This is a genomic window from Bacillus sp. JJ1773 (genome assembly GCF_036962035.1).
Classification (GTDB): Bacteria; Bacillota; Bacilli; order Bacillales; family Cytobacillaceae; genus Cytobacillus.
The window spans coordinates 1-42,046 of record NZ_JBALNX010000003.1; the positions used below are offsets into that span (position 1 = coordinate 1).

Sequence of the window (42,046 nt, forward strand, 5' to 3'; positions counted from 1 at the left end):
AATGGAATGATCAAAAAACATACTTTTATCCTGTTTTCAAATGATTGAGCAGGAGAATAGATATACATATCTAAAATGCTATTGAATTTAAGGAATAAATGATCTGGAAATCATTGCTAACAATTGGTAAGGTAGGGAATATTACAACATTAGTCATTAATATGTTTTGAAAAGTGATTCTTTTTTGTACCTTATTCGTCTAATAGTTTGTATGAGGGAGCGGATAAAATGAAAAGAAATTCTGCAGAACATTTTGAACAAGTATACACAGAATATAGTGATAAAATTTACGGCTATATTTTTCTCCTAGTAAATAATAAAGAGATTGCTGAAGACTTGACTCAAGAAGCTTTTATCAAAGCATTTAGAAGTCTAGACCAATTCAATGGAGAGTCTCATATGTTTACTTGGTTATTTCGTATTGCCAGAAATGTGACGATCGATTTTTTACGAAAAAAGCGGTTGTACCAATTTTTTTCAATAGATAAATATCAATTCGAGTCTGAAAAGCAATCACCATTAGAAATTGTACTTAAAGGGGAGAATATTACAATTCTTTACGAGGCCATTAGAAAATTAAAGATTAGCTATCGGGAAGTGATTATTTTAAGAAAGATCAAAGAGTTTTCCATAAAGGAGACCGCTGAAATTTTAAATTGGAATGAAAATAAAGTTAAAATTACAACTTCTAGAGCAATGGCAGCGTTAAAAAAAGAATTACTAAAACGGAGGGTTAGCCATGAGGAAGTTATCTGAATATGATCATTCTTTTCAGGAATTGAAGCATATACCTCGCTCAAATCAGCAAAAACAATTAAGTTTACTGAAAATCTTGGATGAGATGAATAAACAAACAAAAGGTACGAAAAACCTTTTTCCACAAATATTAACTATTTCAGTTTCGTTTGCTGCATGTGTTTTATTTGCCTTTATTTTTTTACATCAATCAGATCTAATCCAAACCTCAAGTATGATCAATACAATAGAAAATAATTCAATTATTCAAATGACATTATCCCCTGCAAAGTCAAAACATACATTTACTCAGAAAGAGGGGGGGAATCAAAAGGATATTTACTTTATTGAAGATGATGACTGGAATCATACTTTTAACAAATTAATAAAAAATGCTCAAAATGTTTCTTATGAGCCTCGAACTGTGCCGTTATATGATCTGCTTATTACTTTAGAAAATCATGAAACGGTAAAAATAAAGGTATGGGCAGAGGAAGGATTAGTCTATTTAAAAGAATTAGAACAAGAAAAATTTTATCTTTTATCTAGGGAAAATAGTACAGTTTTTATTAATAAAGTAAATTCCATTCATGAATATGTCGAAACGCCTTTGGAATAGAAACCATTACAAAAAACGAAGTCCATTTTTAGGAGGACTTCGTTTTTTACATCCGAGTTTAATGGAATTTCTATTGAGCACGGCATATATTACTCCAAAATCCTTCGATACAAACCTTATATCTCGGAACATTGCCATCTCCTCCGCCGTAAGCATATTTTGTGCAGTACCAGCAAAGGGGCTCCCCATTAGTTGATTCATCATCGTTAAGACTGTTTATTGTTGCGTCTGGCCCATCGAACTTTAAATTTGATTTCTCTTCAATTGTGGTGAATACTTGTCCAGCTTTGATGTTTTCTGAATCTACACCTTCTGCATTAAATGGCTTTATCACATCGTTTTGTGATGCAAAAGCTTGAGTAGTTACTACGAGCATTAAAATTAGCAGAATGACAATACTCCTTTTCATACTAAATTCCCCCTTATATATTCGATTAATAGTAGAATAACTTATTTTTCCAATTAAGAAATGGTTCGAAACTAGTAAATACCTTTAGTGCTTAATAACTAACTATTATGAAACATCTCATTAAAATGAATATATGCTATTGGTTTTTCCTGCTTATTCCTTTCATTCCATGGAAAATATTAAGGAGTGTTGACTAGGACTAAAGTATGTTACGGTTATATATGTTGGCACATAACTTGCATAGAATTTCAACCATACAAATAAGGCTTTTCTAATAGGAGGAGATATAATGAAGAAACTTGCAGTAGCTATGCTAGCAGGATTCATGATGCTCTCATTCCAATTTATCCAATCTAAGGATACACATGTTAATGCTGAAACATTAGATCATGTAGATATATATACTGTTCAAAAAGGCGATTCCCTTTTTAATATTGGAGTGAAATACGGAGTATCTGAGATAGAGTTACAGGAAATAAATTATTTAAAGTCGAACAAGATTCACCCTGGTCAAAAGCTAATTTTACCTAAAACAATTTCAAGGGCTGAAAAAGACCTCCTTGCGAGGCTTGTACATGCAGAGGCTAAAGGAGAGCCGTATGAGGGAAAGGTTGCAGTCGCATTAGTCGTATTGAATCGGGTAGAAGATGACCGATTCCCGGATAAGATTAAAGATGTTATATATCAAAAAAGACAATTCCAGCCTGTTGATAATGGAGCGATCAATGAGCCTTCTGATAAAGATTCTAAAAAGGCTGTGATGGAAGCTTTAGCTCTTCAAGGACAAGGTGATGATTCAATATTTTTCTTTAATCCTGATAAAACAGACAGTAAATGGTTAAGAACAAAAAAAGTAACAACCGTAATTGGCAATCATAGGTTCGCGAAATAATGGAATTAGTGGAAAAACAAAGATGAGGTTTTATAGCCCTCATCTTATTTCATTTTTCTCAATATATTCAAATAAAAATGATTGTCCATTACGATAAAACCGCGGGTCATATAAGCCGAGACGCTCCTTATCGTTTACGAGAACAACGAATGGGGACCATTCATAAAGAGTTTTTGCTTCTGGACGCTCATCAAACAATTTGTCTAAATCGGCTTCGGCTGCTGATTCAAGAACATATTGAACTTTTTTGTCTTGCAAAAGATTGTCTTGAAAAATAGTCACCTGATTATCCTTCATCGTAATGACAGAAAAGGTCCATGGAACAAAACCGGCAGAAAGAGCCACTTGCTCATATTGATCATCATATTGTTTGTAGATTATATACCCTTGAGCTGTTTGAACAATTAGATGTAAGGCAATGAATGCCCAGGCAAGCTTAAAATAATAAGGAGACTTTATTTTCTCTTTTCTTGAAAAAATAAAAGCTACTCCTAAAATTCCCCAAAATACTAAATCTACGATCGGGATCGTCCCAAATGTAATCCTTTTAGAGAAAAACGGCTCTAAATACCCAGTTCCCCATGCATTAAAAAGATCGCTCGTATCATGTATAAAAACTGCAAGCCATCCAAGCAGGAATAATTTCATATCTTTAATCTTAAAAAAGATCAAACAAATGAGTGAAAAAAACAGGGCCCAAAAAGGTGTTAAGAAAACAGAGTGAGTAATTCCTCGATGCCACATTTGATACAGGCCCTCTGTATCCCAAAACCTGGATATGACATCAATGTCAGGAATTAGACTTGCACCGACCGCAGTTACAAGATAAGCTCTTTTATGATTTTTATCCAATTCCTCTTTATTAACAGTCCCATACAAGGCAAGTCCGAATAAAGTATGAGTAATCGAATCCAGCAGGATCACCTCCAGAAAGAAATATTCTTAGTCTAAAATATAACTTAATTATAGACACAATTTGCCTTCAAAGCTATTTTTAAAACCATTTGCAAAATGTCTTGTGTAATATACAGTATTGCAATATGTTTTTTAAAAATGATAAAATTAAAGGTACGATTAAATTTGAAAGTCAGTGAGGAAATTACATGGGCAATAAATTAAAAGAGGAAGTATTATCACGCAGAACTTTTGCTATTATATCTCACCCGGACGCAGGAAAAACTACCTTAACTGAGAAGCTCCTTTTATTTGGAGGGGCCATTAGGGATGCTGGGACCGTAAAGGGAAAGAAGACGGGAAAATATGCAACAAGTGACTGGATGGAAATTGAGAAGCAGCGGGGAATATCCGTTACGTCCAGTGTGATGCAATTTGACTATAACGGGGCACGTGTTAATATCCTGGATACACCTGGACATCAGGATTTCAGTGAAGATACGTACCGGACATTAACTGCTGTTGACAGTGCAGTAATGATTATTGATTCAGCAAAAGGGATAGAAGAGCAGACATTAAAGCTTTTTAAAGTTTGCCGAATGAGGGGCATTCCTATCTTTACTTTTATTAATAAACTGGACCGGCAAGGAAGATCTCCATTAGAGCTTCTAGCAGAGCTTGAAGAAGTAATGGGTATTCAATCATATCCGATGAATTGGCCAATCGGAATGGGGAAAGAATTCCTTGGCATTTACGATCGTTTTAATAATCGAATTGAGCAATTCCGTGTTGAGGAGAAGGATCGCTTCCTTCCATTGAATGAAGATGGGGAAATTGATGGCGATCATACTATAAAGGAATCAGGTCTATATGAGCAAACACTCGAAGAGATTATGCTTTTAAATGAAGCTGGGAACGAGTTTTCTGTTGACAAAGTGAAAGAGGGGGAGCTTACTCCAGTTTTCTTTGGAAGTGCTTTAACGAACTTTGGGGTACAAACTTTTTTAGAGTCCTATCTGCAGTTTGCACCTCCTCCGCAAGCCCGAAAATCAACTGCTGGAGAAATTGATCCTTTATCGGAAAGCTTTTCAGGCTTTATTTTTAAAATCCAAGCTAATATGAATCCTGCACATCGTGATCGTATTGCTTTCCTTAGAATTTGTTCTGGCCGATTTGAGCGCGGGATGTCTGTAAATATTCCTAGACTAGGCAAGCAAATAAAACTAGCTCAGTCTACCCAATTCATGGCAGACGATAGGAGCACAGTAGATGTAGCTGTCAGTGGAGATATTATCGGGATATATGATACTGGAACATATCAAATTGGTGATACGTTAACATCAGGAAAAGATCAATTCCAATTTGAACGGCTTCCGCAATTTACACCAGAGCTTTTCGTTAAGGTTTATGCGAAAAACGTAATGAAACAAAAACATTTCCACAAAGGGATTCAGCAGCTAGTTCAAGAAGGAGCAATCCAGCTGTATAAAACCGTTAAAACCGAGGATTTACTTTTAGGAGCTGTTGGACAGCTTCAATTTGAAGTGTTTGAACACCGAATGAAAAATGAATATAACACAGAAGTCATTATGGAAAGAATTGGATCTAAAATTGTTCGCTGGGTAGATGGAGATAATGTGAATGAAAATCTTTCAAGCTCAAGAAGCCTTCTTGTCCATGATCGATTTGATCATAAAGTTTTCTTATTCGAGAATGATTTCGCGCTTCGCTGGTTCCAAGAAAAGAATCCAGAAGTTAAATTGTATAATCCTATGGATTCAGAGCATTAAAAATAAAAAGAAAAACGGCTTGCTAAAGGAGCCGTTTTTCTTTTTATGATCTAAACAATACTTTTCTAGTATGATGATAATTTTGTAGGAACCCAGGATAAAACAAATGATGAACTTGACATAAGGCTGAAAAAACACTATATTAATATTATGATTTATACTTTAGTGCTAAAAAGCGTTCAAGTGTAAATGTTCTTGGAAACAAAGGAGAGTCACATCATGGAACGTATACAACAAGCAATAACTCTAAGGCCTTTGGAAGCTTTTTTCATTACAGCCATAATATTAGGTGGAATCAGCAGTACGATCATTTTTTCTGGTGTAGTCCCTCATATACCGATTGTCTTGGCTATTATGTGTCTAATAGGTTTTGGACTTTTAAAGAAAATAAGTATGAGAGATTTAGAGGATGGCCTTACAAGTGGAGCAAAATCCGGTCTTGGGGCTATTTTTATTTTTTTCTTTATTGGCATGTTAATTAGCAGCTGGATGGCAAGCGGAACGATTCCAACTTTTATTTACTTAGCGTTAGAAGTTGTGAACGGGAAGTTTTTCTATGCAATTGCTTTTGCCGTGTCCTCTATTATTGGTCTAAGCATTGGCAGCTCATTGACGACAGCTGCAACGATTGGCGTTGCATTTATGAGCGTATCCTCCGCTCTAGGCTTGTCAGAAGCATTAACGGCTGGAGCGGTTATCTCAGGTGCCTTCTTTGGGGATAAGATGTCTCCGCTATCAGATACAACGAATCTGGCATCGATGATCGTTAAGGTGGATTTATTTGATCATATAAAAAATATGGCTTGGACTACTGTGCCTGCATTTCTCATTTCATTCGTCCTATTTGCCGTTTTATCTCCTGCAGAGGCTGTTTCGAATTTTGCTCAAATCGGCTTATTAAAGCAGACTTTAATCGATCAAGGATTTGTTCATTGGTATTCCCTTGCCCCCTTTTTAATATTAAGTTATTTAGCGATAAAGAAAGTTTCAGCCATTACAACTTTGTCTGCAAGTATTTTATCGGCACTATTCATTAGTTTCTTTGTACAAAAGGGCTTTGACTTAAATAAAATGATGAATCTTTTATATTTTGGATTTCAATCTAATAGTGGTGTAAAGGAAGTGGATTCCCTATTAACAGGGGGAGGAATGGAAAGCATGATGTTTTCCATTTCATTAGTCTTGCTGGCTCTCTCAATGGGCGGTTTGTTATTTAAATTAGGAATATTACCTGCATTATTAGAGGGAATAAAGGGCTGCTTAAATCGTGTTCCAGCATTAATTGCCTCAACTGCCGGAACTGCCATCGGCATTAATTTTCTTCTTGGGGAACAATATCTTTCTATCCTCTTAACAGGAAAAGCTTATCAAGAAGCTTATGAAAAAGCAGGATTACATCCAAAAAGTCTTTCAAGGGTGCTGGAGGATGCCGGAACCGTTATTAATCCACTCGTTCCATGGGGAGTTTGCGGTGTGTTTTTAACAGGTATTTTAGGTGTTGATACGATTAGCTACTTACCTTTCACCTTCTTTTGCCTCTTATCTCCAATTATAACTATTTTTTATGGTATTACGGGCTTTACTATTGTAAAAAAGTGAAAGAACTGCTTATTTTAGGCTGTTCTTTCACTTTTTTTTGAATTTTTGTCGAATGTTGTAGGAATTAAATTGGAAATTATTTGGGAAGTGGAAAATATTTAGCGCCTTCTCAGAGCAAAATAATACTATCGAAACTTGGCTGGTGATGAGATGAAAACATTTACAAAATTGGAAGCTATATTATGGAGTATTGCTCTGCCTGGATTTAGTCAGTTATTATCGGGACATTTATGGAAGGGCCTTTTTTTAGTTGTGCTCGAATTTATGATTAATGTATTCAGCAATTTCAATATGGCCATCATGTATAGCTTTATGGGGGAAATTGATAATGCGATTGAAGTGACTGATTTCCAATGGTTAATGTTTTATCCATGTTTATATATGTTTGCTATGTGGGATGCATATCGAAGTGCAATGACAAAAACCGAAGAGTTTTCCTATCTTCCATTTGTCTTTAGTGCCTATTTTATTACAGTAGGGCTAATGTATTCGACAAAACTAACCCTTTTTGGGGTGTTATTTGGGCCAGTGTTTTTACCTATGCTTTTTTTAATTCCAGGATTAGTTATTGGGTTTCTAATAAGGTGGTTAATTTTAACAATTAGGAAACAAAGTGCTATATAGTGTTTTTAAGCTTTAACAACTGTTTTTGTTAAGGCTTTTTTTGTGTTTATTAATTTTTTTATCTAATAACCCCCAAAAACTATCTAATCACCTCCGTACAGTTGTAGTGAAAATAGCGGCCGCTAAGAAAATAACTATGAGGTGAAAAAAGATGAAATTTTTATCAACTAAGGAATTAAACAAAATAGCAAAAGGAACTTTAGCATTAGTCTTAGCAGGAACATTCACATTTTCTGCCTCTCTAACATCAGCAGCCGAAAATACAGAAAACCAAGAACCTTATCAAACGGTAGTTTTGGACAATCAAACAAGTGAAAATAATGTCCAAACTGAAAATAAAGAATTAGATGCTGAAACGAATAATCAGGAAAGTACAGAAGATGTAGTCAGTGCTGAAAAGCCATCTCTAGTTCCTGGGAATTTTTTCTACTTTGCGAAAATTGCCTTAGAAAAAATCAAATTAGCCCTTACCTTTGATGATGAAAAGGAAGCAAAATTACTTGCCACCTTTGCAGCAGAGCGCCTAGCTGAAGCTGAAGCACTTTTTGCAAAGGAAAAAGAAGAAGAGGCAATGAAAGTAATTGAAGAAGCGCTAAAAAATATTACAAAAGCAGAAGATCAAGTGAATAAAGAACAAGAAGACACTACGAGTGAAGAGTCTGTTGAAAAGGATACTGAAAAAGTAGAACAGACAGAAAAAGAAAAGACTGATGCTGAAGAAGTGGCTGCAAATGATGAAGTGACGGTTGATGTAGATAAAGCAGATAAGCCAGCCGATGAAATGCAAGAATTAATGTCACAAAACATTATTGCTTTAAAAGCGGCACTGGAAAAGGTGAAAAATCCAGTTGCAAAGGCTGCACTGCAAAAAAATATTGATAAAAGCTATGCGAAACTAGCGAAAAAGATTGAGAAACTAAACAAAAAATATGGAATAGATGAAGAGTCAGAGGCTATCACCGAAAAAGCAGAGGCAAATGACGAAGTAAGCAAGGATGAGAATACAACTACAGATAAAACAGCTCAAGAAGTTGTAACCAGTGATAATGATGAAGCTGTTATTCAAGAGAAAACTACTCAAGCTGAAGGGGAAAATAAGAAGCTAGAGGAAAAAGCAAAGAAAGCTGAGGAACGTGCTGAGGCGAAAAAAGCACATGAATTAAAGAAGCAGCAAGAAAAACAAGCTCGTGAATTAGCAAAAGCAGAAGAAAAACAAGCTCGTGAGGTAGCTAAAGCAGAAGAAAAACAAAAGCGTGAAGCTGCTAAACAAGAAGCAAAGCAAGCTCGTAAGGAAGCAAAGGAACAACGTGAAGAATTAAAAAAAGCCGGAAAACAGGCTCAAGAAGCAAAGCATGATCACAAACACTCACATAAAAAGGATCATGAAAATAAAGGAAATGGGAAAAACGACTAATTTTTTGTAAAGATTTATTAATTTATAAGAAAAAGAGGACTTAATTTAAGTTCTCTTTTCCTTATCATGCAGCCAACCCTTAAAAAACGTTCCTCGCCATCGTATGATATAATGTGTTTTGGATAAAGAGGTGAGGCTATTGCTAGGTTTGTTGTTCATGGCAAAAAAACGAAAAAAAACAATGGAAGAAACAGTTTATTTAATTCAGCAAGGCGATACGAACCTTCAAAATGAACTAATAAATTCATATAAACCATTTATTGCTAAGACCGTGTCATCCGTTTGTAAGAGATTCATACATGACTCAGATGATGAATTCAGCATAGGTCTAATAGCTTTTAATGAAGCGATTCAAAAATATTCTCCTGAAAAAGGGAGTTCATTAATAAGTTTTTCTGAGGTCTTAATAAAACGAAGGGTTATTGATTATATTCGGACTCAGTCTAGGCACCAAATATTGAAGCTAGATTACACGGCAAATGAAAGTGAAGAAGATCAGACTGGAAATGCGATTGAAAATGAGCTATCAATAATTGATTACAAAAGGAAAACAGATGAAGAATCAAGAAGGGAAGAAATCCTTCAATTTAATGAAGTTCTTCATCAATTCGAGCTTTCGTTTAATGATTTACTTCAGCAATCTCCAAAGCATGCGGATGCAAGAAAAAATGCAATGATGGTCGCACAATTAATTGCTGATCATAGTGAGCTTAAGCATATTTTACTTGAAAAGAAAAGATTGCCCATTAAACAGCTTGAAAACTATGTTTCTATTAGTAGAAAGACAATTGAAAGAAATAGAAAATACATAATTGCTATGTCACTTATTTTAATTGGTGATTATGTGTATTTAAGGGATTATATTAAAGGGGTGTTGGAAACGTGAAAACTGGAATAATAATGGAGATAAATGAACGTTTTTTAACGCTATTAACCCCAGAAGGTGAATTTCTGCGTGCGGCAAAACTTAATAGACAATACGAAATTGGTCAGGAAATCGATTTTTATCCACTAAGTATCGATAATACCAATAATTGGACATTATTTACCTTATTTTCGACCTTAAAAGCTAAAGCCATAATTGCAGCAGCTATTGTGATCATACTAGTAGGTACTTCTGTTTTTACTTTTAATGGTAATAATGAGGTTTATGCCTATATGTCTATTGATAGTAATTCAAGTATTGAATTAGCGATTAATGATAAGTTCCAAGTAATTGACATTTTGCCTTACAATGAAAAAGGGGAACAAATAGTTAAACATATACATGATTGGAAGAAAAAAGATATTCAGGACATCACGGGTCAGATTATAAAGGAAATTATAAATCAAGGGTATGCCAAAAATAATTATGAGATCGTTATTGCCACTGTGAATACAAAGAAAGACAATAAAGCACTTGAAACGAAGTTGAATGAAGAAATTACTGAAATAAAAGAGAATATTCAAAAGGAAAAGCTTGATGTAAAGGTTATGGATGCATCCCCAAATGATAGAAAAGAAGCAAAGGAAAAAGGACTATCCATTGGATCATATAAAGAAACTCAATTGAAAAAGAAAACTGAAAACAATTCTGGGTCACATAAATATAACAAGCTAGAAAATAAGAAGCCGGATCAAACTCAAAAGACTAACAATACAGAAAACGAAAAAAGTCATAATAGTGAACATTCTACTATCCCCCCTGGTCAGCTAAAAAAAGAGCAAGATTCTAATCAAAGTAATAAATCTGACCAAGCAAACAAAAGTCAATTTGAAAAAGCAATCCCTCCTGGTCAACAAAAAAAGGAGGATCGTGTCAAAAATAACAACGGTAATAAACAGGAAAATGTAAATGAAAATAAAAATAAAAATGAGCATCAATTAGAAAAAAATAAGCACAATAACAAAGAGGGAAATCCCTCCAATCAAAGAGGGAATGGAAAAGAAGCCCAATTAAACTCGAAAGGTTACGTGCATAATAAAGGAACATCTAATTCAAACCAAAGAAACGGATCAGACAGAAGTAATAGGCATCATGACAATGACAATGACAATAGACATAACGATAAGAATAACAAGGATTATGATAAGGATAAGAAGGATAACGATAGGGATTAACATAAATTGTAATGAAAAGTCCGGTAAAGGGAACCGGACTTTTTTTGATCCATCATATATTCAGTTCATATACACTTAAAGCTAGAGGTTATTTCCAGACATACTCGCCTGTGCTTGCTTCACTAGTCTCTTTGTAATCTCCCCGCCTACTGAACCATTTGCTCGGGAGACGGTATCCGAACCAAGCTGAACCCCAAATTCTTCTGCAATTTCATATTTAACTTGATCTAAATATTGCTCTATTCCGGGAACTAATAATTTATTGCTGCTATTTGCCAATTTTTCTCAACTCCTATTATTGTTTAACAGAGGTTATTTATTTCTCTGTAATTGTAGTATGTTTATAAATGGTCAATTCATAAGTGGAAATATTTTTCGTAATAGCAAATAATATGTGAACTGCAAAGTATTATTTAATTTCTAGCTGTAAGATAAAAAATAATTAGAAATGACTTTCATAATAAAGATTAATTCTTTATGATAGAGGGTATGAAAAGAAAGGAAAGGAAATTTAATTCATGTGGAGAAAGGCAAAAGTCCGTTTAGGTAGACTAACACCTGCTCAGGTTATAACAAGCTATTATTTACTGGCAGTTACAATTTCAGTATTGCTTCTTAGCATTCCATATGTACATAAACCTGGTGTAGAAATTGATTTTATAGATACGGTATTTACTGCTGTAAGTGCCGTGAGTGTGACAGGTTTAACTGTTGTAGATATATCAGAGACCTACAGTGTATTTGGATATTTTGTCATTATGATTGTCTTGCAATTCGGCGGTCTGGGAATCATGGCAATCGGCACGTTTTTCTGGATGCTATTAGGGAGAAAGATTGGCCTGCGGAGTAGACGTCTTATAATGATAGACCACAATCAAATTTCATTATCTGGTCTTGTACATTTGATTAGAGAAATAATCAAAATTATCCTTTTAATTGAACTGCTAGGGGCATTAATCCTAGGCTTTCATTTTTTGAAATATTATCCTACATGGGAGGATGCATTCCTTCATGGTTTATTCGCCTCGATTAGTGCAACAACGAATGCGGGAATGGATATAAGAGGATCTTCACTCGTTCCCTTTGCAGGTGATTATTTTGTTCAATTAATTAACATCCTATTGATTATCCTCGGAGCGATAGGCTTCCCAGTATTAATTGAAGTAAAGGAATATTTATTTAATAAAACTGAATTAGAGGGTCGTTTCCGATTTTCATTATTTACGAAACTTACAACCATTACTTATGCCGGCCTCCTGATTATAGGAACAATATTCATATTACTGTTAGAGTTTAATCACTTTTTGAAGGGAGTTACATGGCATAAAGGCTTTTTTTATGCGTTTTTCCAAGCTGCTTCAACGAGAAGTGCCGGTCTTACAACGATGGATATTAGTGAGTTTACAATGCCTACCTTATTGGTCATAAGTATTCTAATGTTCATCGGCGCTTCACCAAGTTCAGTAGGCGGGGGTATAAGAACTACGACATTTGCATTAAATATCTTATTTATTTTTCATTTTGCAAAAGGAAATAGGGATATTAAGATATTTAACCGTGAGCTTCACCAAGATGATATTCTTAAATCTTTAGCCATTACAATATTAGCGATGGTCATGTGTTTTATATCTGTTGTTATTCTAAGCATATCTGATAGCCAGCATGAGCTTATTGCCATTATAGTCGAGGTTTGCTCTGCTTTTGGTACAACGGGTCTTTCCATGGGGATTACGGCCGATCTAAGCAGCTTTGGAAAATGCATTCTAATGGTCCTAATGTTTATTGGAAGAATCGGGTTAACATCCTTCTTATTTATTATTGGCGGTAAAGAGAAAAAGACAAATTATCATTATCCGAAAGAACGAGTGATTATAGGGTAAAGAAAGAGGGGCTGTCCTTATAAGACAGCCCCTCTATCTTAATCTGTTCCCTTACTTACATCATGAGTAGGGTGCATAAAAGGAACTCCTTGTGGCCGTTTTTTTCTTTCCAGCAGATCTTTGTTTTCTGACGTATTCCAGCCAATATCATTCGTCGGATGAACCCATTCATCACCAGCCATAATGGATGGATCCGTGTCCTTGCTCCAATTTTCTAAAGGGGAATTTTCTGAAGAATAGAAGCTATCACCGATGACAACGCCATGTGAATTTTCAAAGGGTGCTTCCATTTTAATCCCTGTTCCCTTGAAACTAGGCGCTTCAATTTGATGCGGCAAAGTCTCATCAATGCCAATATTCTTTCCAACATCCTTTTCCTTTTTATCCATTTCATTCATCCCTTTTCTTGTGTATAGAAAATAGCTGGTCTTTTTTTAGGGTTTGTTGATTCAGATGATTTATAAGCCGTTTCAAATTGAAATTTAAGGGAATTTTTTTTTGAATGAAAAAATATTGTAAGAAAATAATAAGAATGTACTATTTCCAATAGGAGGCTTCAGTCATGGCAAAAAGAAAAGCGGAATTTGATGCTGCTCTAAAACATACGAAAACCCCAAAGAAAAACTTAGAGGAATCAGAATTCTCTGCAGAATTTAGCCAAGGTGAAAACCCAATGAAAGGGGCAAACCGGAATTCTAAGCAAGGGAGAAAGGGCAGATCATAATGGGGAAAAACAAAGAAAAACAAAAAAACGCCAATGTTGAATTTGGCAACGAGTTTGGCGATATAAATGCGAGCAAGCTTTATGAGCTTCCCTTTATGAATGAAGATCAGGAAAAGAAAAACAATAGAAAAAAGAAATGTTAATAAATCAGCCCGCTGCTAATTGCAGGGGGCTGATAAAGTATTACTAATTTTTAGATGAAGAAAAAATGAAAGATTTTTCATTTCTTGAATCAAAATATGTCAGGATGGAAGTAGGCTTTTTGTTGATTTCTCCGGTAGTTAAATATTTATCGAGATCAAATGTAAGCCTTTCGATTAGAGTGTACTTATAAATATCCTTTTCGTTGAGGCCAATTTTAACAAATTCAGAGCCTAAAATGGATGGATTTTGGATAATGTCCTGATAAATAATTGACCTTTCAGCCTTATCATAGCTAGCGGAGGTATCCCACCATGGTTTTCTCGGTCTATATTTTTGTCTAATTAAATAATCATACTTCATTAAACCTTCTATAATATCTAAGTCGGCTATGTTCTTATTTTGAAGAAATTCATAAAGTCTTCTAAATAAATCCTCTAGCTGATGTCCAATTCTTGACCAGCCTCTTTCCTCCCAATAGCTGCCGAACTCCTGAAAGAAATCAAATGGAGATGAGAATGATTTCGTTACTAGATATTCAATAGTGAAATCCATTCTATGGTCATTCCAATATTTTTCTAATACATCCTCAACCTGTTTAATCCGGATAATGTCGTCAAAAGATAATACATTATTTCCGAGCATTTCGTAAGGCGAATGATCCATATAAATATATTGGTGCTGAGCAGCTCTCAACCGCAGGCCTGTCCCTCTTAATAATTTTAAGAAACCAAGCTGCAGTTCCTCAGGTCTCATCTCGAATACATCGTTAAATGTTTTTCGGAAGGAATGATAATCTTCCTCTGGAAGTCCAGCAATTAAATCAAGATGCTGGTCTATTTTTCCGCCATTTTTGACCATTGTCACTGTACGTGAAAGCTTTTCGAAATTTTGCTTTCTCATGACAAGTTCATTTGTATAGTCATTCGTTGATTGAACGCCTATTTCAAAACGGAATAAACCCGGCGGCGCCTCCTTATTTAGAAATTCAATGACCTCAGGCCTCATGATGTCTGCAGTAATTTCAAACTGAAAAACAGTCCCTGGCAAATGCTCATCTATTAAAAATTGAAACATTTCCATCGCATAGCTTCTGCTAATATTAAATGTCCGATCAACAAACTTAATCGTTTTTGCGCCGTTTTTCATTAAATAGCGAATATCGTCCTTAATCTTTTCACGGTCGAAATACCGAACCCCAACCTCTATCGATGAGAGGCAGAATTGACAGCTAAAAGGGCAGCCGCGGCTTGTCTCAATATACGTAACACGCTTGGAAAGGTGAGGGATATCCTCTTCAAATCTGAAGGGAGATGGTAATTCTCGAAGATCCAGCTTATTTCGCTGAGGATTGATTTTGACCTCTCCATCCTTACGATAAGCAACCCCATGTATTTGCTCAATCTCCAATTCTCCTTGTATTCCTGAAAGTAATTGCTTAAATGTCTCTTCTCCTTCACCAATAACAATATAGTCGAAATCCTTAACCTTTTTCATCCATTCTAGAACATCATAGGAAACTTCAGGACCGCCAACGACAATTTGAATAGATGGGTTAATCTTTTTGATCATATTGACTACTTTAATCGTTTCTTCGATATTCCAAATATAACAGCTAAATCCGATTACTTCCGGCTTCTTTCGAATTAAATCGGTCACGATATTCATAATTGGATCTTTAATTGTATATTCAGCAATTTCTATATGAAATTCAGGGCTTGCATAAGCCTTTAAATAACGTATGGCAATATTCGTGTGAATATATTTTGCATTTAATGTAGAACAGATTATCTTCATGAAAGAAACTCCTTTAAGAGTATTAAATAACAACATATTATTATAACTTATTGTTGACAAAATAGATAGATGGGAAACCTGCCCTCCTTTGAATCATTCAATTAAGGAGTGATAGTTTAACAATTTTGAAAAAAGGGTGAAAAATAAATAGGATATACTATATACAAATAAGTATGTCATAATTATAATGGTAATATAAAATAATACATACTTATCTTACTTAGGGGGTGGTGATGATTAAATTATCCAATCGCCAGGATGAAATTCTTCAAATTGTCAAACGTAATGGCCCAATAACAGGAAATGAAATCGCTAAAAAGCTCTCCCTTTCTAGGGCTGCCTTACGCCCAGATCTTGCTATACTCACAAGAACTGGAAATATAGATGCCAGGCCTCGAGTAGGCTATTTCTATAATGAGGAATTTCAAGTCATGCGCCAGGCAGAAAAGTTTATCAATCAAAAGGTAAAGGATTTTAAAGCACATCCAATTGTAGTTGAAAGTTCGACCTCTGTTTATGATGCAATTGTCCAGTTGTTTTTAGAAGATGTTGGTACGCTTTATGCAGTTGATTCTGAGGGGTATTTAGCAGGTGTCGTTTCAAGAAAGGATTTACTAAGGGCATCACTTGGAAACAAGAATCTTCAGGAACTTCCAGTAAGTGTAATTATGACGAGGATGCCAAATATTAAAACAGTTGATCCAGAAGAAACATTGCTAGAGGCTGCCAAAAAAATGATTTCTTTTCATATTGATTCTTTACCCGTTGTAAAAGAAGTTAAGGAGAAAAGCAACACGTATTTATTGTTAGGAAGAATAACGAAAACAACCTTAACGCGCGCATATATAGAAATAGGAGAAAAATAAGCTCAGGGGAGTTGCAAAAAGTTGATGCGAAAGGAAATAGTTTATGTAGTGTCAGACTCGGTTGGGGAAACTGCAGAGTTTGTCGTAAAAGCGGTAGCAACTCAGTTTATTGGCAGTCGAATTGATATTCGCAGAAATTCATATGTAGATGATATTGAGGATATTGAAGATATTATTATTCTAGCAAGTAAAGACCAATCGATCATTGCTTATACGATTGTTGTTCCAGCTTTAAAGGAGCATTTAGATAAAAGAGCTAAGGAAGAAGGAATTGTAGCTGTTGATTTATTAAACCCCTTAATGAATGCGTTTCAAACACAGTTTAACAAAGAGCCACATCATAGTCCTGGGTTAATGAGGAGGTTAGACGAAGAATATTTTAGGAAGATTGAAGCAATTGAATTTGCAGTTAAATATGATGATGGGCGTGATCCGCGAGGTATAACTAAAGCAGACATTGTTTTGATTGGTGTTTCGAGAACGTCAAAAACACCATTATCAATGTACTTAGCGCATAAACGGTTTAAGGTTGCGAATGTTCCATTAGTTCCGGAGGTTCCGCCTCCAGACGAGCTATTTGAAATTCCACGAAAGAATTGTATTGGATTAATCATTTCACCAGATAAACTAAATGAAATACGCAAGGAGCGATTAAAGGCACTAGGACTTGCCTCGCAAGCAAACTATGCCAGCTTTGCTCGGATCCTTGAAGAATTGGATTATGCTGAGAAAATTATGAAGCGTGTTGGATGTCCGATTATTAATGTATCGAATAAGGCAGTGGAAGAAACAGCAGGCTTAATTCTGGAAGTGTTAAAAAAGGAGAGGAGCTAAAAATCATGGGGAAATTCGTTTATTTATTTCAAGAAGGTAATGGAAATATGAAAGACTTGCTCGGAGGAAAAGGAGCAAATCTAGCGGAAATGACAAAAATCGGCTTGCCGGTACCATCTGGTTTTACGATTACAACAGAAGCGTGCAATGCTTATTATGAATCTGATAAAGCGATTCCTGCTTCAGTTGAACTGCAAACATTAGAGGCTCTATCCCGTCTGGAAGAGAAAATGGGAAAAAAGCTGGGAGACGCTGAGAATCCTTTACTTGTTTCTGTACGTTCAGGTTCCGTTTTTTCTATGCCTGGAATGATGGATACAATCCTAAACCTTGGAATGAATGACGAAACAGTTACTGGTTTAGCGAACTTAACAAATAATCCCCGTTTTGCGTATGATTCCTACCGCCGATTTATTCAGATGTTCAGCAATGTTGTCCTAGAAATTGACACGTATTTTTTTGAGCAATTATTAGAAGAAACTCGTGAACAAAAAGGATATACGACTGACCCTGAATTGACGGCTGAAGATTGGAAAGAAGTGATTGCCGGTTATAAAGAAATTGTGAAGAAACATACGAGAAAAGCATTTCCCGAGGATCCAAAGGAACAGCTTTTCCTTGCTATCCGTGCTGTATTTAACTCTTGGAATAATCAGCGAGCAATCGTTTACCGCCGCCTGAACAAAATTCCTGACCATCTTGGAACAGCTGTTAATATTCAAAGTATGGTATTTGGCAATATGGGGAATGACTCAGGGACTGGTGTTGCTTTTACAAGAAATCCGTCAACGGGTGAACCGGTGCTTTACGGTGAGTATTTAATTAATGCTCAAGGGGAGGACGTTGTTGCAGGAATTCGAACTCCACAGCCAATTCGAACATTAAAGGAAGAAATGCCAGAAGTATTTGAGCAATTTATTCAAACCTCTCAGCAGCTTGAGCAGCATTATCTAGAAATGCAGGATATTGAGTTTACGGTAGAAAGGGGTAAGCTATTTATTCTTCAAACGCGAAATGGAAAGAGAACAGCTCAAGCTGCCATTCGCATTGCTGTAGAAATGGTAGATGAAGGGATTATTGATAAAGAAACGGCTCTTCTTCGTGTTGACCCTGACCAGTTAAATCAGCTTCTTCACCGCAGGATTGATGACTCAGCAGTAAAGCCTATTTTAGCAAAAGGGCTTCCAGCTTCTCCTGGTGCTGCGACAGGTCAGGTAGTTTTCGATGCTGATGAAGCAGAACAATTGGCAAATGAAGGCAAAAAAGTGATCCTTGTTCGTCCTGAGACGACCCCAGATGACATTCATGGGATTGTCGCTGCTCAAGCCATTTTGACAAGCAGGGGAGGAATGACTAGCCATGCTGCCGTTGTTGCCAGAGGAATGGGAAAGGCATGTATATGCGGCTGTGAAGCTTTAAAAATCGATTTAAAAGCCAAACAATTTGCCGCTGGCGAAAAAGTGATTAAGTATGGAGATATCATAACAATTGATGGTTCAACTGGAGAAATCATTCTTGGAGAAGTCCCGATGATCGATCCAGAGCTGTCGGAAGAATTTCAGCGATTACTTGGATGGGCAGATGAAGTGCGTAATATTACAGTTCGGGCTAACGCTGATAATCCAGAGGATGCGAAAAAAGCCTTCGAATTTGGCGCTGCCGGTATTGGTTTATGCAGGACGGAACACATGTTTATGGATAGTAAGCGGATACCAATTGTTCAAAAAATGATATTAGCAGAAAGCTTCAATGAGAGAAAGGAAGCGCTTGAGCAGCTTTTACCGATGCAACAAGGGGATTTTGAAGGGATTTTTGAAGCGATGCAAGGATATCCAGTAAATGTTCGTTTACTTGACCCTCCGCTTCATGAGTTTTTGCCTCATAAAGAGGAGCTTCTCGTTGAGGTAACAAGGCTTCAAATTTTAGATCCGGAATCGAAGGAATTAAAGCAAAAAGAGCAATTGCTTAAAAAGGTACGGCAATTAGACGAGTATAACCCTATGCTTGGACTTCGTGGCTGCCGTTTAGGAATGATGTATCCGGAAATTTATGAAATGCAGGCAAAGGCGATCTTCTACGCTGCCTCTAAGCTAGCTGAAAGATTGATAGATGTTCAGCCAGAAATCATGATTCCGCTAGTCGGTCATGTCAATGAACTTAAACAAATGCGTCAAGTAGTGATTGATGCAGCAAACCATGTTCAGGCAGAGACCGGTAAGGAGATTAAGTATACAATTGGTACAATGATAGAAATTCCACGTGCTGCTTTGACAGCGGACGAAATAGCGGTGGAAGCCGATTTCTTCTCATTTGGAACAAATGATTTAACTCAAACAACGTTTGGTTACAGCCGTGATGATGCAGAGGGGAAATTCCTTCAGGCCTATATTGAGAACAAAGTTCTTCCGGAAAACCCATTTGCAGCACTTGATCAAAATGGCGTTGGAAAGCTTGTGGAAACAGGTGTACAACTTGGAAGAAAAACAAAGCCAACGCTTAAAACAGGTATTTGCGGGGAACATGGGGGAGAGAAAAGCTCTATTGAGTTCTTCTATAAGACAGGGCTAGATTATGTCAGCTGTTCGCCTTATAGAGTGCCATTAGCTCGATTAGCAGCAGCGCAAGCAACCATTCGCCATGAAAATAAAAAAGCTGAGGTATATACGAACGCTTAATTCAATGAAGGACAGTATCTTAGGGGTACTGTCCTATTTTCTATGTTAAAATTTTCGAACAAATATGATAACACACACTTTCTTTCATTAAATAATATAGATAGAATAATAATATAGTAAGAAAAATGATTAGAAAGAAGGTTGGCTATGAGAGTAAGCCTATTTGCTACATGTTTAGTAGATATGTTTCAAAGTAATGTTGGAAAGGCTACAGTTGAAGTTCTAGAGCGGCTTGGCTGTACAATTGATTTTCCAAAAGATCAGGTTTGCTGCGGACAGCCTGCCTATAACAGCGGTTATGTGAAAGAATCAAAAGAAGCGATGAAAAGAATGATCGAGGCATTCGAGGATTCAGAGTATGTTGTCTCTCCTTCTGGATCGTGCGCTTATATGTTTCATGAATATCCGACTATTTTTAGAGGAGATCCAGTTTGGGAGCCAAGAGCAAAGGAACTGGCTGAAAAAACGTATGAATTAACTCAATTTATTGTAGATGTTTTAAAGGTCGAGGATGTAGGGGCCAAATTGGAAGGAAAGGCAACTTACCATACTTCCTGTCATATGACGAGATTGCTAGGTGTAAAGGATGCACCTCTTAAACTATTAAGTCATGTACAGGGGCTTGAATATACAGAACTGCCGAACAAACATAATTGTTGTGGTTTCGGAGGTACATTCTCTGTGAAAATGGCGCAAATATCAGAGCAAATGGTTGATGAGAAGGTTCAGCATATTGAGGAAACGAAGGCCGAATATTTAATCGGTGCAGATGGCGGATGCTTAATGAATATTGGCGGGCGCATCGACCGAAAAGGGAAGCCAATAAAGGTCATGCACATTGCTGAAATATTAAACAGCCGTTAAAGGGGGGAGAATAATGGCAATGAAAATTGGCACTGAAAATTTTGACGAGAGAGTCAATGCAGGCATTAACAATTCTTTTATGAGAGGAGCCGTTTCTAGTGCACAGGAAAGACTTCATACAAGAAGATTGGCAGCCGCAGAAGAACTGGGCAACTGGGAAGAATGGCGCTCGCTCGGAGAAGAGATCCGTCAACATGTACTTGAAAATTTAGATTATTATTTATATGAGTTGAGCGAGAATGTTGCTAAAAGAGGCGGTCATGTTTTCTTTGCGGAAACTGCTGAAGAAGCAACGTCATATATTCAAGATGTTATTGAAAAGAAAAACGCAAAAAAGGTAGTAAAGTCGAAATCAATGGTCACGGAGGAAATTCACTTAAATGCTTGTCTTGAAAAGATCGGTTGTGAAGTAATTGAAACAGATTTAGGTGAATATATTTTACAAGTCGATGATCATGATCCTCCTTCACATATCGTAGCTCCAGCATTACACAAAAATAAAGAACAAATTCGAGATGTGTTTGCTAAGAAATTAAACTATGAGAAAACTGAAGATCCTGCAGAATTATGCGCTCATTCGCGGAAAATGCTTCGAAATGAATTTTTAACTGCAGATGTAGGAATAACAGGCTGTAACTTTGCAATTGCAGAAACAGGATCCATTACTTTAGTGACTAATGAAGGAAATGCTGATCTTGTTACGGCTTTGCCAAAAACACAAATAACCGTTATGGGAATGGAAAGACTTGTTCCAACCTTTGAAGAAATGGAGGTTCTTGTTAGTTTATTAACAAGAAGTGCGGTTGGACAAAAACTGCCAAGCTATGTAACCGTCCTTTCTGGTCCTCGAGAAGAAGAGGATGCGGATGGACCAGAGGAATTTCATTTAGTCGTTGTCGATAATGGACGTTCCGATATATTAGGGGGAGAGTTTCAATCTATTTTACAATGTATTCGCTGTGCGGCATGTGTAAATGTTTGCCCAGTATATCGCCATGTGGGTGGACATTCTTACGGCTCCATCTACTCTGGTCCGATTGGAGCAGTCCTGTCCCCTTTATTAGGAGGATATGACGACTATAAAGAACTTCCATATGCATCTACTCTCTGTGGCGCTTGCACCGAAGCCTGTCCGGTCAAAATTCCTTTACATGAACTTCTCCATAAACATCGTCAAGTCATTGTTGAAAAAGAAGGAAAAGCGCCAATTTCAGAAAAAATGGCAATGAAGGCATTTGGGCTTGGAGCGGCTTCCCCTGCATTATATAAAATAGGTTCAAAAGTAGCGCCTGCTGCCATGAATCCATTTACCATTGGGGACAAAATTTCAAAAGGACCAGGTCCTCTTAAGGCTTGGACAGAAATTCGTGATTTCCCAGCACCTAATAAAGAACGCTTCCGTGATTGGTTTGCAAATCGTCATACTGGAGGTGATAAATAATGGCTGGGAACATCCAGAATAGGGAGTCATTTTTAACAAAGATTGCTAAGAGGTTAGGGAGAGATCAGCTAGAAAGCACGATTGAAAGACCCGTGTGGAACTTTCAACCTCAGGATGCAGTATTAAAGGATGCTAGTAAGGATGAACTGCTTCAAGTCCTTAAGGAACAATGCAAAAGTATTCACACCGACTTTATTACAACAAATCTTTCAGGGCTGCCCGAAACATTAAAGAATATAATTACCAAATATGGTGGGGGACCAATTATCAAATGGTGTGACCCTCGATTCGATGAATTCGGGCTTTCTCCCTTATTCAATAAGATTCTGCCGAGTGAGGATATTAAAGTAGATGTTTGGGACTCAAGCGTTGGTGAAGAAAATATTAAGCTAGCAGAAAAAGCAAATGTCGGGATTACGATAAGTGAAATCACCTTAGCAGAATCTGGTACAGCTGTCCTTTTAAGCGGTAAAGATAGAGGCAGAAGTATTAGCTTCTTGCCAGCAACATCAGTCATTATTATTCCGAAAAGCTCCATCGTCCCACGTATGACACAAGCAGCAAGGTTGATTAGGGAAAAAGTAAAGAATGGAGAACAAGTTGCTTCATGTGTAAACTTTATAACTGGTCCAAGCAATTCAGCGGATATAGAGATGAACTTAGTTGTTGGAGTACACGGTCCAACAAAGGCTGCTTATATTGTGGTGGAGGATATATAAAGATAAAACTATTATCATGCTCTTTCTAGGGATTAGAATAAATTACCAGCAATAAACGATCATTAATCAGTAAAGCTGCCCACATGGCAGCTTATTTTTTTGCATACTTTATGTAAAGGAGTTGATTTCGAATGGTCAAAATTTTCATTGACCCTGGACATGGCGGAACAGATCCAGGTGCCGTGGGGAATGGATTATTTGAAAAAAATCTAACCTTGCAAATTTCAAAACGTATTCAGACCATGCTAACAGCTTACGAAAATATTCAGGTGAAATTAAGCCGTGAAAGTGATAAAACCGTATCCCTTAATCAACGTACAAATATGGCAAACGCATGGGGAGCTGAATTTCTGCTATCTGTCCATATAAATTCTGGCGGGGGTACTGGATTTGAAGATTATATTCATCCAAGCAAAAGACAAAATTCATCCTCTTACCAAGAGATCATTCATGAAGAAATCGTTAAACAAATAAATTTAATGGATCGCGGAAAAAAACAGGAAAACTTTCATATGCTTCGAGAATCCAATATGCCAGCAATGCTAACTGAAAATGGGTTTATTGATAATCCAAATGATGCCTCAAAACTAAGTCAGTTTTCGTATATAGAAAGGATAGCACGGGGTCATGTAAACGGATTGGTTAGGGCGTTTAATCTTAAGGAAAAATCAGAAAAACCTCCGACTTGGGATGGGTTAGTATTTAAAAAGGGGCAAAAAGGGATAATCAAAATATTAAAACCGATAAATCTTTGGAGAAGAAAAGAAAATAATAAATTGGTCTTTTCTAGAATACTAAATCCTGGAGAAGTTTACCGAGTTTATGGATATGATCATTTAAATGGCGGTCAATATGACGTAGGAGACAACCATTGGATTACAAATATTGATGGATATATTAAATATGAGACCCCTTCGAAGTCATTTTTAGCAAAAGCTGAGAAACTTTATGATGAGTAAAATAAACCGCCAATCCCTCATGATCAAGGAATTGGCGTTTTTTCGTTTTTTACGTCCCAGAGAGGATTCGAACCTCCGACCTACAGCTTAGGAGGCTGTCGCTCTATCCTACTGAGCTACTGGGACATTAGATTTTTATTATAAACTCCTGTTCTAATGCAGTCAATAATTTAGACTAAAAACGGACGCATAAGGGCGTCCGTTTTCTTAGTTTAAAAGCTTTTTCCGATAGTATTGCATAATGGTCGATAACCTAGCTTGCAGGTTTTTCAGTTTAGTTGTTTCTAATTCAATAAGAGGCTGTGCAAATGGTACGGTTATTTTACTGGATAATAGAAGAGTAAGCAGTAGAGAAACAACCGCTAAGAGCAGAAAGTTTTTTGGTTCGACAAAAAACTTTTGTACAGAACTCTCCCTAAAAATACGGATAAAAAATCCGTGCAGAAGATAAACATATAATGTGTTTCTTCCTAATTTTGTAAAGGGATAATACTGTTTTGGAACTAGAGAGAAAAAACTGAAGACCATAATCAAGCTTAATACATAAAAACCTAAACGTGTAAACAAAGCCCCAATGGATGCGGCCCCCATCTCTATATATGGCTTAGACCCAAGCAGCCATTCATGATTCAAACTTGGGAAAAAATAAAATCCAGTAAACACAATTACCAATACGCTTAAGGATACAATCTTAATTTTCGCAGATTGAAGCAAAGAAAAATGCTCTCTATTTAAATAATATCCAATTAGAAAAAGTGGGAAGAACACAAAAGTTCTTGATAAGCTTAAATAGTTTGTAATCCAGTCAGCATATCCAACTATTAGCCCAATAGTAAACGCTGCTGCGAGTGAATATAAAGCTTTATATTTAGTGAAAGCCCGCAGCATAATATTCCAAGAAAACAAACTGATTAAAAACCATAACGACCAATGTGGCTTGAGCGGATCAACCTGGAAAGATGATTCTTTATATAGAAAGAAATAAAAAACAGAATAGATGATTTGAAAAATGATATATGGAAGAATTAACTTCCTAGAAATTTTAGAAATATATCCTTTTTTATTAAAGCCTTTGGCAAAATACCCTGAGATAAGAATAAACGCAGGCATATGGAAGGTATAAATAACCTTATATAGAGTATAAGTTGCCTCGTTGTCTTCAATAAAAGATTGAAGAAAATGCCCAAATACGACCAAGGAAATTAAAATAAATTTTGCATTATCAAAGTAATACTCTCGTTTCTTCATATATCCTCCTCTTTTTAGACCCCCTAAAAAGATTCAAAATATATATACCCACACTATCATGTTTTAAAACTTGAATTACTAGTAAATGAGAGGAACAACTTCCGAATAATGGGAATTTATCAGAGGAAACTCTCTGTTATAATACATAAAACATCTGTTATATAATTGTGATTCCGTTTCCAATGCTGATAATAATGATTTTGTTTAAAAAATCACAAACTGTTTTAGTCAATTTCGCTAGAATGTTTGACTTTTGTCACAGCGGTACTTTAAACATTCTAATACAATATCAAAAGGGGATCTTTCAAGTTTGTATAAACAAACGAAAAGGATGAATTTTGGGAGGGAGATTATGTCAATATTACCAAAGAAAAATGGGCTTGGTTTTTTTGAAATTAGATTAGAGTCAATTGGCGGGCTAGGAGCAAATCTAGCCGGAAAGATGCTTGCTGAAGCTGGAGTTTTAGGATTAGGTTTAAACGGTTCGAACTTTTCATCATATGGCTCTGAAAAGAAAGGATCACCAGTGAAAAGTTTTATACGTTATTGTGATCCTGATGTTGAAATTCGAGCGCATAGTCCGATTGAGCAGCCGCATGTTGTCGGGGTTTTTCATGAAGCATTATATAAAACGGTCGATGTTGTTAGCGGTTTGGAGCCTGATGGGATTCTATTAGTTAATTCCATCAGAGACTTTGATTCGATCAAGGCAGACTTGAAATTAGAAACAGGTACATTAGCCATTATCGATGCCTTACAAATTTCTGTCGATGAAAAGACAAAAGTCAATACAGCAATGCTAGGAGCATTATTCCGTATTTGTGATTTCCTTGATCCAGAGTCAATGAAGGACATCATTCGAAAAACATTTGAAAAAAAATACCCGCATCTTGTAGAGCCAAATATTCGAACATTCGAACGGGGATACAACGAAGTTCAATTCAAAACATATGAAACTCCAGAAGATGCCAAGGGAAAGGCATTCTCTCGTCCGCTTCCGTTACTAGGATATGAAACTCAAGAAATTGGCGGGATCATTACAGCCCAAGGAAATAGTATATTAAAAGACTTGAGCGGATCCAGACAAGGGTTCCTTCCAAAATATGATCAAGAGACATGTATTCACTGTGCTGCATGTGATACCGTCTGTCCTGATTATTGCTTTGTATGGGAAGAAGGAGAAGATAAGCGCGGCCGGAAGCAAATGTTCCTTAAAGGGATTGATTATCAATATTGCAAAGGCTGTCTGAAGTGTGTTGAGGCTTGTCCAACAACGGCATTAAGTGATTTGCGCGAAACGATTGGTTATGCTGAGGCAAACTGGGTAAAACATAAATTTCCTTACATAGCGGGAGGGATTTAATAATGGCAATGGTAGTAGAACAATCAATTAAAAAAAATACTGCAGAACAATTGGTAACCTTTGAAAGCGGAAATGAAATGGCGGCAATGGCTGCAGCTCAAATAAACTACCATATTATGGGGTATTTCCCAATTACACCATCAACCGAGGTCGCCCAGTATTTAGACCAAATGAAGGCAAGAGGAGAGCATAATATTAAGCTGATTCCAGCCGATGGAGAGCATGGTTCAGCAGGGATTTGTTACGGAGCTGCCGCAACAGGTGCAAGGGTTTTTAACGCAACAAGTGCGAATGGGCTTATGTATATGCTTGAGCAGCTTCCTGTTCAATCCGGAACCCGATTCCCAATGGTTATGAATTTAGTTACTCGTTCAGTAAGCGGCCCTTTAGATATTAGAGGGGATCATTCAGATTTATACTTTGCCTTAAATACGGGGTGGGTAATATTAACGGCGAGAACACCACAGGCAGTATATGATATGAATATAATGGCTCTCAAAATTGCTGAGCATTCAAAGGTTCGTCTCCCTGTTATTGTTGCATATGACGGATTCTTTACATCACATCAAAAGAGAAAAGTAAATTATTTTAAAGATCGCCAAGTAGTTCAGCAATTTGTTGGTGAGTGCCCGACAGATTATCATTTCGCCCGAGATCCAAAAAGACCGGTAACGATTGGTGCCCATATGAATGGCGAAGATTTAATGAATAACCATTTTCAGCAATCTGAAGCGATGTATGCTGCAGGTGACATATTCAAGGAAGTTGCAATAGATTATGCTGCTATTTCCGGCCGTGAATACCCAGTATTAGAATTATACAAAATGGAAGATGCAGAGGTTGCTTTATTCTTATTAAACTCTGCTGCTGAAACCGCGAAGGATACGGTGGACAGACTAAGAGAAAAAGGGATTAAAGCAGGTGTCATCAGCCCGAATATCATCCGTCCATTCCCTGCAAAAGAAATTCGGGAAGCACTAAAAAATATTAAAGCTCTGCTAATCGGTGAAAGAGCTGATTCCTATGGCGGCAATGGCCCGAATTTAACCCATGAAGTAAAGTCCGCATTACAGGATGATAAAAATAATAAAACCATTGTGTTAAGCCGTGTGTTTGGACTTGGCGGGAAAGATTTTTATGAAGATGATGCAGAGCATTTCTTCAACGAAGCAATTGAGGCGATGAATAATGGCTATGCAAAAAAATCCTTTGATTATTTTGGTCATGTTCCTGGAAATAAAGATCGGGGGCTTAAGCCAGTTATTACCCCTCAGCATGGGGATGTTTACAAATCAGGCTTAATACACGTTGAGAAGGATCCTGAAACAAATAAATTAAAGGTGAAAATTCCTCCGTTACGCTCATTAACATCGAAGCCAAAGCGAATAGCTTCAGGACACGGAGCTTGTCCAGGCTGTGGAATATTTACCGGATTAGAGTTGTTTTTTAAAGGGATTGAAGGAGATGTGGTTGTGCTGTTCCAAACTGGTTGTGCTTATGTGACAACAACCGCATATCCTTATTCTTCACATAAACAAACTATGATCCACAACCTATTCCAAAATGGACCTGCTACATTATCTGGTACAGTGGAAGCCTTTTTAGAGTTGAAGGAGCGCGGGGAAATCGAAATCTCAGATGATGCTACTTTTGTCATGATTACGGGTGATGGCGGAATGGATATTGGAATGGGGTCCGCAATTGGAACGGCACTGAGAAACCATAACCTTATTATGCTTGAGTATGATAATGAAGGATATATGAATACAGGATCTCAAATGTCCTATTCTACCCCAAAAGGACATATGACAAGTACAAGCAATGTCGGACGTAAACAAAAGGGTAAAGCATTCCATCATAAGGATACAGCACAAATTATGGCTTCAACTAATATCCCTTACGTCTTTACCGGTGCAGAGGCATTCCCGCAGGATCTAATAAAGAAAGCTGCAAAGGCTCAATGGTATGCGCAAAATGTTGGTACGGTATATGGCAAAATCCTTATTACTTGTCCGTTGAACTGGAAGTCAGATGATCGCTATGGTGAAAAGATTATCGAAGCGGCTGTTAATACATGCTTCTTCCCTCTGTACGAGGTAGAAGAAGGGGTAACAACCATTACTTATAATCCTGAAGATAAGAAGAAAAGGGTTGGATTACCTGAATGGCTGAAATATATGGGCAAAACAAAGCATCTCTTAAAAGAAGAAAATCATGAAATGTTAATGGAATTGGAAGAAGAAATCGAAAAGCGCTGGCAACGTCTTCTAGCTAAACATGAAAATCCTTTATTATAAATAATTCTTTCATACACGAAGAGTTGAAGCGTCTCCCTAGTCGAATTTGCGGCTAAGAGACGCTTTTTTGTTTTTAATAAAAGAAATAACTTGAATGGTGCAAATTGGAGAATCTCCTTTATTTATCCTAAAGTGCCAACTTCCTCTTGAATGCCATATGAATTATATTATAATTAAATAGTACTAGTAATATTCTGATATTTTTTACATAACTTTTAGTACAATATTTTGACAACAACGTCTAAACAAGGGAGGATTACCTAAAATGAAAGGGGTAAAAAAGACTCGTTTTAAGAAAGTAAAAAAATCTAAAAATCATAAAAAGGATAAAAAATATAAGTTAAATAGAGTTATTACCAGGCTGTCAATCATACCTTTATGGAAAAGATTAAAGCTTGGGCAAAAATATGGAGTAGCTTTATTTGTAACTATTGGTTTGTTTACAATTTCTACGATTATCACATTCGGATTCCTGTCAATTGCGAATTCCAAAATGGAAATGGTTGAAGAATCGGGCGACAAAGCCATATTGTTTAATGAAGCTACGGCTATTTTTCATCAAAAAGGCAGTGCAATTGGAAATTATATAATTGATTCAAATCCGAAGCATTTAACATCCTTTGATCAACTATCGGAAGAATTTAATAAATTGAAGAAGGTACTAGAGCCTGCCATAACAACAAAAGAGTCGAAAGACCTATTTGCTGAAATCGCGGAAAATGATAAAGAGATAACAACGATATTTCATGATACGATTCAACCGAAAGTAAAGCTTCAGCATGTAAGAGAATACCGTCTTGGGAAGCTGCAAGCAGATACGATGATTACTGAAACAGTCGTTAATTTAGATATATTAAGTGAAATGTTGAAATCAGAGCAAAAGAAAGCGGTAAGCTCTGCAAAGTCCGCGTTAATCTTAACTTTAATCATACTCGGGATTTCTATCGTTATTTCTGCTGCCCTTGGTATCGTAAGTATTCTAGTTATAGGGAAAATTATTTCTAAAAAGCTTGGTCAAATCGTTCACCTTTCAAATGAAGTGGCGAGCGGAAATCTTAATGTAGAAGCGATAGATTATGATGGCAGTGATGAAATAGCAGAGTTAGGAAAAGCAACAAATTCAATGAAAGAAAAGCTTCAAGCTATGATACAGGAAATATCGGCTGTTTCAACTTATGTTACAGAAAAGAGCGGAGAACTAAACATTGCCGCAACTGAAGTAAAGGCAGCAAGCCAGCAAGGTGCTTCAACAATGCAGGAGCTGTCAGCAGGAGCTGAGGAACAAGCAAAATCTGCTAGTGGATTAGCTAGTATGATGGAAAGCTATATGGCAGAGGTTGAAAAAGCTGCTCAAAGCGGAACAGAGATTCAAAAAGCATCGAATGAAGTCTTACATTTGACTAAAACTGGAGATACCTTAATGGGAGATTCACAGAAGCAAATGTCCATGATTAATGAGATTATGAAAACATCTGTTGAACGGGTAAACGGATTAGATGAACAGACACAACAAATTACTAAACTAATTCAGGTTATACATGATATTGCAAATCAAACGAATTTGCTTGCGTTAAATGCAGCTATTGAAGCGGCACGTGCAGGTGAACATGGCAGGGGATTTGCAGTTGTGGCAGATGAAGTTCGAAAATTAGCAGAACAAGTTTCATTATCTGTTGCGGATATTACAAAAATTGTAAAAGGAATTCAAACGGAATCAAGTAATGTAGTATCATCCTTACAGACTGGATATTCTCAGGTTGAAAAAGGGACTGATCAAATCCGGCTAACGGGAGAAACGTTTGAAAAGATCTATCAGGCAGTTAATATGATGTCTAACAATGTGTTAGAAATATCTATGAATTTTGAAAGAGTTTCTGGTGCTACAACGAATATGAATCAATCCATTGAAAATATTGCTGAAGTATCCGTTCAATCAGCAGCAGGTATTGAACAAACGAGTGCTGTTATTACGCAAACCAATCATTCGATGGAAGAAATCTCAGAAAATGCTCAAAATTTATCAGAGCTTGCCGATCAATTAAATGTGATGATTTCAAAATTCAAGTTATAAAATTAATTTCATGGGATTCCCTGCTATACAGGGATCCCATTTTTCTTTGCCCTAGCCTGTATCATTAATTTTTGTTTTTTCAATTTTCAAATTAGTAAGAGGAACTTTCGCTAATTTTGTAGAACTATGTATATAGTTAAATCCCAATAGGAGGGAAGGTAGAAGTGAATTTGAACAAAAACAGCAACGATGTAAACGCGGAATTTTTAAAGGAAGTTCATATTACAGAGAGTGAAATAAGGCAATTAGAAATCAAATTAATAAAAAATGCAGATATATATATAAATATATATGAAGAAGCTGTAGAAGGGATTATTTTTTGGACGGGTAAGGGTCAGATTATTAAAGCAAATGAGGCAGCCTGCCGAATTTTTGAATGCAGCAAAGAAGAGCTTGTTTCAAAAAGGATTCAGGATTTTATTTATGCCAGCAAAGAGAAAATTTATCAAGTATACAATAATTTTCATGAAAAAGGGGCTATACGGGATGAACTTGTTTTTCTAATGCCCAATGGACAATTAAAATCTTTGGAATTCACTAGTAAACTGCATGCAGTTGACGAATTTCATATGACCATATTTCGAAATGTAAGTGAAACAAGAAGAATGGAAAAAGAGCTAAGAGAAAGTGAATTAAAATTTAGAAAAATCTTTGAGGGTGCTTTAGAGGGGATTATCTTATGGAAGAATGATTTTAACGTTGTTGATATAAATCAGGCTGCAGAAAAAATGCTGTCTGTTTCAAAGGCTGAAATAATTGGACATTCATTTATAGACCTACTCACAAAACTACATCTTTCAAATGAAGAAATTTACTATTATTATCATAATCTCGTTAATAGTGGTCAAACAACGGGCACCCTTGATATTACAGTAGAATCTGGGGAATCTAAATATATTGAATTTTCAGCAAAGTATAATATTCTTTCTGAATTAAGCTTAGTAACCTTTAAAGATATTACAGAAAAGCTACAGCTTGATGTACAACTCCGAAAATCGGATACATTAAATGTTATCGGAGAACTCGCCGCAGGTATTGCGCACGAAATTCGCAATCCAATGACAGCCTTAAAAGGATTTATTCAGTTATTAGAGGATACTATTAAAGAGGATCATTCCATGTATTTTAACATTATTTCTTCTGAGCTGAAGAGGATTGACACGATCATTAATGAATTTTTAATTTTGGCAAAACCACAAGCAGTTAAGTTTGTTGAAGTTGATCTTATACAAATTATGAAGGAAACAGTAGATTTCTTAAGTGCTCAAGCCGTATTACATAATATTCAGTTTCGAACAAAATACGAAAAAGGCCTGCCTCCAATATTCTGCGAACCAAATCAAATGAAGAAGGTCTTTATTAACGTAATTAAGAATGCAATTGAGGTCATGCCAAATGGCGGCTATATTGATGTGTTCATGAATTCAACGGAGGATGGCAGAATACATATATCCATCGAGGATGAGGGGAGTGGAATACCAAAGGATAAGGTTGAAAAGCTCGGTCAGCCTTTTTACACAACGAAGGAAAAAGGTACGGGTCTTGGACTTATGGTAACTTTTAAAATTATTGAAGAGCATAAGGGCAATATAGAAGTTGAAAGTGAATTAGGAGTAGGCACTATTTTTAACATATTTCTGCCAATGAAAAAAGTACTGTAAATTGATCTTATCTTGTCGAAACGCTTCTTAAAAATATACTCGCAAAATGTCGAGAAATTTATATTTTGGTGAAAACTGTCTAATTCTGCGAATCTATTTACTTTTATGTATTTTCTTGCAATAATGCTAAAGGTAACTACTTAAATAGAACGATTCTAGATAGAAAGGGATAGGATGGAGGAAAAAAGTTGGCAGAAAATTGTAAAGAAATATTGCTGCAGATCCAAGAAAAAAGGGAGAAAATGATAAATTCTGCAAGGAAATATGGGTATACGAGTGAAGATACCATTCAATGCAGTCAAGAGCTTGATCAATTAATTTATGAATATCAAATGACCATACATCATTCAGAAAAGATAGAGGAAGAAGTTCGATTTCCCTTTAAGAAAATGATTCTTGTTTTGCCAAATACGTTAACAGTGACTGAATTTGAAATGATTACTTAAAAAAATCCCTATGCGTAATATTACGCTATAGGGTTTTTTCATATTATTTTTCAAACAACAGTGCTATGTATACATTATGAAAAGAAGTCAATTAGCAATACCATAAATAAAAGTCCAATGATAAAGGAATAGGTTGATGTACGTTCGTTTCCATCCCCATGACTTTCAGGTATTAACTCTTTATAAATAATAAATAACATTGCGCCTGCTGCAAAGGCGAGTCCATATGGAACGAGGAAGTCCACATAAGATGTTAAATAGAAGCCTAATAACCCCATGACAATTTCAATAGCTCCAGTCAACGTTGAAATAACAAATGCTTTAAATTTATTTATCTTTTGGTTGACGAGGAATAAAGCGACAAGAAATCCTTCAGGAGCATTCTGCAGACCGATGGCAAAGGCAATTAGGTTTCCGGTATCCTTTACATGAGATGCATAGCTTACTCCAACTGACAGACCTTCAGGGATGTTGTGAAGGGTAATCGCCGCGATAATAAGCATGGCTTTTTCATCAAACTCGATTCCTTTTTTCGAATGCTTTAGATCTATATGAGGAATGTTTTTTTCCATCAAAGTAAGAGTTAAGACTCCCAGAAATATTCCGATAGCGACTGAAGGAAATCCCCCTGTCTTTAAAGCCTCAGGTATTAGACCTAAAGTAGAAGCGGCCATCATAATTCCGGCAGTGAACGCAAGTAAAGTATCGCGCCATTTATGGGTAACAGCACTTGACATAAAAAGTATAATTAAAGCGCCAACTCCTGTTGATAAGGCTGAGAGTACGCTTCCGATAATTACTTCCCTCATTCTCATTCCCTCATTTCTATTTGTAACCATATTATAAGAGTCAACTTAAGCGGCTGACAAACATTTATTTCAATTTTAATAATAAAAATGATTTTTTTCTGAATAGGCATCAGCGGAAACAATATATATTTTATACTGAAGCACAAGATGTGTTCAGAAAATTACTTTTTTTGTCAATCAGCTACAGCACATATAGCTGATTATTCCATTTAGAAAAGCAGCTGTTAGCGAAAGCATTTTCACTAATTGTTAGTACTATGCTTGTGCCGAGAGTCATATATCGTTAATACATATACTTTTTTTACGATCAAAAGGAAAACGTTTTCATTGATAAGGAGGGAGAGCTAGTTATGCATATTGTCGTCTGTGTAAAGCAAGTACCAGATACAAAAATAATAAAAATAAATCCAAAGACAAACACACTTGATCGAAGAAGTGCGCCTGCAATCTTGAACCCATATGATGCACATGCTGTTCAAGAGGCCGTAAGGATTAAGAAAATGATTGGGGAGGGAACGATTTCTGTTCTTTCCATGGGTCCTCCTCAGGCAACAGCTGTCATTAAGAAAAGTATTGAAATTGGTGCTGATAAAGGTTATTTAATTTCTGACAGGGCCTTTGCGGGTGCGGACACTTTAGCAACGAGCTATGCGTTATCAAAGGCATTGGAGAGAATTACGAAAGAGGAGCCAATAGATTTAATTATTTGCGGTCTGCATGCGATTGATGGGGATACTGGCCAGGTTGGCCCAGGAATAGCGAGGAGAATGGATATACCACCAATAACCAATGTAATAGAAGTATCAAGCTTTAATACTTCAGATAAAAAGGTTCTATTAAAAAGAAAAATTGCGAATGGACATCAATTAATTGAATCGCAATTTCCATGCCTATTAACAGTTGCGAAAGAGATTAATGACATTGAATATTCGCCCATGACTAATATGATTAAAGCTGCAAGGTACGAGCCCATTATTTGGACAGTAAATGATCTGGAGAATGTTGACAGATCTCAGCTTGGGCTAAAGGGATCTCCGACCATTGTAGGGAAAATGTTCACTCCTCCCAAACCTGAAGGCGGAAAAAGACTAGAAGGCAGTGCTGACGAACAAGTGAAGCAGCTAATTTCTTTACTAGAGGATAAAAAGGAATTACTCCTTGGATAGATGGTAGGCTAGTCGTTTATTACAATGTTATTTCTTGTCTATTTTCATTTTAGTGAACAATCGTTTTTAAGCTGCTATTATTCACTTTTTATACAAAGGAGAGGTCCCGATGTTTGAAGATTACCGTGGTGTTTGGGTCTTTATTGAGGTTAATGAGAGGGCAATCGAAGGAGTTTCATTGGAACTTTTGGGTGCAGGAAGAAGGCTTGCGGACAAATTAGAGGTTCCATTATCCGGGGTATTATTAGGTCATCATATTAAGGAACTATGCCCGGAAGTCATTTCCTATGGTGCAGACCAAGTATATATGATCGACAACCCCGTTTTAAGAGATTATCGAACAGAATCATATATGAAAGGAGTTATGCTTCTTGCAGAAAAATACAAGCCTGAAATTTTTCTTTATGGTGCTACTTCGAATGGAAAAGACCTTGCAAGCGCAGTTGCCACAGATTTAAGCACAGGCTTAACAGCAGATACAACGATGCTGGATGCGGATTTGGAAACACGATTGCTGGAGGCAAGCCGCCCAGCATTTGGCGGAAATATTATGGCAACAATTTTATGTAAGAAACATCGCCCTCAAATGGCTACTGTAAGACCTAAAGTCATGAAGGCACTCGATAAAGACGATAGCAGAGAAGGGAAGGTAATTGAAGAAGAAATTTCTTTAAGTGAAGAAGAAATGAGAACAAAGGTGCTAGAAATTGTGAAGGATGTCACAAAAAAGGTTCGCTTATCCGATGCTCATGTTGTGGTAGCTGGGGGAAAAGGGATGGGGGACCCTAAAGGATTTCAGCTTATTCATGAATTGGCTGAAACGATCGGTGCTAGCGTGGGTGGAACGAGAGATGTTGTAGAGGCAGGCTGGCTTCCTCATGAACAGCAAGTAGGGCAAACAGGAGAAACGATTACACCTAAAATTTACTTTGCAATTGGAATCTCAGGAGCTATTCAGCATATTGTTGGAATGAAAAATTCAGAGTTTATCATCGCCATTAATAAAGATCCAAATGCCCCAATATTTGATGTCGCCACTTATGGAATTGTTGGAGATGCCTTAGAAATTGTCCCAAAATTGATTAAGCAATTTAAAGAACTTCGAAAAGAGAAGGGCGGTGAAGTGAGCTATGTCTGAAAAATTTGATGCCATTGTAGTGGGAGCAGGCCCGGCTGGAACCTCCTGTGCCTATACTTGTGCAAAAAATGGGTTAAAGGTTTTACAGATTGAAAGAGGAGAATATCCTGGAAGCAAAAATGTGATGGGGGGCGTATTATACAGGAAACAGATGGAAGAAATAATTCCTGAATTCTGGAAGGAAGCACCATTGGAAAGACCTGTTATTGAACAGCGATTTTGGATGATGGATAAAGAATCAGCTGTCACCTTTGGCTATAAAGGGCTTGAATGGGGAGTCGAGCCATACAATAATTTCACAGTATTAAGGGCCCAATTTGATCAATGGTTTGCTAAGAAAGGGGTCGAGCAAGGGGTTTTACTCATTAATGAAACGGTTGTCCTAGAGTGTATCGTGGAAAATGGTAAGGTAATCGGGGTCAGAACGGATCGTCCAGATGGAGAGGTTTATGCCGATGTTGTCGTTTTAGCTGATGGAGTAAATTCACTGCTTGGCAAGCAACTTGGATTTCATAAGGAATTTAGGCCGGACGAAGTTGCCTTAACCGTGATGGAAGTAGTGAATCTAACGAAGGAAAAAATCAACGACCGTTTTAATTTAGAGGATAACCAAGGCTGTACGATCGAAATATTTGGTGACTCGACTAAGGGGAATCTTGGAACTGCGTTTATTTATACAAATAAGGAAAGCATCAATATTGGAGTTGGAACAACGCTATCCAGTATGATCAAGGCAAAACTCAAACCTTATGATCTATTAGATTATTTAAAAACTCACCCAATGGTTAGACCATTGATGGAAGGGGGAGAGTCTGCTGAATACTTAGCACATCTTATTCCAGAAGGAGGATTTCATTCTGTTCCAAAGGTAGCTGGAAATGGAGTGCTTGTAGTCGGAGATGCTGCCCAGCTTGTAAATGCGATCCACAGGGAAGGGTCTAATATGGCTATGAAGTCAGGGCAAATGGCGGCAGAGGCTATTATTGAAGCGAAAAAACGCAATGATTTCAGTGAATCAAGTTTAAATCATTATAGAGAGGCTTTACATGAGAGCTTTATTATGAAGGACTTGGAAAAATATAAAGATGCTACTCATGTTTTTGAGCATCATCCGCAATACTTTAAAGAGTATGTTCCTTTAATGAACCAGGCAGCAAGTAAATTCTTTACCGTTGACGGCACGTCTAAAAAGGATAAGCAAAAACAAATTATGAAAAGCTTTACTGGGGAAAGGGGCACTATCAAGGTTATTAAAGATATGTTTCGAGCATGGAAGGCGGTGAAATAATGTCAACGAAGAATATTGAAGAAAAACAATATCTCTTACGTTTTAAAGCTGATACGAAGTCCCATTTAACGGTAATGGACCATGATATTTGTATAACAAAATGCCCTGACAAAATTTGTACAGTTTTTTGCCCGGCGGAGGTCTATAAATGGGAAGGGCTCAGAATGCAGGTAGGCTACGAGGGCTGCCATGAATGCGGAAGCTGCAGAATAGGCTGTCCATATCAAAATATTAAATGGGAATATCCGAAGGGCGGGCATGGCATCGTATTTAGGCTGGCGTAAATTTTAGATCGCTAGATAAATTGAATGATAGATAGAGGATAGGGTCCCATCAGACGGTGCTTAAATTTAGCATCGTCTTAATTTTTTTGAAAAAAAAGTGGAGGCATAGCCTCCACTAAAAAGTACTCCAAATTATGAATTCCATTCATTAATCTTTTGATCAGAAGGCAGGAGAAGTGTTATCAATCCAAGCAATGGCAAGAAGCCTGTAAGAATCATCGTTTGAGTAATTCCGATTAAGTCGGCTAAATACCCGATTACCATCGAGCCAATAGCCCCCATGCCAAAAGCTAACCCAACTGTGAGTCCTGCCATTGTACCAATTTTTCCTGGAACTAATTCTTGAGCATATACGACCGTTACAGAAAAGCTTGACATTAAGATAAAGCCTGATAATGCAAGCAAGCAAAAAGCAATCACAGGCGGAACAAATGGAATTAATATAGTTAATGGAGCTGATATAGTCATAGATAAAAAGATAATCACCTTTTTGCCAAATCGATCAGCAAGTGGCCCACCGAAGAAAGTGCCAAGTGCTCCCGAAACGAGGAAGGCAAATAGAAAGATTTGCGCTTGCCTAATAGAGAAAGAGTAGTTTTCTATTGTGTAAAAGGCATAGTAATTTGTCATTCCTGAAACATACCATGAACGTGCAAAAATTAAAAACAGGACAAGAACGAGTGCAATTTTAACAGCTTTTGATAAACCTTTTTGCTCATGTATGGCCATTTTGCTCTGTTTCTTTATCAATGTTCTCTCTATGCGAAGTTTACTAGCATACCAAAAGGCTATATAAGTCAGCAGTCCTACTGCAACAGCTGCAACAGCTGTGAACCATGCTGCTCCAATTTGCCCGAGAGGAACTAAGATTAAAGCAGTAATTAGAGGTGCCATTGCCTGCCCGCTATTTCCGCCAACCTGATAAATAGATTGGGCAAGACCACGTCTAGGGCCTGCAGCCATGAAGGCAACCCTAGAACCTTCTGGATGAAAAACGGCTGAACCGAGACCAATGAAAATGACAGAAATGACGATAAACTCAAAGCTTTGTGCCAAAGCAAGCCCTAACACGCCAAACATGCTAGAGGTTAAACCTATTGGCAAAGCATAAGGCATTGGTTTCTTATCTGTAATCATCCCTACCGCAGGCTGTAATACAGAAGCAACAATATTTAAGGCAAAGCCAATGATTCCTAACTGGGTAAAGGTTAGCCCCATCGAATTTTCTAAAATTGGAAACATTGCAGGAATAATGGCTTGCAGTGAATCATTTAATAAATGACAGAGGCCTAAGATGATTAATATTTTGTAAGATGTTTCATTGCTATTTTGGAGGGTCTTGGTCGCTGCTGCGGTATTGCTCATGCTCAGGTCCCCTTTCTGAAAATATAATTTAGTAATCCTAAGTAATAATAATACATGATTATTATAGTTTACGAAATATATTTTATAATTTTCATAATATAGTACAATGTTAATAGGAATATTTTTATAATTATAATAGGATTTTACAAATTTTCTTTAGTTAGGAAATTCAGCTTGTGGGGGAGGAAATATGTGGAGAAGTCTGTAGAGGTGTTACACACAAAGGAAATCATGATTCACTTTTTGAAATCTTTTTCATTGGAAGATGAATATAAACTCTTAGGTGACTTTGAAAATTTCGTTTATGAAGTGTACAAAGAAGGTAAACCATATATTTTAAGAATTACTCACAGCTCGCATAGAGAGTTGGAAAATTTATATGCGGAAATTGAATGGGTTAATTATTTGTATCAACAAGGAATAAATGTTTCTACTGCATTCGAATCGATAAATGGTAAATTTGTTGAATTCATTTCAGCTGAAGACCAATCCGTTTTTTTTGGAAGTCTATTTTCCAAAGCAACTGGGAAACCAGTGAAAACGAAAGAGAATCCATTTAATAACGATCTTTTATCAGCTTGGGGGAAACAAATTGGTAAAATGCATACAGCTACAAAGAAGTATGTATCTTCCCCGCTAATTAAGAAGAGACCACACTGGTACGAAGATGAACTTCTAAATGTAGAAAAATATTTTCCTGCAACAGAGACAATTGCAAGACAAAACGCTATAGAATTATTAGAGAAAATAAAGTCTATTCCTGTAGACAGTGACAATTACGGACTCATACATACAGATATTCATGCTGGGAACTTTTTCTATGATGGCAGCAGTATTCATGTGTTCGATTTTGATGATTGCTGTTATCACTGGCTAGTGTCTGATATTGCCATTCCTCTTTATTATTCATGCCTGTCTAGCTTTACAGCTAAGGAAATCAATGAGCGTGAGGAGTTTGGCCGTTTATTTATAGACGCATTTTTGGCGGGATATAAAACAGAAAATAACCTTCCACACGGTTGGGAGGAGCAGATGCCGTTATTTCTTATGCTTCGGGATATTACATTGTATTCAGTTTTTAATAAAAAAATCGCACCAGAGGATCGCAATGAGCGTGTTATTAGATTAATGGATGAAATAAAATCTAGAATTGAACAAAAGAAAAGTATTGTCAATATTATTGATTAAGAGATGTAATGAAAAAAGAGCCAGTTGGCTCTTTTACTTTTTAAGGATTTCCTTCAACTCCATTTTGAATAGGCAGTATGACATCAACGACAGTTCCTTTATTTACTGTGCTAGAAATTTTTATTTCTCCATCAAATGAATGAAGGATTCTTTTGCAAACGACAAGCCCAAGTCCTGTGCCGAAATCCTTTGATGTATAGAAGGGCTGAAAGATTTTTTCAATATCTTCTTCACGTATTCCTATTCCTGTATCAGCAATTTGAATATGACATTCATCTTGCTCTCTGAATAACTTAATTGTTAAATGACCGCCCTTAGCCATTGATTCTAAGGCATTTTTGCTAATATTCAGCAGCACCTGCTTTAATTGGTCCTTCGTGCAATCAACAAGCAAAGGTGTTAATGGATGAGCCAGCTCGTATTTAACATTGTTTAAATTAGCCTCTGATAATATGAGCGGTTCCAGCTCCTTAAGGATGTTTCTTATATCCATAATTTCTGTTTTTTGGGCTGTCGGTTTACCAAGAATAAGAAATTCACTAACAATCTCATTTATCCGGCTTATTTCATCATTGATGACGGCAAAATAATATTGATCTTGAGAATTCGTATATTTTTCACTTAATAGCTGTACAAGTCCTTTAATTCCAGTAAGTGGGTTTCTGATTTCATGGGCAGTGCTTGCCGCTAGTGTTCCAACAAGCTCAAGTTTTTGAATCTCGTTCTCCTTTTTCTCACTTGCTGCCTGTCTTTTAAGCATTAAATATTTTATAAATAGGAATAAAATATGAAAAATAAATATAAATTGAAGTAAATCAATGGAGACGGTCTTAATGATATTTCCTTTCTCTCTTTGTGGTATTTCAACTTGGATACTCCATGGCAGCCTGTCAATAGAGAGGGTGATCGAGTTTTTTTCTGTAAATTCTGTTGCGGTAGAAGCAGTATTAATATCCATGATGACAGCACCAGTTGAAGAAATTACTGAAAGTCTTGTATCAGGAGTTAATAGCCTCATGATATTTTGTAAATAATCCACCCTTAAATGGGCGATGATTATAAAATCAATTTTCCCTTCTTCATTCAATACTGGCTTGCCTATTCCAATCACTTTCTTGCCATTTTTCAATACTTCATAATGATTTGAGATAATGATGTCTTTTGTCTCCAAAATTTCTTGTACATAATCATGATCGGATAGATTCATATTTGCAAGAAGTGAATTGGAGCCCGTAATCACCGTTCCACTTTCATCAAGTAAATATATACCTCCATATCTCGGTTCTTTACTGTGCATTTTTTTCAAAATTGATTCCAGCTTCAGTGGGGTTTCAATCGCCATCTCAGCGGTGAAAGATAAAGTATCAAGTGACGTTACTGTTTCAGCAATGAATTTATCCCAGCTTCTTTGGTGAATGGTGCCTGTCCAGATCGCTTGTTCCCTTCGTTCAGCATAATCACGATTTATCGTATCATATAAATTATAAAGGACACTAACGAGAATGGGGCAGATGACAATGACTACGTATAATAAAAAATTGCCTTTACGACTTTTCATCAATTTAGAACTCCGTCATTATAGTAATAGTTCAATTATATAGTATACCCTTATTTTGCAGAAGAGTTTTATCTCGGAAACCGAGGTAGAATGGCGAATAAATAAACGTCTTCCTTTAATAAAAATATACGAAAATTGACATAATCCAATTGTTTTCTTATAATTTACTTAGATTTCAAGATAATTAT

At 36.6% G+C, this 42,046-nt stretch carries 38 protein-coding genes, 1 tRNA gene and 1 pseudogene; 30 read left to right on the plus strand and 10 right to left on the minus strand.

Features of this window, described 5'->3' with window-relative positions; genetic code table 11:
• The first annotated feature begins 228 nt into the window (after window positions 1-228).
• Window positions 229-756 carry an RNA polymerase sigma factor gene (locus V7127_RS00960; RefSeq protein ID WP_335482924.1) on the plus strand — a complete coding sequence of 176 codons (528 nt, stop codon included), beginning with the start codon at window positions 229-231 and terminating at the stop codon, window positions 754-756.
• On the plus strand, window positions 740-1,354 hold the full coding sequence (locus V7127_RS00965) for a hypothetical protein (RefSeq protein ID WP_335482926.1): 615 nt from the start codon (window positions 740-742) through the stop codon (window positions 1,352-1,354). The genes V7127_RS00960 and V7127_RS00965 overlap by 17 nt, the downstream gene beginning before the upstream one ends.
• Before the next feature lie 70 nt (window positions 1,355-1,424).
• Here V7127_RS00965 and V7127_RS00970 read toward each other — a convergent pair whose 3' ends face one another.
• Window positions 1,425-1,763: a hypothetical protein gene (locus tag V7127_RS00970; RefSeq protein ID WP_335346915.1), complete on the minus strand. Its 339-nt coding sequence runs from the start codon at window positions 1,761-1,763 to the stop codon at window positions 1,425-1,427.
• 289 nt (window positions 1,764-2,052) lie between these two features.
• Here V7127_RS00970 and V7127_RS00975 point away from each other — a divergent pair, with 289 nt between their 5' ends.
• Window positions 2,053-2,655 (plus strand): cell wall hydrolase, encoded by a 603-nt coding sequence (locus V7127_RS00975; protein WP_335346914.1) that lies wholly within the window; start codon window positions 2,053-2,055, stop codon window positions 2,653-2,655.
• A 39-nt stretch (window positions 2,656-2,694) separates the two neighbouring features.
• On the opposite strand, the gene V7127_RS00980 is transcribed toward V7127_RS00975, so the two are convergent.
• Window positions 2,695-3,570 (minus strand): metal-dependent hydrolase, encoded by an 876-nt coding sequence (locus V7127_RS00980; protein ID WP_335354011.1) that lies wholly within the window; start codon window positions 3,568-3,570, stop codon window positions 2,695-2,697.
• A 188-nt stretch (window positions 3,571-3,758) separates the two neighbouring features.
• Between V7127_RS00980 and V7127_RS00985 the strand changes: the two genes are divergently transcribed.
• The 6 genes from V7127_RS00985 (at window position 3,759) to V7127_RS01010 (ending at window position 11,076) form a co-directional block, all read left to right on the plus strand.
• The gene (locus V7127_RS00985) at window positions 3,759-5,339 is read left to right on the plus strand and encodes a peptide chain release factor 3 (protein ID WP_335354010.1); all 1,581 of its coding nucleotides are present in this window, start codon (window positions 3,759-3,761) and stop codon (window positions 5,337-5,339) included.
• 219 nt (window positions 5,340-5,558) lie between these two features.
• The gene (gene nhaC / locus V7127_RS00990; RefSeq protein WP_335354009.1) at window positions 5,559-6,938 is read left to right on the plus strand and encodes a Na+/H+ antiporter NhaC; all 1,380 of its coding nucleotides are present in this window, start codon (window positions 5,559-5,561) and stop codon (window positions 6,936-6,938) included.
• A gap of 150 nt (window positions 6,939-7,088) precedes the next feature.
• On the plus strand, window positions 7,089-7,562 hold the full coding sequence (locus tag V7127_RS00995; protein ID WP_335354008.1) for a hypothetical protein: 474 nt from the start codon (window positions 7,089-7,091) through the stop codon (window positions 7,560-7,562).
• Between the two features lie 151 nt (window positions 7,563-7,713).
• Window positions 7,714-8,976, plus strand: a complete 1,263-nt coding sequence (locus tag V7127_RS01000) for a DUF5667 domain-containing protein (protein ID WP_335354007.1) — start codon at window positions 7,714-7,716, stop codon at window positions 8,974-8,976.
• Between the two features lie 130 nt (window positions 8,977-9,106).
• Window positions 9,107-9,862, plus strand: coding sequence for an RNA polymerase sigma factor SigI (gene sigI, locus V7127_RS01005; protein ID WP_335346909.1), 756 nt, complete (start codon window positions 9,107-9,109; stop codon window positions 9,860-9,862).
• On the plus strand, window positions 9,859-11,076 hold the full coding sequence (locus V7127_RS01010) for an anti-sigma factor domain-containing protein (RefSeq protein ID WP_335482928.1): 1,218 nt from the start codon (window positions 9,859-9,861) through the stop codon (window positions 11,074-11,076). The genes sigI and V7127_RS01010 overlap by 4 nt, the downstream gene beginning before the upstream one ends.
• Before the next feature lie 81 nt (window positions 11,077-11,157).
• Here the strand turns inward: V7127_RS01010 and V7127_RS01015 are convergent, their stop codons facing one another.
• Entirely contained in the window at window positions 11,158-11,355 is a 198-nt protein-coding gene (locus V7127_RS01015; RefSeq protein ID WP_335346907.1) for an alpha/beta-type small acid-soluble spore protein, read from the minus strand.
• 239 nt (window positions 11,356-11,594) lie between these two features.
• On the opposite strand from V7127_RS01015, the gene V7127_RS01020 reads away from it, so the two are divergent.
• Window positions 11,595-12,956: a TrkH family potassium uptake protein gene (locus tag V7127_RS01020; protein WP_335482930.1), complete on the plus strand. Its 1,362-nt coding sequence runs from the start codon at window positions 11,595-11,597 to the stop codon at window positions 12,954-12,956.
• A gap of 38 nt (window positions 12,957-12,994) precedes the next feature.
• Here the strand turns inward: V7127_RS01020 and V7127_RS01025 are convergent, their stop codons facing one another.
• The gene (locus V7127_RS01025; RefSeq protein WP_438823952.1) at window positions 12,995-13,345 is read right to left on the minus strand and encodes a DUF3905 domain-containing protein; all 351 of its coding nucleotides are present in this window, start codon (window positions 13,343-13,345) and stop codon (window positions 12,995-12,997) included.
• 173 nt (window positions 13,346-13,518) lie between these two features.
• Here V7127_RS01025 and V7127_RS01030 point away from each other — a divergent pair, with 173 nt between their 5' ends.
• The gene (locus tag V7127_RS01030) at window positions 13,519-13,680 is read left to right on the plus strand and encodes a hypothetical protein (RefSeq protein WP_335482932.1); all 162 of its coding nucleotides are present in this window, start codon (window positions 13,519-13,521) and stop codon (window positions 13,678-13,680) included.
• The gene (locus tag V7127_RS01035) at window positions 13,680-13,823 is read left to right on the plus strand and encodes a hypothetical protein (protein WP_335355486.1); all 144 of its coding nucleotides are present in this window, start codon (window positions 13,680-13,682) and stop codon (window positions 13,821-13,823) included. Before V7127_RS01030 ends, V7127_RS01035 begins: the two co-directional genes overlap by 1 nt.
• A gap of 43 nt (window positions 13,824-13,866) precedes the next feature.
• Here V7127_RS01035 and V7127_RS01040 read toward each other — a convergent pair whose 3' ends face one another.
• Window positions 13,867-15,618, minus strand: a complete 1,752-nt coding sequence (locus tag V7127_RS01040; RefSeq protein WP_335482934.1) for a B12-binding domain-containing radical SAM protein — start codon at window positions 15,616-15,618, stop codon at window positions 13,867-13,869.
• A gap of 233 nt (window positions 15,619-15,851) precedes the next feature.
• On the opposite strand from V7127_RS01040, the gene V7127_RS01045 reads away from it, so the two are divergent.
• The 7 genes from V7127_RS01045 to V7127_RS01075 all read left to right on the plus strand — a co-directional run bounded on the left by V7127_RS01045 (window position 15,852) and on the right by V7127_RS01075 (window position 23,976).
• The gene (locus V7127_RS01045) at window positions 15,852-16,484 is read left to right on the plus strand and encodes a helix-turn-helix transcriptional regulator (protein WP_335347433.1); all 633 of its coding nucleotides are present in this window, start codon (window positions 15,852-15,854) and stop codon (window positions 16,482-16,484) included.
• A 21-nt stretch (window positions 16,485-16,505) separates the two neighbouring features.
• Window positions 16,506-17,318: a pyruvate, water dikinase regulatory protein gene (locus V7127_RS01050; protein WP_335347434.1), complete on the plus strand. Its 813-nt coding sequence runs from the start codon at window positions 16,506-16,508 to the stop codon at window positions 17,316-17,318.
• Window positions 17,319-17,323: 5 nt separating this feature from the next.
• A complete protein-coding gene (gene ppdK / locus V7127_RS01055) occupies window positions 17,324-19,993 on the plus strand; it encodes a pyruvate, phosphate dikinase (RefSeq protein ID WP_335355488.1) in 2,670 nt (889 codons plus the stop codon).
• Between the two features lie 147 nt (window positions 19,994-20,140).
• Window positions 20,141-20,857 (plus strand): (Fe-S)-binding protein, encoded by a 717-nt coding sequence (locus V7127_RS01060; protein ID WP_335355489.1) that lies wholly within the window; start codon window positions 20,141-20,143, stop codon window positions 20,855-20,857.
• 13 nt (window positions 20,858-20,870) lie between these two features.
• Window positions 20,871-22,298, plus strand: a complete 1,428-nt coding sequence (locus V7127_RS01065) for a LutB/LldF family L-lactate oxidation iron-sulfur protein (RefSeq protein WP_335355490.1) — start codon at window positions 20,871-20,873, stop codon at window positions 22,296-22,298.
• Window positions 22,298-23,017: a LutC/YkgG family protein gene (locus tag V7127_RS01070; protein WP_335355491.1), complete on the plus strand. Its 720-nt coding sequence runs from the start codon at window positions 22,298-22,300 to the stop codon at window positions 23,015-23,017. The genes V7127_RS01065 and V7127_RS01070 overlap by 1 nt, the downstream gene beginning before the upstream one ends.
• Window positions 23,018-23,148: 131 nt before the next feature.
• A complete protein-coding gene (locus tag V7127_RS01075; protein WP_335355492.1) occupies window positions 23,149-23,976 on the plus strand; it encodes an N-acetylmuramoyl-L-alanine amidase family protein in 828 nt (275 codons plus the stop codon).
• Window positions 23,977-24,028: 52 nt separating this feature from the next.
• On the opposite strand, the gene V7127_RS01080 is transcribed toward V7127_RS01075, so the two are convergent.
• Together V7127_RS01080 and V7127_RS01085 are read right to left on the minus strand one after the other, a co-directional pair.
• Window positions 24,029-24,102: transfer RNA gene (locus V7127_RS01080), tRNA-Arg, on the minus strand.
• 81 nt (window positions 24,103-24,183) lie between these two features.
• Complete coding sequence (locus tag V7127_RS01085; protein ID WP_335482936.1) at window positions 24,184-25,224, minus strand: acyltransferase family protein; 1,041 nt, start codon at window positions 25,222-25,224, stop codon at window positions 24,184-24,186.
• A 352-nt stretch (window positions 25,225-25,576) separates the two neighbouring features.
• Between V7127_RS01085 and V7127_RS01090 the strand changes: the two genes are divergently transcribed.
• The 6 genes and pseudogenes from V7127_RS01090 to V7127_RS01110 all read left to right on the plus strand — a co-directional run bounded on the left by V7127_RS01090 (window position 25,577) and on the right by V7127_RS01110 (window position 33,062).
• Window positions 25,577-26,587 (plus strand): 2-oxoacid:acceptor oxidoreductase family protein, encoded by a 1,011-nt coding sequence (locus tag V7127_RS01090; protein WP_335355601.1) that lies wholly within the window; start codon window positions 25,577-25,579, stop codon window positions 26,585-26,587.
• Window positions 26,588-26,589: 2 nt separating this feature from the next.
• Window positions 26,590-28,884, plus strand: a complete 2,295-nt coding sequence (locus V7127_RS01095; protein ID WP_335355600.1) for a thiamine pyrophosphate-dependent enzyme — start codon at window positions 26,590-26,592, stop codon at window positions 28,882-28,884.
• Window positions 28,885-29,746: 862 nt separating this feature from the next.
• Window positions 29,747-30,016: pseudogene (locus tag V7127_RS25820) on the plus strand (HAMP domain-containing protein); the annotation flags it as partial.
• A gap of 120 nt (window positions 30,017-30,136) precedes the next feature.
• Window positions 30,137-30,955, plus strand: coding sequence for a methyl-accepting chemotaxis protein (locus tag V7127_RS25825; RefSeq protein ID WP_438823954.1), 819 nt, complete (start codon window positions 30,137-30,139; stop codon window positions 30,953-30,955).
• A gap of 164 nt (window positions 30,956-31,119) precedes the next feature.
• Complete coding sequence (locus V7127_RS01105; protein ID WP_335355435.1) at window positions 31,120-32,616, plus strand: PAS domain-containing sensor histidine kinase; 1,497 nt, start codon at window positions 31,120-31,122, stop codon at window positions 32,614-32,616.
• Window positions 32,617-32,804: 188 nt separating this feature from the next.
• On the plus strand, window positions 32,805-33,062 hold the full coding sequence (locus tag V7127_RS01110; RefSeq protein WP_335355436.1) for an aspartyl-phosphate phosphatase Spo0E family protein: 258 nt from the start codon (window positions 32,805-32,807) through the stop codon (window positions 33,060-33,062).
• Between the two features lie 74 nt (window positions 33,063-33,136).
• Here the strand turns inward: V7127_RS01110 and V7127_RS01115 are convergent, their stop codons facing one another.
• Entirely contained in the window at window positions 33,137-33,871 is a 735-nt protein-coding gene (locus V7127_RS01115) for a ZIP family metal transporter (RefSeq protein WP_335344142.1), read from the minus strand.
• A 350-nt stretch (window positions 33,872-34,221) separates the two neighbouring features.
• Here V7127_RS01115 and V7127_RS01120 point away from each other — a divergent pair, with 350 nt between their 5' ends.
• The 4 genes from V7127_RS01120 (at window position 34,222) to V7127_RS01135 (ending at window position 37,747) form a co-directional block, all read left to right on the plus strand.
• Window positions 34,222-35,037 (plus strand): electron transfer flavoprotein subunit beta/FixA family protein, encoded by an 816-nt coding sequence (locus V7127_RS01120; RefSeq protein WP_335482938.1) that lies wholly within the window; start codon window positions 34,222-34,224, stop codon window positions 35,035-35,037.
• Window positions 35,038-35,146: 109 nt separating this feature from the next.
• Window positions 35,147-36,175 carry an electron transfer flavoprotein subunit alpha/FixB family protein gene (locus V7127_RS01125; RefSeq protein WP_335355439.1) on the plus strand — a complete coding sequence of 343 codons (1,029 nt, stop codon included), beginning with the start codon at window positions 35,147-35,149 and terminating at the stop codon, window positions 36,173-36,175.
• Window positions 36,168-37,463: an FAD-dependent oxidoreductase gene (locus tag V7127_RS01130; protein ID WP_335482939.1), complete on the plus strand. Its 1,296-nt coding sequence runs from the start codon at window positions 36,168-36,170 to the stop codon at window positions 37,461-37,463. Before V7127_RS01125 ends, V7127_RS01130 begins: the two co-directional genes overlap by 8 nt.
• Entirely contained in the window at window positions 37,463-37,747 is a 285-nt protein-coding gene (locus V7127_RS01135) for a ferredoxin family protein (protein WP_315668339.1), read from the plus strand. The genes V7127_RS01130 and V7127_RS01135 overlap by 1 nt, the downstream gene beginning before the upstream one ends.
• A 132-nt stretch (window positions 37,748-37,879) precedes the next feature.
• Here V7127_RS01135 and V7127_RS01140 read toward each other — a convergent pair whose 3' ends face one another.
• A complete protein-coding gene (locus V7127_RS01140) occupies window positions 37,880-39,112 on the minus strand; it encodes an MFS transporter (protein WP_335345750.1) in 1,233 nt (410 codons plus the stop codon).
• Between the two features lie 192 nt (window positions 39,113-39,304).
• Here V7127_RS01140 and V7127_RS01145 point away from each other — a divergent pair, with 192 nt between their 5' ends.
• A complete protein-coding gene (locus V7127_RS01145) occupies window positions 39,305-40,300 on the plus strand; it encodes a phosphotransferase enzyme family protein (protein WP_335345749.1) in 996 nt (331 codons plus the stop codon).
• 40 nt (window positions 40,301-40,340) lie between these two features.
• Here the strand turns inward: V7127_RS01145 and V7127_RS01150 are convergent, their stop codons facing one another.
• A complete protein-coding gene (locus tag V7127_RS01150; protein ID WP_335482941.1) occupies window positions 40,341-41,858 on the minus strand; it encodes an ATP-binding protein in 1,518 nt (505 codons plus the stop codon).
• Window positions 41,859-42,046: the final 188 nt, after the last annotated feature.

What these genes read in the sequence shown, in the direction of transcription:
- V7127_RS00960 (WP_335482924.1), top strand. Translation starts at nt 229, where the DNA reads ATGAAAAGAAATTCTGCAGAACATTTTGAACAAGTATACACAGAATAT.
- V7127_RS00965 (WP_335482926.1), top strand. Translation starts at nt 740, where the DNA reads ATGAGGAAGTTATCTGAATATGATCATTCTTTTCAGGAATTGAAGCAT.
- V7127_RS00970 (WP_335346915.1), bottom strand. Translation starts at nt 1,763, where the DNA reads ATGAAAAGGAGTATTGTCATTCTGCTAATTTTAATGCTCGTAGTAACT.
- V7127_RS00975 (WP_335346914.1), top strand. Translation starts at nt 2,053, where the DNA reads ATGAAGAAACTTGCAGTAGCTATGCTAGCAGGATTCATGATGCTCTCA.
- V7127_RS00985 (WP_335354010.1), top strand. Translation starts at nt 3,759, where the DNA reads ATGGGCAATAAATTAAAAGAGGAAGTATTATCACGCAGAACTTTTGCT.
- nhaC (WP_335354009.1), top strand. Translation starts at nt 5,559, where the DNA reads ATGGAACGTATACAACAAGCAATAACTCTAAGGCCTTTGGAAGCTTTT.
- V7127_RS00995 (WP_335354008.1), top strand. Translation starts at nt 7,089, where the DNA reads ATGAAAACATTTACAAAATTGGAAGCTATATTATGGAGTATTGCTCTG.
- V7127_RS01000 (WP_335354007.1), top strand. Translation starts at nt 7,714, where the DNA reads ATGAAATTTTTATCAACTAAGGAATTAAACAAAATAGCAAAAGGAACT.
- V7127_RS01020 (WP_335482930.1), top strand. Translation starts at nt 11,595, where the DNA reads ATGTGGAGAAAGGCAAAAGTCCGTTTAGGTAGACTAACACCTGCTCAG.
- V7127_RS01025 (WP_438823952.1), bottom strand. Translation starts at nt 13,345, where the DNA reads ATGGATAAAAAGGAAAAGGATGTTGGAAAGAATATTGGCATTGATGAG.
- V7127_RS01030 (WP_335482932.1), top strand. Translation starts at nt 13,519, where the DNA reads ATGGCAAAAAGAAAAGCGGAATTTGATGCTGCTCTAAAACATACGAAA.
- V7127_RS01035 (WP_335355486.1), top strand. Translation starts at nt 13,680, where the DNA reads ATGGGGAAAAACAAAGAAAAACAAAAAAACGCCAATGTTGAATTTGGC.
- V7127_RS01040 (WP_335482934.1), bottom strand. Translation starts at nt 15,618, where the DNA reads ATGAAGATAATCTGTTCTACATTAAATGCAAAATATATTCACACGAAT.
- V7127_RS01045 (WP_335347433.1), top strand. Translation starts at nt 15,852, where the DNA reads ATGATTAAATTATCCAATCGCCAGGATGAAATTCTTCAAATTGTCAAA.
- ppdK (WP_335355488.1), top strand. Translation starts at nt 17,324, where the DNA reads ATGGGGAAATTCGTTTATTTATTTCAAGAAGGTAATGGAAATATGAAA.
- V7127_RS01060 (WP_335355489.1), top strand. Translation starts at nt 20,141, where the DNA reads ATGAGAGTAAGCCTATTTGCTACATGTTTAGTAGATATGTTTCAAAGT.
- V7127_RS01065 (WP_335355490.1), top strand. Translation starts at nt 20,871, where the DNA reads ATGGCAATGAAAATTGGCACTGAAAATTTTGACGAGAGAGTCAATGCA.
- V7127_RS01070 (WP_335355491.1), top strand. Translation starts at nt 22,298, where the DNA reads ATGGCTGGGAACATCCAGAATAGGGAGTCATTTTTAACAAAGATTGCT.
- V7127_RS01075 (WP_335355492.1), top strand. Translation starts at nt 23,149, where the DNA reads ATGGTCAAAATTTTCATTGACCCTGGACATGGCGGAACAGATCCAGGT.
- V7127_RS01085 (WP_335482936.1), bottom strand. Translation starts at nt 25,224, where the DNA reads ATGAAGAAACGAGAGTATTACTTTGATAATGCAAAATTTATTTTAATT.
- V7127_RS01090 (WP_335355601.1), top strand. Translation starts at nt 25,577, where the DNA reads ATGTCAATATTACCAAAGAAAAATGGGCTTGGTTTTTTTGAAATTAGA.
- V7127_RS01095 (WP_335355600.1), top strand. Translation starts at nt 26,590, where the DNA reads ATGGCAATGGTAGTAGAACAATCAATTAAAAAAAATACTGCAGAACAA.
- V7127_RS25825 (WP_438823954.1), top strand. Translation starts at nt 30,137, where the DNA reads ATGCAGGAGCTGTCAGCAGGAGCTGAGGAACAAGCAAAATCTGCTAGT.
- V7127_RS01115 (WP_335344142.1), bottom strand. Translation starts at nt 33,871, where the DNA reads ATGAGGGAAGTAATTATCGGAAGCGTACTCTCAGCCTTATCAACAGGA.
- V7127_RS01120 (WP_335482938.1), top strand. Translation starts at nt 34,222, where the DNA reads ATGCATATTGTCGTCTGTGTAAAGCAAGTACCAGATACAAAAATAATA.
- V7127_RS01125 (WP_335355439.1), top strand. Translation starts at nt 35,147, where the DNA reads ATGTTTGAAGATTACCGTGGTGTTTGGGTCTTTATTGAGGTTAATGAG.
- V7127_RS01130 (WP_335482939.1), top strand. Translation starts at nt 36,168, where the DNA reads ATGTCTGAAAAATTTGATGCCATTGTAGTGGGAGCAGGCCCGGCTGGA.
- V7127_RS01135 (WP_315668339.1), top strand. Translation starts at nt 37,463, where the DNA reads ATGTCAACGAAGAATATTGAAGAAAAACAATATCTCTTACGTTTTAAA.
- V7127_RS01140 (WP_335345750.1), bottom strand. Translation starts at nt 39,112, where the DNA reads ATGAGCAATACCGCAGCAGCGACCAAGACCCTCCAAAATAGCAATGAA.
- V7127_RS01150 (WP_335482941.1), bottom strand. Translation starts at nt 41,858, where the DNA reads ATGAAAAGTCGTAAAGGCAATTTTTTATTATACGTAGTCATTGTCATC.